Genomic DNA, 57,671 nt, shown 5'->3' with positions numbered 1-57,671 from the left:
TCGAATCCATCGAAAAAAACTGGACCCTCACCTGGGGCGTTTATGACGGCACCGGCGAATCGATGAAAATCAAGGTGGTTCCCTATATCGAAAAATTTATCTACGACGCCGATTATCTGCAAGCCAAACAGACTTCTTTTGATCAGGTTGTGCAGAAAGGCAACTCCCTGAATAACATGGCCGAGGTTTTTCCAGGCCTTCATTTTGTCGATTTCCATGTGGAGGGAAAAGACCCGCAATACAGCGGCATGGACTGGCGCAGCCTGCGTTTGGTCTTCAAAATGTACAATAACGAGTATTATTTAGTGGCTGTAATCCACGACCAGTGGACGATTTAAAGCCGTTTTGTAAAATATTTTAATCTTTTTGTAAATTAAACTTGATATTAATGTCAATTATGTTTTACATTTGTTCAAGCATGCTTGATATAATTGTTGTTTAATCGCTAAAAAATTAAAATCATGAAAAGTAAATATCTGTTTCCAACATGGGGTAGCTGGGTTGGATACGTGCTGGCCATACCCGGCTTTGTCTTAGGCTACTTTAACATCATCGAGCAATACGAAATCCCGGGTTTTGGGTTGCGATTGCGAGAAACCAATCGAATATTTACACCCGCAGTCGAAAATTTTACCAACGAGTTGGCCATTTTCCTCGTTATCGTAGGCCTGTTGCTCATCGCCTTTTCTAAGAGCAAACAAGAGGATGAGCTCAACGCCAGGCTTAGGCTCAACGCGCTGTATTGGGGAGTAATGACCTATTATCTGCTTTATTTTGTTGGGCTGGTTTTTAGCATGAGCATTGCCGAAATTCCATTTATTGGCGACCATGCTTCCGAGCTGAACCTCTTTACCCCGCTGGTTATTTTTATCGGCAGATTTTATTACCTCAAATATTTTAAAAAAGAAAGCTACCTGGTCAGCAAGCCTCGGTTTTTGCCTCATTTGCCCTTTAAGCCGCTGGGGGTGGCACTTTCGTTAATTTGTTTGGTTTTAACTTTTGTGTTTGTTTTTAGTTTGGATGATGAAAAATGGGATACGGTAAAACAGATCAACTACTTGGGCTTGGTAATCGGCTTATTGCTATGGGCCTTCTCGCAAAACAAAAAAGAAGACGAAATGCTGATGCAACAACGGCTGGAAAGTCTGCAATTGGCGGTTTATATTAACTACGGATTGTTGCTGGTGGCCAATGTGCTGCTCTATTCGTTCAGCTTTTTATATTTTATGCTATTTGCACAATTCTCGCTGTTGCTTTATTTTGTGCTCAGAATGGAGTACGTCAATTATAAAAATAACCGATCGTTAACTGCTGCTGAAGGAGGAATGAGCTATGAAAAATAACATCAGGGTACAACGTGCCATCAAAAATATTACCCAGGCCGAACTGGCCGATATGATCCAGGTTTCGAGGCAGACCATCAACACCATCGAATCGGGCAAATACGTGCCATCAACCGTGCTGGCCTTAAAAATAGCCAGGGTTTTCGAAAAGCCGGTTGAGGAAGTGTTCGAATTGGAAGAAGACGATTAGTTAGCCTGAGGTCTTTTGGTCGATAGTGCATAGTTGGCAGTTTCAGTTGGCGTTTGGCAAATGGCAACCAACTATTACCCTCTCTTGGAAGGGTGCTCAAAGAGGCTGGGTGGTACTAAATGAACCAATGAGCTAATGAACCAATGAACCAATGAGCGAGTATAGCCCTTTCGAAGTTTCGAAACTTCGAAAGGGTTAATTTCTTACCTTTGCCCCATGCGTTTTGATATCATTTCTGTACTGCCCGATTTACTGACCAGCCCCTTTGCCCACTCTATTCTGCAACGGGCGCAAAAGAAAGGCATTGCCGAAATCGTGGTACATAATTTAAGGGATTACGCCACCAACAAGCAAAAGAGCGTTGACGACTATCCTTATGGCGGCGGCAGCGGCATGGTGATGAGCATTGAGCCTTTTGCCGGTTGCATAGAAAAACTACAGGCCGAAAGAACCTACGACGAAGTGATTTTCATGAGCCCTGATGGTGTTACGCTGAACCAAACCATTGCCAACGAGCTGTCGATCAAAGGAAACATCATTATTTTATGTGGCCATTATAAAGGCATAGACCAGCGCATCCGAGATATTTATGTAACCCGCGAAATTTCTATCGGCGATTATGTGCTTTCTGGCGGCGAATTGCCGGCTGCGGTTTTGGTTGATGCGGTAACGCGTTTAATTCCGGGGGTGCTGAACGATGAAACTTCGGCTTTGTCAGACAGTTTTCAGGGCGAACTGCTGGATGCCCCTATCTACACCCGGCCGGCCGATTGGCGCGGACACAAGGTGCCCGAGGTGTTGCTGAGTGGCCATGAAGCCAAAATTAACGAGTGGCGCCACGAAGAGGCCCTGAAGCGAACCGAACAGCGCAGACCCGACCTGTTGAAATAAGCCCCTGAAAATGTGGAAAAACCACAATTTGTTAGAAAATAAATTATTTTTAAACTTCGCTTTTATTTTTAAAATAAAATGCCTAATATTGCAATCCGATTTTGAAGAACCAAAAATCGGCTTAATAGCTTAAAATCATGGATTTAGTAAAATTTGTAGAAGAGCAGGTAATCGCGAAAAAAGAACTTCCTTCTTTCAAGTCAGGAGATACAGTGAGTGTTCACTATAAAATTCGCGAAGGAAATAAAGAACGTATTCAGATTTACCAAGGTGTTGTAATCCAACGCAACAGTGCTGGCGCAAACGAAACGTTTACTGTTCGTAAAATTAGTAATGGAGTAGGTGTTGAGCGTATCTTCCCTGTAAACTCTCCAAATATTGATAAAGTGGAAGTTAACGGTTACGGCAAAGTACGTAGAGCTAAATTGTTCTATCTACGCGAACTAACTGGTAAAGCAGCCCGTATCAAATCTTTAAGAAAGTAATATTTTCTATAAAAAAATATAACCTTCACGATTAGCTTCGTGGAGGTTTTTTTGTTTATATCTTTGCCCCACCAAATTATAAATCGAAATGAACCGTCGAGAGCGTTTTTGAATGCTCCTGATTGCTTCATCACTGTTAAAAACAAGATTACACAGATGAAAGAACTGTTAAAAAAGTACGAAGAGAAACAACCAGAAATTGTTTTCGAATGGAAAGATAAAGAATCGGAAGCCGAAGGATGGGTAGTGATCAACTCTTTGCGTGGCGGTGCAGCCGGTGGCGGTACGCGTATGCGCAAGGGCTTGGATAAACGCGAAGTAGAATCGCTGGCCAAAACCATGGAGGTTAAGTTCACCGTGTCTGGTCCGCCAATTGGTGGCGCAAAATCGGGCATCAACTTCGATCCGGCCGATCCGCGTAAAAAAGAAGTTCTGGAGCGCTGGTACAAGGCAGTTATGCCCCTGCTCAAAAACTACTATGGTACCGGTGGCGATTTGAATATCGACGAAATCCACGAAGTAATTCCCATTACCGAAAGCTATGGCCTTTGGCATCCGCAAGAAGGCGTCATCAATGGCCATTACCAGGCCCGTGAAAACGAGCGAATCCACCAAATTGGCCAGTTGCGGTATGGTGTTTCCAAAGTACTCGAAGATTTAGACTATACGCCAGATATCAAAAGAAAATACAAAGTGGCCGATATGATTACCGGCTATGGTGTTTCCGAATCGATCAGGCATTTTTATGAGATTTGGGGCGGCAATGTGGCGGGCAAAAAAGCCATTATTCAGGGCTGGGGCAACGTAGCGGCGGCGGCTGGATACTACCTGGCGCAACAAGGCGTTAAAATTGTAGCGATTATTGATCGCGTTGGCGGTTTGATCAAGCCAGAAGGTTTCAGTGCCGAAGAAGTGAAAGAGTTGTTCAATAATCGTGTAAACAATACTTTGGTGGCTGATAACCTGATTCCTTTTGCCGAGGCAAACGAGCAGGTATGGAACGTTGGGGCCGAAATATTTGTGCCTGCGGCGGCTTCTAGGCTGGTGCAACAGGGGGAAGTGGATAAAATGATCAAAGGCGGCTTAGAAGTAATCGCCTGTGGCGCGAATGTGCCTTTTGCCGACAAGGAAATCTTCTTTGGCAGCATTATGGAGTATGCCGACAACAATGTGGCTGTAATCCCCGATTTTATTGCCAACTGCGGCATGGCCAGGGTGTTTGCCTATTTGATGCAGCGTAACATCGAAATGAGCGACGATGCCATCTTTTCTGATGCCTCATCGGTAATCAACAATGCCTTGAAGGCCGTTTATGCTACATCGAACAAAAGAACAAACTTATCGAGCACTGCATTTGAAATTGCATTGAAACAACTAGTATAATGAACAGCGAATTTTTTGGACAGGTTTTTTGGGGCAACACCATTCAGGCTTATTGCCTGTTTGGCGGCATACTTTTGCTCGGATTGCTATTTAAGCGAATTGTTTCGAAGTTTTTAAGCCAACTCCTCTTCAGGCTGTTCAGAAAATTTGCCGATGATGTCAAGATAGATACCTTTATTGATCTACTGCTTAAGCCAATCGAGACCTTCATTACGCTGGTTTCGCTTTACCTGGCGGTTAACCAGTTGAAGCATCCGCTCGACGTGGTGTGCTGGCATTACCATAAGGTGGTAGATAAGGTTAAGGTGGCGCAGGAATTTACCTTGGGCGAGCTGTTCGACAAGATTTTCCTCTTCCTCATCATCATGGCCTTCTTTTGGATCGTCCTGAGGCTGATCGATTTTGTGGCCCATGTGTTTATGTACAGGGCGATGAAATCGAACAATAAAGCCGACGACCAATTGGTGCCTTTCCTGAAAGAGCTGTTCAAGTTTATCGTTTGTTTTATTGGCTTCTTCGTGTTGTTGGGCTATGTGTTCGAAGTGAATGCGTTGAGCCTCATCACCGGTTTGGGTATTGGCGGTATAGCCATTGCCTTGGCGGCCAAGGAAAGCCTCGAAAACCTGATTGGATCTTTCACCATTTTTATGGATAAGCCTTTTACCGTAGGCGATTTGGTAAAGGTTGATGGCGTTGAAGGAACCATCGAGAAAGTGGGCTTTAGGAGTACGGTATTGCGCAGTACCGATAAAACAACCATTGTGATACCCAATAGGGCAATGATTGATGGCGTGCTCGAAAATATGACCCGACGCAATTACCGCAGGGTAAAATTCAACATCGGCATTACCTACGAAACCGATTCGGAGATGATTAAAAAGATTGTGGCTGATATCAACCAGTTTCTGGCCGATAACCCGGATACTTCTGATGGCGCGGCTTCATTTGATAGTTTTGGCGATTCGGCATTGTATATCCAGGTGCTTTACCTGGTGCAGAACATCGATTTTAATGCCTACCTCAAAATTAAGGAGGCGGTAAACTTCAAGCTCATCGAAATTGTACACCAATATGGATCTGATTTTGCCTACCCTACGCAACGCACGGTAAGCGATACGCCTAAAGCATAACACTTGCGAAGTTTCTAAAACTTCGCAAGTGTATCCGTTGGTATTAGGCCGTCAAGAAATTGCTTCGCGCCTTGCCATGACGAATTATGAAAAAAGCCTCCACTGTTAATCAATGGAGGCTTTTAATATTTTAGAAAGTGCTTACTTGCTTTTCTTGGCCGTTGCGGGTTTGGCAACAGGTCTTCTCAGGGCCGAAAGCGCTTTATCGTTGCAACATGATTTGCCTTTGCTTAAACAGGCCTTGGTGGCTTCCTTTTTAACAGCTGCTGTTTTTGGAGCCTTGGTTTGTGCCTGGGCAACGAAACCGGCTGTAGTCAATAATAAAGCTAGGGCTAGTTTTTTCATCAGGTTAGGTTTAGCTAAGTTCGGCCAATACGGTAATACCGCCTTTTACCACTTGGTCCAGTTGCAGGTTTACCTTGGTGCCAATAGGCAAGAAAATATCTACCCTAGAACCAAATTTGATAAAGCCGAATTGCTCGTTTTGCACCACCTGATCGCCTTCTTTCACATACCAAACAATACGGCGGGCCAAGGCACCTGCAATTTGCCTAAACAATACCGGCGTACCGTTTTTATGTTCAACCACCACGGTCGTTCTTTCGTTTTCGGTACTCGATTTGGGATTCCAGGCGGCCAAATATTTGCCCGGATGGTATTTGAAAAACTTAACAACTCCCGAAATCGGGTTGCGGTTAATGTGTACGTTTACCGGCGACATGAAGATAGAAACCTGCAGGCGTTTGTCTTTGAAATATTCGCCTTCTTCGGTTTCCTCAATTACCACTACTTTGCCATCGGCTGGGCATATCACCAGGTTTTCGCCATGGGTAAAAGTCCTTTTGGGATTTCTAAAAAACTGCAGTACGATAATGAAAAGGGCAAAAGATACGATGTAAATCAGCCAGCGAAGCCAAGTTAGATCGGCAAATTTATAGTCAACAAAGGCGTTGAGCAAAAAGATAAACAGAACAGTTAACGCAATGCTGGTATAGCCTTCTTTGTGTATGGTCATTGTTTTGGGGATTTAATTGGGTAAAATTCGGAAAAAATCTGGATAAATTACGATTTTAGATTGACGAATTATGATTGATAGCGCTTGTCCTAACCCAATCTCAAATCCTTAATCTACAATCGTCCATCTAAATAGCTCTATAAATGTCTTTCAGGTTTCGGCCAAGGCCGTCGTAATCGAGCCCATAACCTACTACAAACTCGTTGGGGATTTCGAAGCCTACATATTTCAGTTCTGCTATGGGGGCTTTTAGTGCCGCGGGTTTAAGCAAGAGGCTGCAAACGCTTACCGAAGCCGGTTTTTGCGCATGAACCTTTTCCAGAATGTATTGCAGCGTTAATCCGGTATCAACAATATCTTCTACCAGAATAACATCACGGTTTTCCAAATCGTTGGGCAGGCCAAAGGTTTCCTTGATCTTGCCACTGCTTTCGGTGCCGTGGTAAGAGGCCACGCGGATAAAATTGACCTCGCAGGCAATATCGATTTCTTTCAGCAGATCGGCCATAAATAGAAAACTGCCATTCAGCACGCCAATAAAAACCGGACAGCGGTTTTCGTAGTCGAGGTTCAGCTGTATGCCAATGAGGCGGGTCCGCTTGCCAATGGCGTCGTTTTCGAGAAAGATTTCGAAGTCTTTGTTGTTTACTTGTATTTTATTCATCTATGTTTAAGAGGCTCCGTTTTCTTTGGTCTTTTCCTGCTCGCGCTCCTTTCGGCGCTGTTCGCGACGTTCCTGGCGCAATTGTTTTTTGGTTTTAGCGGTATCGGGTCTAATGATGGCTTTATTATTGGCTGCGGTATCCTTTTTGGCCGAGCTGCCGCCAAATAAGCGGTCGAACAGGCTTTTGCTTTTGTCTTGCATGGCGGCCGGTGGCAACATGCCGTCATCGTCGGCATCAACGGCGGCGGTATCGATCACCGTCGAATCAGGCAACAGATATTGTCTTAAGCCCTCGCGCAGGCGCACGTTGTAAAAACCGTAGCCGCTGGTGTCGGCTGGCGTTAGCCCTCTTCTGGCCATGGTGCCTCCAATAAAGTTAAAATAAGGCAACAGATAGCCTTTTAAACTTCCGTCGCTCATAAACTTATACAAGGCCGCTTTTGGCTTCGGTACAATATTGGCCAGGAAAATGCCCTCGCCTATGTTGAGCTCTGCCGGAGTCTTGCCAAAATAATGCCTCGAGGCCTCGCCAATTCCGTACACGTTTTGGCCCATTTCTATAATGTTGAAATAAACCTCGAGCATGCGTTGCTTGCTCACCAGCTTGTTGTTTTCAATCAGCCAAACAATCAAGATCTCTTCAGCTTTGCGGGCCAATGTTTTTTGCCTGCTCAAGAAAACGTTTTTCACCAATTGCATAGAAATGGTGCTGCCACCACGTTTAAAGCGTTTTTCCTTAAAGTTTACGGCGATGGATTTACGGATGGATTCTTCCACAAAGCCATGGTGCCTGAAAAACGACGGATCTTCTGAAGTAAGCAGGGCATTTTTGAAATTGGGCGAAATATCGTCCAGTCGTGTAAAATTAGGATTAGACGGGCCAATGGTAATGTTGCGCATCGGCTTGCCGTATTCGTAAGGCGTGTACACAAAATCGCTGTTGATTTTCTGCAGGTCAGTCTTGCCCCATTTCACGATTTTAAAATTGGTGGGCGTAAGCGTAGAATTAAACTTTACACTGTCGGGAATAGCGGTATCGAGGTAAAAATCGAGATTGTAGCGCAATTTGCCTTGCACCTGCATGCCTTCTAGCGATTCGAACAAGCCCAAAGGAAACGAATCGAAAATAGCTTGGGCATCTTGTTCTTCGGCCTTAAGCTTCATCTCGTAAATTTTGTTGGGCGACAAGGTATATTTGAGGAAGGGATGGATGGAAGCCTTTTTCAGGTAAACCGTCGAAGTACTGTCGAGGCAAAGGAAGTTGTCGCCAATCAGCATATCGGCATCAATTTTGGCATCGGGCACGATAATGTCGGCCGAGGAAATACGTTTTTGGTTGATCAGCAGGTTTTTGATGCCCCAAGATCCGGATATTTTGTAATCGCCACCGCTAAAATCGGCTTCTTTCATCTCGGTCCTTACCGTATCGAAGCTGATTTTGGTGCTCAGTTTGCGTTCAATGTAAGGCAATTCCACTTTTTTGCCATCGGCATAAAGCATAATGTTGAGGCGTTTTCTACCGGGATTCAGCTTGCCATTGATGTGCCAAGTAGCGGCTGTGTCGTTTACGGTAATGTTCGATTTGAGCTCGCCGCCGTCTATGGTAGCCGAAGTGGTGAGGAATTTGAGCGAAGCCGTGTCGTTGTCGTTCAGCTGCATCATCAGGTTCTTCAGCTGCATATCGTCGGGAATTTTATAGAAAACCTCGTTCAGCAGGTTGCTGGCCAAATCGCTCAGGGCCACTTTGTTCGAGTTGCTGGTGCTGTCTTTCTTTTTTCTTTTCAGGATGAAATCGAGGTTGGTGAGCGAATCTTTAAGCACGACATTGAGTTTGCCTTCGTTGAGGTTGATTTCAGACAGTTTTACATTGCCAAAAATCAAAGGAAACAACTTTACGCCCACCGTAATATCATTAATGGTGGCCAAGGTATCGCGGTCTTTGGGCACGACCGAAATGTGTTGCATGCGTACGGCACTGAGGCCGCTAAAGCCTGCCGACCCGATCTTGATTTCCAGTCCGTAGTCCTTATCGGCTTTGGCAATGGCTTTGGCCATCATTTTTTTGAGCAGGGCCTCGCGCTTGCCATAGGCCACCGCACCCAGGGTAATCAGAACCAATGCAAAAACACCCAAAATCCAGGCGCCAATCTTGATATATTTTTTAGGAATTCTAATTTGAGGGAATTGCATAAACTAATGTAGAAATTATTGTTAAACAAACGCTTTGGGCAAATGTTTATTTCGTGTTAAAATTACAACAAAAAGGCCTACCACAAATTATTTATGCCTATGTTTTGTTAATTTTGGGGATGATAATTACCAATGAGCAGGTTTTAGCCGCTTTACGACATGTAGAAGACCCCGACCTGAAAAAGGACCTGGTTACGCTGCACATGATCAAAGATCTCCAAATCGAAGATCAGACCATAGGCTTTACGTTAGAGCTAACCACCCCGGCCTGTCCGATGAAAGACATGCTGAAAAACGCCTGCATCAATGCCATTAAACATTTTGTTACGCCTGATGCCGAAATCAACATCAATATTACGGCCAAAGTAACCAAACCTTTAGATACCACGCAATTGAACGCCATTAAAAATATCATTCTTGTTTCTTCGGGCAAAGGCGGTGTCGGCAAATCGACCGTAGCCAGCAATTTGGCGGTTACCTTGGCCAAAGACGGCGCCAAGGTTGGACTGATTGATGCCGATATTTACGGACCTTCGGTGCCGATTATGTTCGGACTGGTTGGAGCCAAGCCCAGTGCCCGGGAAACCGAAAACGGCAAGACCTTGATTTTGCCGATCGAAAAATATGGTATCAAATTGCTTTCTTTGGGCTTCTTTGCCGATCCAGATCAGCCAGTGCCATGGCGTGGCCCAATGGCTTCGAATGCCATTAAGCAACTGTTTAACGATGCCGATTGGGGCGAGCTGGACTACCTGATTGTTGATTTGCCACCGGGAACCGGCGATATCCACATTACCATCAGCCAAAGCTTCCCGATAGCGGGTGCGGTTATTGTAACCACGCCACAGCAGGTGGCCCTGGCCGATACTAGAAAAGGATTGGCCATGTTCAAGATGCCTGGCATCAATATTCCGGTGTTGGGCGTTATCGAGAACATGTCGTACTTTACACCGGCAGAACTGCCCGAAAATAAATACTACATTTTTGGAAAAGATGGCGGCAAAACATTGGCCGAGCAGTATGAAGTGCCGTTCTTGGGCGAGATCCCCTTGGTGCAAAGCGTAGCGGCGGCAGGCGATAACGGCGAACCGATTGCCATGGAGCTGGAAAGCCCAGTGGCATTGGCCTTTACCGAAATTGCAGGCAAAATGGCGCAGCAAATTTCTATACACAACGTACAGGCCACGAATTGCTAAAAAATTACTATTTTTATACTTTAAAAAATATAAGATGAGTTTAACGGAACAAGTAGAGGAAGCATTAGAAACCATTAGGCCTTATTTAATTGCCGATGGCGGAAATGTTGCCTTAGAAGAGATTACGCCGGAACATGTCGTAAAATTGAGGTTGTTGGGCAATTGCAGCTCCTGCAAAATGAGTTTTATGACCATGAAAGCCGGTATTGAGCAAGCGATTATGAAAGCCGTGCCAGAAATTAAAAGTGTTGTGGCTATTGATTTGGCTGAACAGGAATAGTTTTTTAACACATTTTAACTAGCCAATAAGCCTTTTACACGTATTTTTGTAAAATGAAGTACTGTCTAACCATCATATTATTGCTGTTTTCGGTTGCCGTTTTTGCGCAAGACGGAGGCAAAAGCAATAAATTGGTGCAGTTTTCGGGCATTATTACCGAGGCTGACAGCAATTCTGTTGTGCCTTATGTTACCATTACCAACCTGAGCAACAAAGAGCAGAAATATGCCGCCAATTACCAGGGCTATTTCTCTTTTATTGTTCATCCAGGCGATACTTTGTTGTTTTCGGCCGTAGGCTTTACCAGCAAAACCTTTGTGTTGCCTACCGAAATAGCCGATCATAAATACACAGCGATGATCAAGATGAAATCGGAAATCGTGTATTTAAAGACCGTACGTGTAAACCCTTGGGCTACGGTAGAGGAATTTACCAAAGACTTCCTTTCCATGAAAGTAGCCGATGATGATATGGCTATTGCCAAGAAAAACCTGTCGCGAACCAGCATTAGGGGCATGACCCTTACTTTGCCTAGAGATGCGCAGGAAATCAGCAACAGTAATTACCGCTACAACTTCGACCGCATGGTGAATGCCAACATGCGCCAAACCAATCCACTGCTTAATCCTTTTGCCTGGGGAAGGCTTATGCAGGAAATCTTTGCCGGCGACAAGGCGCGTAGCGAAGATAAATAAACCCACTAATATCTTATTTTTGAGGATTAGCTGATTTGTCATTGGCTGATTTGTGCCACAATCCTTTGGATAGCCCTTCAACAAAAGCGGAGAACGGATTACTCGGAGTAAACTGCCAACCGAAAACTTGCCAAAAAGTAACCCTCCTGCCGTAGGCCGGCCTCATTCCTGGCGCAATAACAGCTTAACTATGGACTATTGACTATCGACTATCGACCGAAGGACTATGAACTAAGCCCTATCTTTTCTTGCTTTGCTTAGGAAAACGCATTTTGTAGTCGGTGCGGATGTTTCCTTTCGAAATGTTTTCTAACTTGCTTTTCAACAACTGTTTGCGCAACAGGCTCAGCTTGTCGGTAAACAGCTTGCCTTCAATATGGTCGTATTCGTGCTGGATAACACGGGCTGGAAAACCGCCAACTTCTTCTTCGTGCAATTGCCAGTTTTCGTCGTAGTAACGGATGAGGATGTTGGGCTTGCGCATCACGTCTTCCCTAATTTCGGGAATGCTTAAACAACCTTCGTTAAAAGCCCAAGGCTCGCCGGTTTCTTCTAAAATTTCGGCATTGATGAATACCTTTTTGAAAGGCTCTTCGTCTTCGTCGGCACGGGTGTCGACAACAAACAGCCTGATGGCCAAGCCTACTTGCGGAGCGGCCAGGCCTACGCCATTGGCATTGTACATGGTGTCGAACATATTGCTGATCAGCGCTTGCAAATCAGGGTAAGTTTCGTCAATTGGCGTACAAACTTTCTTTAAAACTGGGTCTCCGTAGGCTACGATAGGTAATTTCATGATGCAAAAATACGAAAAAGATTCAATATGGTAATTTGGCGATCAGACTATAGCGCCTTGCATTGCTTAACCATTAAGGCATTGAGCGCCATTAAGCGCATTTGTTGATAAGAGGGTAAGACGTATAGCTTTAATCTATTGGAAAGAAAACGAGGGAGCTCAGGTTTTTTTCGTCCAGCATTTCGTTGGCAATGTTCTCCATATCCGTAGTGGTTACGGCATTGATCTTTTGGAAAACCGTAGTCAGGCTGTCAATGCGGCCATAGTCGATCAGGCTTTTGGCCATCGAAATAATCAATCCGATCCGGTTTTCTTCGCCCAGCGCAATTTGGCCTATAAATTTGTTTTTGGCCTTGTGCAATTGGATTTCGGTCAAAGGATTGGTTCTTATCTTTTTAAACTCCTTAAAAATGAGGCTGCGGGCCTTGTCAACCTTTTCTTTGTCGGTGCCAAAATAAAGCGCAAAAATTCCGGTATCGCTCAAAGGGCTGTAATTGGTTTCGATGGTATAGGCGATGCCATGCTTTTCGCGCAGCTGCAGGTTGAGGATAGAGCTCATGCCGGTTCCCCCCAAAATATTGTTGAGCAGCAACAAGCCAGTTTTGTAAGGATGATGCAGCGAATAGGCCTGTATGCCCATCATGCAGTGCGCCTGCATAATCTGCTTGTTGGCCACCAGGTTTTGTACCAGTGCCTGTTGCGGAGCCATCCGCTTGTTCTGGCCAGTGTTTGAGGGTACGCTTTCAAAATGCCTGGTGCCGATCTTAACCAATTTTTTGAGGTTGTAATTGCCCAAAACGGCTACTACAATCTGATCGGTACGGTAATTCTGGCGGATGAAATGGAGGATGTCTTTTTGGCTCAGCGCGCTTACGGTATCTGGTGTGCCCAGGATATTGCGCCCCAAGGCGTGTCCGGCAAAAAGCTGGTCTTCAAAATCGTCGTTAATGGCTTCTTCGGGCTGGTCGAGGTACGAAGTAATTTCGTCGAGCACTACGCCTTTTTCCTTCTCCATTTCATCTTCCGGAAAGGTAGAGTGAAAAACGATATCGTTAAAAAGCTCTAAAGTGCGATCGAGGTAAGGATGCAGAAAAGAAGCGTGGATGCAGGTATATTCTTTGGTGGTATAGGCGTTCAGGTCGGCGCCAACGCTCTCCAGGCGGGTTAAAATCTGGTTGGTGTTGCGTTTTTCGGTACGCTTAAAAATCAGGTGCTCAATAAAGTGGGCAAGGCCCATTTGCGGGTCGTCCTCATCCCTCGATCCCGTATTGACAATAATGCAGGCATGGGAAATCGGCGATGCCGAAGGAACGTGCAAAAGCCTGATGCCGTTGCTTAAAGTATGAACATTATATTCCATGGAAGGCGCAAAGCTACGGCAATTTAAATTATAAAATATCTGTGTCCTGTAAACTTAGGGTGTCGACCACCTTGCTCGCTGTTGGTCTGCTCATCACCAGAAAAATAAAGCTGAGGCCAGCAAAAATCATGAAGAAAGCATTGCCGGCCATGATAAAGGCCACGATATTGGCCAATGCGCCGGCTTCGAAAAAAGCACATTTGATCAAAAAGGCGGTTTGGTACTGAATCAGCTTCGTGCCCTTGTTTTCTGGCGAATTGATGTTGCTCAAATGCTTGTTGAATAAAATGGTTCCCAAGATAATGCCCAAAATGCTGATCAAGGGGAAAACCAAGTCTTCCAATGCTTTAGGGATTTCAAAATGGATTTCTTCCCGGGCAATAAAAAAGGAAATCAGGCCAAATGTAAATACAGCCACGCAAAAGGCAATATGGATCAGTTGGATTACTTTAAGTTGTTGTTTCATATCGATGTAAGTATAGTCAAAAAATCAGGAACTCGGTAAAACAACAAAAAGGGAATATTTTCAGATTTCCCGAAAATATTCCCTGCGGTAGCCAGGGCTAAGCCAGCTTATTTTAAAGTCAGCTCTATCACTGGGATTTCGAAATTTGGCTTTTTCTTTGGCAGCTTCAGTACGAGGTTGCTTGCGGTCGATTTATTCAGATCCGTTTGGAGTTCTGAGTTATCGTGCAAAAATTGGGCGTAGGTAACCTTGTCCCTATAGCCCTCCAACACCATATTGCCATCTTTCGGATAATCGAATAAATGTACATACAGCTTCTTGACCGCTTTGTTATAGGTGAGTTTGGTCCCTTCAGCCGCTTTAAATTCGCTTGGCGCAAAAGTACAGTTGTAAATAGATTTGGAATTGGCATGCATCCAAAAGCCCAAGCTATCTAGCGCATTAGTGGCTCTATAATCAAATTCGCCACGGGCAGTAGGCCCCACGTTCAACAGCAGATTGCCTCCATTGGCTACCGAGGTAATGAGCAAGTCTAACAATTGGCGATGGGTTTTCCAAGTGTTTTCGTCGCGGTAATAACCCCATGAACCCGAAAAGGTTTGGCAGGTTTCCCATACTTTGCCCCGGTATTTTTCGAGTTCTTTGGTGCTTACCTGTTCAGGGGTTTCGAAATCTTGGCCATCCTCATATTCTTTCAGGTCAAGGCGGTTATCAACAATGATACCCGGCTGCAGTTTTCTGATTTGTTTAAGCAGTGCTACCGAGCCCCAATCGTCTTTGCCCTTGCCGTACTTTCCGGGATAGGAAAAATCAAGCCACAGCACATCTATCTTGCCGTAATTGCTCAGCAGTTCGGTAACCTGGTTGTACATGTATTTGCGGTATTTGGCCATGTCTTTCCCCTTGTTTAAGGTCGCATAGGCACTATCGCTTGGCTTGGCCAGTCGTTGAGGATGATTGCGGTCGATGGTAAAATCAGGATGATGCCAATCTATCAGCGAATAATAGAAGCCAATTTTAATGCCTTCGGCCCTAAAGGCATCTACAAATTCCCTCACCAAATCTCTTTTGGCCGGCGTATTGGTGGCTTTGTAATCGGTAAACTTGCTGTCGAACAAGGTAAAGCCTTCGTGGTGCTTGGCGGTGAGTACGGCATACTTCATACCTGCTTTTTTGGCTTCTTTGGCCCAAACCTGAGGCTGGAAAAGATCGGGATTGAATTGCTGAAAGTATTTTTCGTAGTCTTGGTTCGTTAGGCGCTCGGCATTTTTTACCCACTCATGTCGGGCGGGCAGGGCATACAATCCCCAGTGGATAAACATGCCGAAACGGGCATCGGTCCACCATTCCATTCGTTTTACTTTGGCTTCAGGGGTTTCGGTTCCTAGTTTTTGTTGCGAAAAGGCAGCATTGCAAAAAGCTATCGCAAAAAACAGGCATAAAAGTATTTTTCTTTTCATGGTTTCGATGATTTGGTTAGATGTACACAAGATAAACAGAAGCCCGCATTTAAAATTAAGCGCAATTGGCAGATGATTACGCTTTTTAACCCTAACCAACAGTTGACCAAGGTATAAGCGCTTGTGGTTGGGCAAGGTTTTGAGCAACAGGATGTTGACAGTTTTTGCAACTTTCGCTGTCATTTTGACTTGTTTAGTGTTTTGGAACAGGGCTTGATGGGGCTATTGCAATAATCAAAAAATTAGAAATTAAAATATGACAACAGAAAAAGGAAATATTTCCATACACACGGAGAACATTTTCCCGATCATCAAGAAATTCCTGTATTCGGATAATGAGATCTTTTTAAGGGAATTAGTTTCTAACGCAGTTGATGCGGTACAAAAGATAAAACGATTGGCAGCCTTGGGCCAGTACAACGGCGAGCTGGGCGAACCTCTAGTAGAAGTAAAACTAGACGAAAAGGCCAAAACCATTACCATTAGCGACAATGGCTTGGGCATGACTGCCGAAGAAATCAAAAAATATATCAACCAGGTTGCCTTTTCGGGTGCCAGCGAATTTGTAGAGAAGTTTAAGGATGCCAAAGACGCCAATGAAATTATCGGCAAGTTTGGTCTGGGCTTCTACTCGGCTTTTATGGTGGCCGATTTGGTTGAAATTCAAACCCTATCTTACCAAGAAGGTGCAACCGCGGCCAAATGGACTTGCGATGGCAGCACCGAGTTCGAAATTGCCGATGGCAGCCGTACCAGCAGAGGTACCGATATTATTTTGCACATCAACAGCGAATCGGAAGAGTTTTTAAGCGAGCACAAGTTGCAGGAGATTTTGGATAAATATGCCAAATTCTTGCCAGTGCCTATTAAATTCGGCACCAAAACCACGCAGGAAGAAGACGGACAGGATGAAGAAGGCAAGACCAAATACAAATCGGTTGAGGTAGACAACATCGTCAATACCACCAACCCAATTTGGACCAAAGCACCTGCAGATTTGTCAGACGAGGATTACCTCGATTTCTACAAACAGCTTTATCCTTTCTCGGAAGAGCCATTGTTCTGGATCCACCTCAACGTAGATTATCCGTTTAACTTAACTGGGGTGCTTTATTTCCCTAAGGTAAAAGACGACTTCGATATGCAGCGCAACAAAATCAAGCTGTTTAGTCGCCAGGTGTTTATTACCGACGAAGTAAAAGACATCGTACCAGAATTCCTGATGTTGTTGCATGGCGTAATCGATTCGCCGGATATTCCGCTGAACGTTTCGAGAAGCTTCCTGCAAGCCGACAGCAACGTGAAGAAAATCAATAGCTACATCACCAAAAAAGTAGCCGATAAACTGGCCGAGCTGTTTAACAAAGACCGTAAGGCTTACGAAGAAAAATGGAGCAACATCGGCCTTTTTGTGAAGTACGGCATGATCAGCGAAGAAAAATTCTATGAGAAAGCCAAAGATTTCGCCTTGCTCACCAATACGCAAAACGAAAATTTTACCTTGGAAGAGTACAAGGAAAAAATCAAGGCCGAGCAAACCGATAAAAACGGCTCATTGGTTTACCTGTATACCACCGATCCTGATAAACAAGACGGTTTTATCCAGGCCGCCAATAAAAAAGGCTATGACGTGTTGCTGATGAATTCGGCCATTGACGGCCATTTTGTAAGCAGCTTGGAGCAAAAACTGGAGAAAACTTTGCTTAAGCGTGTTGATGCCAGCGTAACCAACCAGTTGATTGAAAAAGACGAGCTGCACGAATCGGTATTGAGCGAGGAGCAGTCGGCCCAAGTGAAATCTATTTTCGAAAAAGCCATTGTAAAACCAGGCTTCAGCGTAGAAGTGGTGGGCTTAAGTCCAGACGATTCGCCAGTAACCATTACCATGGACGAATTTATGCGTCGCATGAAAGACATGGCCAAAATGGGTGGCGGCATGAGTTTTTATGGCAATATGCCCGATAGCTACAAGGTAGCCATTAATGGTAACCACAAATTGGTAGGCAAGATTTTGGCCTCGACCAACGAAGAAGAACAAAGCAAATATGCTAAACAAGCGGTAGACTTGGCCCTGCTTTCGCAAGGCATGCTTACCGGAGCAGAATTGACAGATTTTGTAAACCGTAGCGTAGAGCTGATTTAATAACTGAATAAGAAAGGGTGTTTTGATTAAAACACCCTTTCGCTTTTAATGCCTTTTTATGAGAAGAAGACTTCAACTCGCTCCCATAGCCATATTTTTATTTGTTTTCGCTGGATTAAACGCCTACGTAACGGAAGGATTGAGGCTGGTAGTTCCGTATTACGTGTTGGCCATTTTCTGGTCGGTGGTCATCGTAGTAACTGCTGGCTTGGCGGGTTCTATTTTTTATAGCAGGGGGCGCGAACTGGGGACGGCCTTCAAAATTTCGGCACATGCCTTTTTGGTGCTTTTGGTAAGCGAGTTGTTGTTTGCCTTGGTATTGTTGCTGGGCGATGTTTACCGGCTATTGGCTGGTATAGTTCACCTCATTGGCAACCATCAGTTTTTGGCGCCGCCTAGAAATCCTTATTGGGTAGACCTTGGCCTGGTGTTTTTTGGCTTAAGCGTTTTGGTGTTTGTTTACGGAATGTTGCGAGGCAAATACGCCTATCGAGTAATCAATCATACTTTGTATTTCGACGATTTGCCCAAGGCTTTCGATGGCTTTACCATTACGCAGATTTCGGATGTACATGCGGGTAGCTTTAAAAACCCGGTGGCCGTGCAACGGGGGATCGACCTGATCAAGCAACAGGATTCGGACTTGTTTGTGTTTACCGGCGATCTGGTTAACAACAAAGCCGAGGAAATCAAACCGTGGATAGGCCATTTTTCGCAAATCAAGGCGCGCTACGGACAATTCTCGGTATTGGGCAACCACGATTACGGTGATTATGTAAAATGGCCAAGCGAAGAAGTAAAAACGGCTAATTTGGACCAATTGAAAAAATACCATGCCGAACTGGGCCTCCGCTTGCTGCTTGATGAGCATGTAACCCTGCAAAAAGAAGGCGAACATATCATTTTGGCGGGCATAGAAAACTGGGGACTTGGCTTTGGCGAGCGTGGCGACTTGCAAAAGGCACTGGCGCAAACCACCGCAACCGAATTTAAGGTGCTGCTTTCTCACGATCCTTCGCATTGGGAACAGCAGGTCAAAAACAATCCCTCCAAAATACATTTAACCTTGGCCGGCCATACGCACGGCATGCAGTTTGGCATCGAGGCTTTTGGCATCAAATGGAGTCCGGTTAAATTCCGCTACAACCATTGGGCGGGTATCAAAGAAGAAAACGGAAGATACCTGAACGTAAACAGAGGCTTTGGTTTTATCGGTTTTTCGGGGCGCGTGGGCATTTGGCCAGAGGTAACGGTGATTACCCTTAAAAAAGCCTAGCCAAAAAAATTTCATAAAAAATAAAGGACTTGTAGCGTTTAGGCTATTTGCGCCGTATAGGTTGGTAATGTGTTAATGGCCATTAACCTATTGTACAAGTACCTAAAAATTTAATTATGAAATTACTCAATTACAAAGTTATCATTGCTGCTATTGCGCTCTCTGTTGGTTTCGCTTCATGTTCAAAAATAAAGTCTACGCCCGTACAGCTTTCGGGCTTAAGCCTGATCAACGCCGTGCCTTCTGCCGAAAAACTGGATATTTTTATCGATAATGGCAAGGTAACCAATAACAATTTTGCCTTTCTTGATAAATGGGATTATGCCAATGCCTATTCGGGTAACCGAAAAGTTGACATTTCCAAACAAGGAAGCGGTCTTAACCTAAGAACCGAGGTCATTAGCCTAGAGCCCCAGCTTGGCTATTCGCTTTTTGTGATCGATAAACTCGACAATGTGAGGCTTTTGTTGCTGAAAGACGACCTGACTGCGCCTGCAAGCGGCAAAGCAAAAGTTCGTTTTGTGAATTTAAGCCCTGATTCTGATCCTTTAGACTTGGCCATCGTAGGCAAAGCCGATCCATTGGCTACCAATAAAGCTTTCAAGGAGTTCAGTACCTTCGAAGCAGTTGATGCGGCAGCTTCGGTAACCTTCAACATCAAAAACAAGGCTACTGGCGCTGTTCTGGCTACATTGACCAACATCAACGTAGAAAGCGGAAAAATCTATACCATTTATGCCAGGGGCTTAAAAGCATCAGTTGACGGCCCTACCGTATTCGGTGCTACTATTTTTACACACAAATAGTTCACCAAAAGGCTTCCCGGTAGTTCGGAAGCCTTTTTATTGGCCACAAGCTACAGGCTCTAACCGAAGAACCCGTGGCTTGTGGCCTTTAATTTTTGAGGACTAATGTTAAAATTGGTGAAAGCTATTTTTTTAGTTGAAACTAAGCATTAAGTTTGTTTTGATTATTGCCTTAAGCCTCAATGCACCTTTTCAGATTTGTCTTAATTTTATCGATTGCATTGAGTGGAGGCTTTTTCCAATTAAAGGCCCAAACCTTGCACAAGCTTGGAGGCAGTATCATCGATACGGCAGGCAAACCCATTAGCGAAGCCAACATCCAGTTGATTGCGGGTGCAGATACCCTCCGAACCACCAGCAACAAAGAGGGCCATTTTAGTTTTAAGGATATCAAGGCCACCAAAATAACCCTCAACATCAGTATCATCGGCTACGAGCGCTATGGCGCATCGCATGAGCTTAAAGAGAAAGCCACCACGCTAGAGCCTGTTATGCTCAAAAATGCAGGCGAGATGCTCAAAGAAGTCGTGATCAGGCCCAAGCCCCAACCCATCCGGATTAAGAAAGATACCATCGAATACGATGCCGCGGCCTTCAATGTAATGGAAGACGATCGCGTTACCGAACTGCTAAAGCAACTGCCGGGCATGGAGGTTGACGACGACGACAATGTAAAGACCATGGGCAAGGAAATGACCAAACTCAGGGTAAACGGTAAGGATTTCTTTACCAATAACGTCAAGGATTTTATCAGCAAGTTGCCGGCAAGCATCGTAGCCAAAATACAGGTAATAGACGATTATGGCGACCAAGCCAATTTTACCGGCATCAAGGTGGGCGAACCGGTAAAAATGCTCAATATTGTAACCAAACCCGGCATGGACAAAGGTGTTTTTGGCACCATTGGTACGATTGGAGGCACCAACAATCAGTATGGTGCAAAGCTCAACAGCAATATCTGGCGCGACGAAACGCAAATTGGTTTTAATGGTGGGTTTAACAAGGCCAACAACGGTGCGGGAAGTAGCAAAAATAGCAATGCCAATGGCAGTTATTTGGACAAAATAGGCAAGAATATCAACAGCAACCTGAATTACAATTTTGGCAATATGCAAAACGATAGCCAACGCGAATCGCTAATTGAAACAACGAATACCCTCGGTACGATTTTTAACCAGACGAGCAACACAGGCAATAACAAAACCAACAACAATAGCCTTGCCTGGGGCTTGCAGTCGTCTACCAAAAAAAGGTTTTTTATTGTGAATCTTGGCCTGGGGCAAAGCAACGGCGCCAATAGCAGCCAAAGTTTTGCCAAGCAAACCGGTATCGTAAAACAGGACCTGAACGACGAAAGCAAATCTTCAACCCGAACACCAAACGTAAATGTTGGCTTATCGTGGTCGCAACGCTTTCTCAAAACGAAAAACAACGTTTCCCTGAGCTTTAATGCAAGCCGTGGCATTGCCAATAACGACCAGCAAATCAATAGCCATACTACTTATTACGACCCTAGCAGTGGGGCCATGGTCAAGGATTCGATTTTAAATAGGTTGATCGATAGCCAGAACAAAAGTACCAATTTGGGCGGAGGCCTGAGCTTTAGCCAAACCTTGGGAAAAAAAGATACCATAGCCTCGCGAAACCTGAACATATCCTACAATTTTTCGGTAGGCAACGTCGAAAATTCGCTGCTTACCTATGTAACCGATGCGCAGGGCATCCCGCATTATGTCGATACGCTCAGCAATCGCTACCATTCTACCAATATCACGCAGAGCGCGGGCATCAGCTACAGCTACAACACCAAAAAACTGAGCTATAACCTGGGCATTAATGTGCAACCCAGCCTGATGAAAGGCAAATACGAAGACCGCGACGAGCGCATTAGCAACAGCGCGCTCAATTATTCGCCTACGCTTAACGTAAGCTACCGGATGTCGCCATCCAATTCGTTTACGGCCTATTATAACGGCAGCAGCCGGGCGCCTGGCTTTTATCAGTTGCAACCGGTAAAAAATACGCAGAACCTGCAAAACATTGTGATCGGAAATCCAGAGCTCAAGCCGTCTTTCAGCCATGCCATTAACCTAAATTATAATCTTGTGGGCTTAAAAACCGGCAAATCGTTACAGGTGGGTATTGGGGCTTCCGGCGTGCAGAACCAGATTGTAACCAACGTGATTTTGCGCCGCGATACGCTGAACAGCCTAAAACAGGAAACCCATTACGAAAACACGAACGGGGCTTACAACGTAAACGGAAACTACGCGCTTACCCTGCCCTTTGGCAACCGAAAATATAATGTTGCGATCCGAGGCAATGTTGGCTATTCGCAAAATGTGTCGTTTACCGATAATGTCAAACTCTTTAATCGTGGCGTTAATTTTAGCCAAGCCCTTAATTCTGGCTACAACAGCAAGAAGTTTTCAGTAAACGGAAGCGTAAACTACAGCCTGAGCACCAATAATTATTCGCTTCAGCAGCAAAATATTAGAAACATCGAGAACTGGTTTTTTAACCTCACTACCCGTGCCAATTTATTCAAGGGTTTTAACATTGGCCTAAACGGTTCTAAGCGGATCAATTCCGGCTATGCCTTGGGTAATAATAATCCATTGATTATCAATGCCAGCATCAGCCAGGCCTTTTTTAAAAAGAAATCGGCCACGCTCACCATACAGGGCTACGACTTGCTGAAGCAGGGCAACAACCTGTCGCGCTATGTTTCCGGCAACTCGATTGTCGACAGCAGGTCTAACCAGCTTACCCGCTATTTTACGTTTAACCTGAGCCTCAATTTGCAGCAGTTTGGTTCAAAATAAGCCAATCGAATAATCGTTATATTTGCAAGGATGGAAAAGAAAGCTGTTGCGGTAAAAAAGTATGTAATCAATGGCCTGTTTATCGGCTTGCTGGCCTTGTTGCTTTTTGTGCCTTCGGCAAAGGCGCTTGTAATTAGGGGGCTGATGGAAATCGGGCTGTACAATCCGGAAGTAGCCTCCAAACCAGTTGCTGCAAAGCCCGATTTGTCAGGCATTCGGTTTAAAGATGCAAAAGGAAAGACGCTGAGCCTGGCCGATTTGGAAGGCAAGGTCATCTTCCTTAATTTCTGGGCCACCTGGTGCCCGCCATGCCTAGCCGAAATGCCTTCGGTAAACAAACTTTACGAACAATATAAAAACGATAGCGAAGTGGTTTTTTTGCTGGTAGATGCCGATAGCGACTTTGCCAAATCGCAGGCCTATATGGATCGCAAAAAGTATGCTTTGCCGGTATACAACTTTGCCAGTAACTTGCCCGAAACCCTGTTTAAGGGAACATTGCCCACTACCGTGGTATTCGACAAAAAAGGACGTTTGAGCTATAGAGGAGAAGGCGCAGCCAATTATGCCAGTAAAAAGTTCGTCGACTTTATCGAACAGCTCAAAGCCCTAAAAAATTAAGATGATGCAACCATTTGATATAGAAATAGGAAACGACGGTTATGCAGTTTTTCCGGAGGGAAACAATACCTACACCATTTTTAAAAACGGGAAAATGTATGTACAGATCCAGAAAGACACCGAATCAATCTGGCTAAAACTCGACGAGCAAACCGAAACACCTTTGTTTGAAGAAAACGCAGAAATCAACGAAATAGGCAAACGCATAGAAGCCTACAAAGAATTGCCTGAAGAAGAGGAAGACGAGGACTACGAAGATTAGGCTTTATTCGTTATTTCGGATAATCAGGTAATAGATCACATAAAGCCAGCCGAAAATGCCTGCTAAGGCCGAAGTCAGCACCGAATTGGTCCTTGTCCAACAAATGGCAACAGCTAAGGCACTGCCGATGCCAATTCCATTGCCTATCGCGGTATTGGTGACGTTGCCATCGGCGGCAAAGAGCGGAGTAATTGAAGCGAAGAAAACAACAAGCAATAATAAAGCAGGTTTTTTTAACATGGCGAAGAATTTGGTTTTGCGTAAATATAGCCTACTGGGTTGAACAATAAAAAGCAAGCCGAAATTGCCTGCATTTTGCTCAATGCCATTTTCCGGTACGCAGGTAATAGAGCAATAAGGCCAACAGCGCAAGGCAAAACGACAGCGCCAAAAGATATAAGCCGAGTATCATTAGTTTTTTCTTTGTCATGGTGTCTTTGCACAAGTTCAAGAGCTTTTGTAATCAGACTTCAAAAGTCGGCATATAGGTCGGTTATTTAGTTTTTCAAAAAGCCTTTTGAGGCTAAGAAACCTTTGAGATTTTGCAGTTTTATATTCCTGTCGACAATTTTTCCGTTTTCGTCAAGCAATATATTCTGTGGGATATAAGCAATTAAAAGTTGTTTTTTGACCGACGATTCCTTTTGCAGATAGTTGGGCCATTCCAGTTTTTCTTCTGCTAAGGCTTGGTGCCAATTCCCGTCGTTTTCGTCGATACTGATGGAGATGAACTGCAGTTTATTGGTGTCTACGGTGTTGTAAATGGAACGAAGCGCTGGAAATTGGGCCCTACAGGGCTTGCACCAGCTTGCCCAAAAATCCAATAAATAATATTTTTTGGTGAGTAAGGTTTTAAATGGGGTTGATTTTTTGTTTTTGTCCAGCACATCAAGGTCAGGTAATATGCCCGCTTGAACCATTTTTTTAGAATTGCTGATAAAATCGAGTAGATAGTTTCCTTCGGGCGTGTTTTTTAAAGAAGGATCAAGCGCGTTATAGCATTTTTCTATCGTTGGATAGCGCAGCGTGTGCGTGAGATCTACTAATCGATAAAGCGTATAGTAAGCATTTTTATGCGTTATGGTGTTCTGATAGATTTTATCCCGATAGGCTTTCCATTTTTCAAATAGCGCAGCCGCGTTTGGTGGGATATCGGTGCCCTTGTCAAAAATAACCACTAGGCTATCAGGAAGCATAAAATTGGGTTTGGCCATAAAATCCTGATTGCTAAAAAGCTGGTTTTCGCCCCCCTCAACAGCCATTGTCCTTGCATTTTCGTAGCCTTTGATGTTGATTGGCCTTTCGTTGGCCAATGGTTTTGCGCTTAAAACAGCATCCGAATAAATAAAATCTCCAGTGAAAGCGATGATGTTTCCCTTGGCGTTATAGAGGGTTAGGTTTGCAACAAATGGGCGTTGGTGCTTTAATTGCCAATCGAATGATTGTTGGGTAATAATGGTCGAATCGAACCTGATTTTTTGCCAGCCGGAGTCTGTGAATCGAAGTTTCCACAAGATTGCCTTTAACGGAAAATAATCGGCGTTGGGAATATGCAAAACAATTTTAGGTGTACTCGGCCGACAGGCCAACAATAAAGTACAAAGCAGTAGGTTAAGCAAAAACTTCATGTCATATACATTTAAAATCTGCCTATCACTCGGATAGGCAGCTGGTTGATTTTGAGGCCTTAGATGATCCCTCGGCACATGGTATGGCCCGTATTGGTTCGATAGGTTGTTCCGTTTACGATAACCGCACAGCCGCAATCAAGCGTGCCCGATCCGTTTGAGCACTGGCCCTGGTAGTTCTTCTTCAGTTCCTCAATGTAAAGCGTACAGGTTTCTGCCGTAAAGCAAACCACCTCTCCGCCCGGAAGTGTTCCTGCCAAAATGTTTTTCATTTCGCTTCTTGTCAAAGCCTTGCCTTGCTTGGTCTTCAAACCCTCATTTTTTGTGTTTTTCATGTTTGTCATATTTGGTAAGTGCAGCCTCCTTACACCGGGCTGCTTGGGTGCTTTCAAATAAGACAATAGGGCGTTGTAAGGGATGAACGGGTTTAGTTTTGGGAGGCCTTCTTAAAAATGGATTAAAGAAAGTTTACCGTAGTTGAAACAGTGTAGCCAATAAAGGCAAGGCCAAGCCTAAGGGGGTTGTTTTTCATAGCTAGATTTTAGGTTGAAAAAGTAAATTTTTGCTCTGCTGGGATGCGAGGACAGAAGTGTCCTAAAGGTTGGAAAGAATTTTCTAAAAAGCTATCCGTTTTATGGATAGATTATCCAATAAATTGCTAATTTTAGAAAAAATACAAGATATGGTTGGTCTTAAAATACGTATGATCAGAGAGATGAGGGGCTACTCTCAAGAGTACATGGCAGATAAATTAGGCATGGCCCAAAACTCTTATTCAAGGATTGAAACTAATCAAACAAAATTATCTACGGAGCTTTTGCAGAAAATAGCAACCATTCTGGGGGTTTCGCCTATGGATATTTTGAGCCAGCAACCAGCCATTATCAACCTGCAGTCGAATCAGGGAACGCAACAGGCCATTGGACATGTTGACACGATTGTGTCGGAAAATAAGGAGCTTTATGCCAAAATGCTGGAGCAGAAAGATGCAGAAATCCAGCGTTTACAAAGGATGGTAGAAGTCCTACTCGAAAAACTAGGCGGCTAACCCGCCCAGGTTTCTCTATCCAAGCCTCTGTAATGGATGGCCTCAGCGAGGTGTTGGGTGTTGATGTGTTCGCTTTCGTCTAAATCAGTGAAGATTTAAAAACATCACGCGCAAATGTTTTGATACGGCATCATTTCGCGACAAAAGCAATCGATATTTTTCGAATTATACTAATACGATGGCATAATCCCACGTGAGGGATTATGTTTTTCATGATCTCGGTTAAAGACTTCTAGGGAGCCCTAAAAGTTTTACTATGCCTTTTCTTGTCAATTGGCTTAGAGCTATTGATGGCATCCTTATCTTTAAAATAGAGACTAAATATGGTTATATTTTAATTTCCGATTGGCATGTGGTGATTATTTAAATACTAATTTAACGTAATTTAACGATATAAAGCAATTATTTTTTTGAAATACTAAATCCAAAGCCCTGTCCTGGGACTAGAAACTCTATATTACTATAAGAAATTTTCGTGCCAGTCTTTTCTGGATTATTAAAATTTTCAGATGGAAATGTTGGATAAACGTCAAAAATATATTCTTCAGGGAAGCGGTTAATTTCAATATTCATTTTCAGGGTGTGTAAATTGGTGAAATAATTATCAACTGCACCACCGTTTCCAATTTGATATTGTGCCTCAATAATCTGATAGAAACTCATCTCTTCTCCTTTTTTGATTTGGATAACATCTTTTAATAACAGCTTATCAGGTGATGAAGTGTCTTTTACTATATCATCAGCGATTGAGAATTTTTTTATAGGATCTTTTGATTTGGATTTTTTACATCCGGCTTCAAGAAATTTGTATTTAACAAGAGGGGTATCGGTTAGGTTTACTCCCATATCATATTCATAGTGGCTACTTTTGCCAGAGACATATTCTATATCAAAATCTGTTCTTTGATGTAGATATAAAGTGTTTTTCTCTGTTTTTTGATATTCAAAAGATAGAACAAGATTTTTTCTCAGTATCTCTGTATCGAAAAACTTATTCTCTATAATTGCTTCTACAAACTTGTGGGGCATTTTGTCCTTTAAGAGAGCGGCAAATATCCCTTCCTTCATGTTTTCAATGGTCGTATTTGCGTCTTCTTTAAAACTATTGATGAGATCTTGAAATTCGACTTTAAAGTGTTCAGATTGTTTTTGGAGTAAGCCATGACTATAATTGTGATTTTTCTTTTCAACTAAAACATGAAGAAGAAACATAACAAATATCGCTTCGCCAAGTATTGTTAAAAAGTGGCTAAGTACGGACAGGTAGTTCTCATGGGTTTGTTGATAAAGAAAATAGATAACTTGACCGACTAAAATAATTATTATTCCAATTGTGGTACAAGTTTTAGCATTTCTAAGTATCCAATAAGGTGATTTTTCTTCGTCTGTTTGAGGCATCGTTAATTTGGATAAAATTATAAGATTTGAGAGTAAAAATTGTTAATGGTTAAAGCGAAAGGAAACTGTTCCATTAATCTGAATTTGAAGAAAAAAGGTGAATAAATAAAAATTGTAAAAAAATAGAGCATCTTGCCTCATCCCGCCCAGGTTTCTCTATCCAAACTTCTGTAATGAATGGCCTCAGCGAGGTGTTGGGTGTTGATGTGTTCGCTTTCGTCTAAATCGGCGATGGTTCTGGCTACCTTCAAAATACGATCGTAGGCCCTTGCCGAAAGCCCCAGTTTTTCCATCGCCATTTTAATGAGGTTTTGCCCGGTTTCGTCTATAACACAAATTTGCCTTACCATATTCGAGCTCATTTGCGCATTGGCATGTAGATTTTCTTGATTTTTAAAGCGTTCGCCCTGTATGGTTCTTGCGCCGATTACACGCTTCCTGATTACTTCGCTTTTTTCAGTTTGTCTATTGGAGGCGAGTTGTTCAAAATTAACTGGCGTTACTTCTACATGCAAATCGATGCGGTCTAATAAAGGGCCTGAAATTTTGCTCAGGTATTTCTGCACTACACCCGGAGCACACAAGCATTCTTTGTCTGGATGATTGAAAAAACCACAAGGGCATACATGCGTTGCCTTGTTTGCGTTATGAAAGCCAAACCCGAAAACCGATGCCAATATCTTATCCTGAAATCCCTGTTTCTATAGGGGATCACATAAGAAAGAAAAGAATGGATCTAAAGCTGTTTCAAAAGGACGTGGCGAAGATTTGTGGGGTTACAGAAGATTGCATTACCAATTGGGAAAAAAACAGATGTACACCCCAAATTCAATTCTTCCCAATTATTATTAAGTTTTTGGGGTATTTGCCGTTCGAGGTTGACAACACGACTTTCCCCGGGAGATTAAAGGCATATCGGCTGACGAACGGGCTTAGCCAAAGGCAGCTGGGAAAAGTTCTTTGCGTGGAGGGGAGTGTGATATGTAGCTGGGAATCAGGAGCGCTTCAGCCATGCAACGAGAACTTGAAAAAAGTGAATGATATCTTAAACCAAGATGGACTATTAAATGAATTAAAGATCAAAAATGGCTTAATCGGAAATCGATAAAAAGCCATAGAAATGAGCACATCATTTTTGATTTATTAAATCGGGTTATAGTGTGCGGGTAATTATCGAATTTTGTTCAAGCTGCAGCTTTTTGAGGAACATTTTGTTTCTCAATGTAGCATCATTCATCAACTTCTTGAAGCTGATTAGTTCGATATACATTTTGTACCCGTTGTGTTAACCAAAATACCCTTCCTGGTCAGGGCTTTGGATAAGTTGATGCTTTGTCGCAAATTCATGAACCTTATCTGTAAGGTCGCAGACAACAGACTCATAAACTGGGGTATTTTCTTCGACCTTAATTTCTCCAATAATTCTATTTGCATGAGCTAATATCTTTCCGGTATTTCTCTAGCTGAAGTATAGGATCGTCTTCGTTTAATAGCTGTTGGTTTTATTTCATCTCAGGGTAAGATCGAAACGGCCCAGCGTAACGGCGATGTTTTCTGTGCCATGTGTTACGTTAAACTCAAAGGTGCCGGACACGATCTTTCCTTCGTATTTTGTAATTTTCAGGGTGCCGCTCCGGGATTTTTCCTGGTTAGGCGCCGGAACATTCAGGTAACAATCTACATAAACGCCATCGGCAATGACAATAGGATATGTTCCTATACCCTTAAAATCAAATATATTAATATAGATATTTTTAATGAATGGATCTGAAGGATTACTTGCACTAATTATCAAGGTTTTATACCCATTAGAAGTCTCAATCTGACCATATAATGGAGTTGGGCCGAACAGCTCCTGTTTAGGCATAAAAATTTGACCGTTAATTTTGCAGGAAAAGGTATTGGCCCCACTCTGAGTTGGGGGGGTAAGTCCTTTCTCGGGGTCTTTTTTACAAGCGCCTGTTATAACTGCTACAATTACCAGCAGGCCTAAAAGTTTTGTTTTCATATTTGCATAATCTGATAGCGGTTCAAATGCTGAGCATCTTATCTCATATTAGCATTTCAGTCAATCTTTCTTAAAGTTGCAAACTATAAGTACAAGAAAAAAATATCAAACGGTAACGATTAAGGCGGTGACTTAAAATGCAGCCCATTTATCAATCTAAAAGATTAATTTAATGATGGCGCTTAATTTTAAAAATCTTAAAACATTAAAATCAATTGGAGATTATCGTAAAAGGCGAAAAATAATAACTGTAAAATGTCCCTACAGAAACATGCCGATTCTCATTGTAAACGAATTTGACGGAAAATACATTCATACCCTCCAGTTTCTGCCTCAGCAACTCCATATCGTTACTTAGCGTGCTATGCAGTATCCTTGCATAATGTTGCGTCGTTCTGATATTTTTACGCCCAAGCATTTTGGACACGCTTTCGATAGGTACGCCGTTACTTAAGGTCACAGTAGTTGTAAAGTGGTATTACCCGCGGAAAAGACTTTGAAACAAGACTCAATTGTTGCACATTTGGAAACACAGACCAAAACGGGAAGGGCAATTCAATGCGAACGATGGTTATGGGCGATATTCACGGGGCATATAAAGCACTGTTACAATGCCTTCAACGCTCCGGATTTGATTATGAAAACGACCGGCTGATCCAGCTTGGCGATGTTGCCGATGGCTATCCACAGGTCTATGAATGCGTCGAAGAACTGCTGAAGATCAAGCGACTGATCGCCCTCAAAGGCAACCATGATGACTGGCTTCATGAATTCTTCGAAACGGACTTTCATCCTCAGTTCTGGACCTATGGTGGGAAAGCAACGCTCGTTTCCTATCTGGAACATGCCGGTAAAGAGGGAAACTACTTTGCCACAGGTACTGGCTTCAAAACGTCGTTGGTAGCCGGCGACATACCTATGCATCATCGCGCATTCTTCGCCGGTCAGGTGCTTTACCATGTTGATGAAAAGAACCGTTGCTTCGTACATGGCGGTTTTAAAAGAGAAATACCGTTCTATAAACAACGCCCTGTTGACTATTATTGGGACCGGACATTGTGGGAGGATGCCCTGCAGCTTAAAAACAGCAGAGCTAATCTGAAGACCATTTCCAGGTTCCCTGAAATTTATATCGGCCACACCCCCACAACCGACCGGGGAAAGGATACGCCACAGCAGGCGCTGAATGTAACCAACATGGATACAGGCGCCGGCCATTCCGGCCGTCTGAGTATTATGGATGTCGACACCAGGGAATACTGGCAGTCAGATCCTTTGCCGGAACTTTACGCACCAAATACCACTATCTGAACAAAAGGCATTATCCCCCCACGATTGTACGGTATAACAGTGGGCAGAAATTGAACCAGATTTCGGCCTTTAGTGAAGTCCTGCACTTACATTACAGATAATTACATTCAGATAATTGTATATTTGTCGTATGGACATTTTACAATTGGAGGAGTATTTTAACAGCATCGAACTACCGGAAGGGCCATTTAAACTTAACGATTCTGCTGTTATTGAAAACGTACCTTCATTTCTGAATTCTCATTTTGGCCCGTTAAGAAAAGATCCGACAAGCCGCGTAAATCAGCCACTCATCTGGAGGCTCCTGGAACTAAAGGCCGGCATTGAAAGTATGCAATAAAACACCGGTTATTATTTTTCTACCAGGGAAAAGATCCGATTCACCTCGTCTATATCATCCGAAATTGCCGAATAGGACCTGAAGTTCTCAATGCACCGATCTCTGTACCAAAGCAGGTTAAAATAATTCTTATAGCCTTTGTACCGTTCATAGCTTTCTTCCAGAAAAGAAATCACAAGCTTAAGGTCTTTTTCAGATTTGGAAGCGAAACAATTCACCCACTCTACGAGAATAGATCTTGCACTTTCGTTAAATGGTCCAATTTCCGGCTCAGCCAGAAAGTGGGCAACATCCCTCATCAGCTCCAAAGCGTTACCAGTGTCCAGCCGGGCGAACGGGAAGTTGCCTTGTATTGTAATGGGCGATGTCTTTGTGACCTTAATCTGTTCGATCAGGAAAATAAACCCGTCCAGATCACCCAAATAAGATAACCGGACGGCCGCCGACACTTTTTGCTCCTCTTTTCCTGTTACCAGGCACTCTTTCAACATTGGAATAATCTCTTCGGCGCAGTGCGGAATTAATACGTCCGCCAGGGCGATAAATGCGTATTCGTGGTCCATTACTTCCTCAAGGACCGGCAGCAGCTTTTCCGCTTCTCCTCCCAGGCCGATATAAATGGCGCCCAGGTCATTAAGGCTAAACAGATCTATCTTCCTTTCTTTGATCCGCTGGAAAATGATACCGGTAGCCTCCTCTATTCTGAAATAGCTGCAAAGCGCACAATGGGTGGCAAACACGGAATTGTTCTCAATTCCAAGCCGCATGTTTCTCAAAACGAGCAAACTGAAACCGTAAATCTCATCTGTTCCAATGGAGGAGATTATCAAAGCAGGCAATGATTTTTCTTCCTGTCCGTAATCCTGTTTGCGCAGAACTCGGGCACCACTTTGATCCGACCAGATCATAGGCATCAAATAGTCCGGTGGCGTGGCAAAAAGAAATTCCCTGAAAATATCCCGGAGTAGTACTTCTTTGATTTTAAAGCGCGGTTTGCCTTCGCGTAAAAAGAAAGTATTTGTAAAATCAGCCGTTGTTATTTCTTTGTCATAATATTCTTTTATGACGTTAAGGTATTCGACGGACTTGTGACGTCTATAGAGGCTTATTGCCTCTGTAATTCTAAAATGCGCGAACCACACAACATTTTCCATTGCATTCAAACAAGCCAATAAAGAAGTGGTCTTCTCTGATTTTCTGCACCGGATCATAAATCTAAGCATGACATCCGACGCAAGATCGACTTTGATGTCAAGGGCTGCCGTACGTATAAAGCGATCATCGGCATTTGCTCCGCCAGTCCCGAATTTTTCGAAAACCTTTATTAGATTTTCTTTAAACGCAGTTTTAGACGAGATATACAAAAGGTCATTTTCTGCCTTCCTTGCCTCCAGGGCAGCCCAATCCCTAAGCACTGTCGAATTACTTTCATCTGCAGCTGCATATTTGTTAAATGTCGGCATCATCAGGTCAGCGACCTCATTTCTTGCAGCTTCTCTTAAGCCATAAATGCACCCCCATAATATGCCGCTACCGAAATTACCCTCTTCGAACCTGGATAACACATAATCAACCTGCTCTTTCTCGATCAATGAACTGAACTGATAGCCTTTAGTGCTGAGAATCTCTTCTATAAAGCTTTCTACGGCAATACGAGAGGTACCCGTACACCTGAAAAAATAGGCGGCCTTACGAATTTCCCTATAATCACGCCTGGCTATTGACCGTGTATAATTGATAACATCAAAAATGACAGCCGGATATTGTTTATAGGCCTCAATGCATAGCTCGATAATCGAATCGCTAAAACCCTCCACTTCTGATTCCCGGAAATCGTCCCAATCATTTGCCGTGTAGGATGTTAACAGGCATTTTATGTTTGTATATTTCTTTGCATGCAAAAGGAAGTCTAAAAGCGGTCGCTCCGAACCATGGTGCATTACGCTTGCGTTGTATTCTTTCAGGACTGCAAATCCAGATAAACCGTATTGATAATAATTGTCGACTTCTCCTGCGTTTATTAAATACCGGTACACTTCCTTCCGATATCTGTGTGCCTTGTTTAACGTCGTTTTCCCTACAAGTATCGTTGCTATTTCAGTATTATAGCATTCATACTTATCTAAAACTTCGACGCATGCCTTGCCCAGATTGACATCGTCAGTAATATCCAAAGTTAGCAGGCAGGCATTCTTCAGTTTTTTGATCTGGTCTTCATTTGGCCTGGTGAACGTGGCTACTCTGAAACATAGCCGTTTTACGGTATCAGGCTGCTGCGGATCGCTGATTGCTTTGATCAGCAAATCAATGGTTGGTTCATCGTTACCGATAAACACTCCGATTTTGCTGTCATGGACAAGCTGGGGCAACAGTTCCTTTTTTACAGTACTTGCGATCAGCATTCCGATAATACGCAACCTGAATTTCTCCGAATATTTGGAGCGGTCGGTATCGAAAAAAAGCTCGATGTTATCGTTTTCCATTACGGCGATATACTTATCCCGGCGCCGGTCTTCCGGTGGCAGAAGTGCAATGAGGGTACTAAAAGTCTGTAGCCATTTTTCACGGATTTTGACGATTTCGGTTCCCACTGTGGTGGCCTGCAATACGGTATGCTCATCAAGGCCCATCAGTACGGTTGCCGCAAGGTACTCCTGGAATACGGCGGAAATGAAAGACCATTTGTCTTTTGTAATCGTCACCAGCGCACCGTGTTTCAGAACTTCCAGCTCTGCCTCTGAAAACAACTCCTGCATTTTCTCAAACGGCAACGCATTTAATCCAAGCTTCTGCAGTGCAAATGCCAGTTTATTGATACTTCTGCTATAAGTTGAAATATTGTGCTTTAAGTCCTCGCCATTAGAAAGTTTCCTTCTGAACGACTCTTCGACCGACCTGCGGATAAACGTTTCGATCAGGACCGCTTTTGAGGCAGGTATTTTGAACGGAGGAGTTTTAAAGGCAAGTACCAGTTCTTTCAGATAGAAAGGTTCGTAGAGCTGGCTCAGCAGATCTGCCTGTTGCACTTCTGCCAGAAACCGATGCCGGTTTTCTTTGAGGCTCTTAACAAGATAGCCCTCGATATCGCTGTACCTTGGTTCGGTCAATTCAAAACAGGAAAACTCCTTTAGCTTTTGCGCTACATCATAATGGGCGAAAAAGATCCTTCTGCAGGAAAACACTACGGGGACTACCGGGAATTTATTGATAAAAGACCGGATGTGCTGTATGGCCTCGTTGAATTGATTGGTTGGGACCTCGTCCAGCCCGTCGATGAAAATAATCAGTTCATTGAGCGGGTGTGAAAGCCAATCGCCGGTTTCCTGGTCCAGCAGCTGTTCAATGGTTTGCAGGTTATAGCTTTTCAGCTCCAGCAAAACGGGCAGGAGCTCTTTCGAACGGAACAGCTCGTAGGCAGTTTGTTTTAAAAGCGACGATTTACCCTGGTAAGGATCGCCAACAACACAAATCTTCGGCTTGTTTCCTTTTTCTCTTAAGATGTATTCGGTCAGGTTAAAAGTTTCCGCTGAAAGGTGATGGAACCTGCCGGCTCCATCCTGATCGTCGATTTTTGTCAGCTGTTGTGGGATATAATCGTCTCCCAGTGATTTCAGCTTTTCGGAAGACGTTTTGAACAAGGGCAGGCAAAAGTCCCTTGCAATGCTTTGGCTAAAATAATAGCTGACCAGGTCATAATGCCTTTTTAACTGGGTCTCAAAAAAATTGGCATCCCAATATTCGAAGTCGATGCCATCTTCCTTAAGTGATCGCTTTATATCCTCCAGCTTATCCTGCTTCTTTTCTTTCTGCAGGTCAGCCGAAGTCGACAGGATAAACCGGGATGTCGTCTTAAAAAACCTCCCCTCCTTAAAGGCGGCAACCAGCAGTTCAAGTTTTCGCGGGGTAAGATCTTCATGCTTGCATTGGATACGGATGTTCTTTCCGTCTTTATCTAACACGGTTGAAACAAGGTCAATACCATGCTGGGCGTTCCCTTTTTTCAGGTACTCCTCAAAACTTAATCCCGGAAACTTGATTTGGGCAAAATCTATGGTCAGCTGCTGAAATTGCTCCCATCCTAAAATCTGCCAGTTTAATAGCTTTCCTTTCATCTGATCAATACTAATAAGTCCAATAACAAAAAGAGCCGCCTATGGCGACTCTTAAATGCGGTGAGCCTTGGCATCGAACCAAGCCCCTGTCATGTTTCCCTTCTCCCCGCCGCACTACTTAACAGCTTAGTTGGCAACTCACCTCCGACGCCAACGCTTCCGCCAAATGACGACGCAAGGCCGCCTAAAACAGTCAGGATTGCTCCTACAAACAGGTGTACAATAACAGTTTTCGCTATCTCCATAAACTTAAGATTTAGAGGGTGAATTACTACATGGCTTATTACGACAACCAAGACCTCTTTTAGGTGCATCGGTAAGAAGAACGCTGACAGGATTCCAAGATCTTTGAGATATCCCCGTGTTTCAAATATAGCAAAATCAATAGAGGTTTTATGGTCTACTTTTAGATTACCAGTCCAATTATGATTTTACCAATGGTTAATGCCCGAAACTACTTCTTCTGATTTTGGGGCGTGATGGTCTTTTTTGTAAGCTCATTTTGTATCGACCGTCCGGTAAGCATAACACCAATACCGATCAGGATCAGCGCAATGGCCACCAATTTTCCCAACCTTTCGCCCCAGGTGGTAAACACCGCCTTGCTGTAGCTGTCGAAATGTTGCAGCCCGCCAGGGCCCCTGCGATAAAATCTTCTTCTGTTAATAGATACATTGATAGCCAGCCCTCCAAGGATCAGTATGGCTCCGGTTACATAATAGATCATGGTTTAAGTTTTTGGTCAGCAAAGAACCCTCAAAATTCATTCCAGCATTGCAACCAGTTGCAATGCATATCTCCCTCTGTCAAAGCCATCCACAAAAAATTTCTATTAGCTAATACCATAGTAGCAAAAACAGAATGTGGCCCTGACCAATTTTGAGCCCGTTAACGAAAGGAAGGTAATTCCGCTCGTGTAACTAAAAAAGGGGCGCAGATGTGCCCCGCCTGAAAGGAGGGATCGGTTATGGGGAGAAAGGTTCAGGCGCTGAGGCATGGCAGCCTTTTCAGCGGCATCGGCGGGTTTGACCTGGCCGCAGAATGGATGAAATGGCGCAATGTGTTCCATTGCGAGATCGACCCGTTCTGCAGGCGCATCCTGCAGTATTATTTCAGCAAGGCGCACAGCTATGAGAATATCAAAGAAGCGGACTTCAGTCCCTATAGGGGAAAGATCGACGTGCTCACCGGGGGATTTCCCTGCCAGCCCTACAGCCTTGCCGGAAAACGGCTCGGCAAAGAAGATGAGCGCCACCTGTGGCCCTGGATGCTTAACGCCATCCGGCAGATCAGGCCCGGCTGGATCGTGGGCGAGAACGTTTACGGCATTATTAGCTGGAACAACGGACTGGTCTTCGAAGAGGTGCAGGCTGACCTGGAAGCAGAAGGCTACTTCGTACAACCGTACGTACTTCCGGCTGCAGGCGTCGGCGCTCCCCACCGAAGGGATCGTGTCTGGTTTGTTGCCCACGCCAACGGCCAGCGAGGGCATAAGGGGGAAGGAACGGAAACTGACGATCGTAAACGGACGGATCAGGAACCTATCCCCCAAAGGGGTCAGCTACGGGATCAATATCCGCCAGCTGGCCGAACAGGGCTTTCTGCCGACACCGCTGGCTTCGGATGCGACGGTGGGTTCGGTGATCGGCAAGGGGGACACGTTCCGGATCACCTCGACGGGCATGCCCCGGAAGCACAACCGCAACGGAAAATCGGGAAGCGTAGGACTGGCAAGGCTGGTACGGCTGAGCAGTGGGGATGGGATGGAACTTCCGACTACTGGGCAGACTGGCCAACTCAGTCCCCTGTTTGTACTGGAAATGATGGGCTTTCCTCCGGACTGGACGGCATCACCTTTTCGAAATGGCGCAAAGAAAGCATAAAAGCCGGTGGCAATGCCATTGTGCCGCAGGTTGCCTACCGGATATTCCAGACCATTCAGGCAATACACGACCGTCACTAAAAACCGAGCACATGGAAAAACGTATAAAAAAGTCCCCACAGTACGGGAACGATAGCGGAGCACCGGAAGGCCAAATGGAATGCCTGGCTGTTTTTCGGCCATCCGGTACCGGGAGCAGATGGGCGAAAGCATTTGCCCGGCTGCTGATCGTTCAGGGTGGCTGGCGCTCCCATCGCTGCCGGATGATCTGGCGGCTGAAACAAGCCATGGGGCGGATGTTCATCCACCTGGTGGTATTCCGTACCCGGCAGGAGCATGCTACAGATGCCGGTGCGGCTCCTCTGTTATTGCCAACGCCTACGACCGGTGCTAATCGAAACAGTCGCAAAGCGGTACAAAAACAGGGAGCCGCGCATGAGCACCATGGCGTAGCCATCGGCCTGGCGCAAGCAACGGAAATCATGGCCGGTAGCCTCCCGAAGGAGTTTGACGGCTGGTCACAGGTACCGCTTTTTTACAGAAGGCTATTGCCTACGCCTACTGCCCGGGAGCATATCGGCGGAAGAAATCCCGAAACGCTCAGGCTGAAGGGCAGAACCCCTTCAAACTCCCTGGGCGATACAGTTAATGCGATTACCGGCAGGGCTTCCCGGCTGAATGTCTTTTTTATCCTGGAGATGATGGGTTTCCCGGTTAACTGGACGCTGGAACCTTTCGCCTGTAAGAAATAATTAAAGTCGAAGATGATGAAGATCGAACTCAAAAAGATTGAACACAGCCCTTCGCTCAGCGAAGAAACAGAGGCCTTTACCGCGCATTTGTATATCGACGGAAAGCATGCGGCCTACCTCAAAAACCAGGGAACCGGAGGAATGACGGATATACATCCGACCGATCAGGCGGGTGCGAAGATGGTTTGGGAAGCTGTTGCCTATTGTAAAACGCTTCCTCCCCAAACCTATACAGGTTTCGATGGCAAAGAGCATTCCCTGGCAGTCGACCTGCAAAGCTATATCGATCAGTTGCTCTATGAGCATCTGGAAGCAAAATTCCAGGCACGTATGGAACGTGCCATGGCCGATCATATCGTGATCGGCCATCCGGATGACAATGCGTACCGAACCCTGAAGCTCAAATTCGAAATCAATCTGCTCCTGGTCCACCCCAGAGGCCCTGAGATCCTGACGGACATACTCCGCACCAGGGTATTGCCGCAGCTGACTGAGGGACAGATGGTCATGAACACCAATCTGCCGGAGGAACTGCTCCAAAAGGCCGGGCTGAAAGAAGGCCAGTACCAACAACCAAAGGCACGCAACGAAGAAAAGCAGGTTAAAAAAACGGGGCGACGTAATCACAAAGGCCCGAAACCATAAGGCTATGGATCTGATATTTTAAGAAAATGGACAACACCAAAACAGAAGCGCTGATCACCTACCTGGCGACCGCAGGTTTTACGGGCGCAAAGCTGGAAGCGGATCTGCATAACCAGATCGAATTGATGGCGCCCACCTTCCGCATAACGCACCGGTTGCCATTCGACGGGGAGCTGATGAGTTATGAGCTGGGTTTTACAATGGATCATCAGTTCCAGGCCTATCGCCTGGAAAGTTATAAGGCAACCCATAGAAATGTAATCGATATCGATTATACGACCCTGGCAGGAATAGATACAGCTGCATTGGAAGAACGAATGAAGCTATATGACTGGGACGCCTATTTTGATGCAAAAATTACTGACCCGGATTTCCGGGATGCCATACAGGAAATCATTACCGACCTGGATAAAATAGCCAGGGACGCTTATCTGGACGGGAGCAATATCCGTGACCTGCTTGTTTTCAAATACTGGCCGGAGAAAATGCTTCATCCGAATGTGCATAACGAATTGTCGGTGGCCTTTGAGCGCAGCCTGGAATTCCGGCCGTCAAAAACTGGGATTACCAGCGCGGGCGAAGCCTTTGTGCTGACTTCCGGCAGGCTCGAAACGCTGTTCGAAAAACTGAACCGCCTGAACCTGGAAGACAGATTCCCCGAAGTGGACCTTTATCCGCAGCTGTTAAAATCTATGGCAAAGGGTACATCGTTCGGGCTGGCCTTCCGCTCCGGTAACCCGGAAGGTTATATCGAGCTTTCTGTGCCCGTATCCAAAACGGGCAACGACTTTAATGCAGCACATTACCTGGTTGCTTATACCTCCTATCCGGCCATCGAACATGGAACCTTTAACGGAATCGATACTGCACTGCTGGAAGAAAAGATGGGTAGGGTTGATTGGGATAGTGAGTTTCAACGGGTAACCATGGAGGGTGAAGGGGATGTGGTTATTCCACCGGCCACCGAAGAAATCATGCTGGCACTGGACCAGCTGAAAAGCGATCCCGCCGGCATAAAGATCATGGACCAGCTACAGCTGAAATACTGGTCTGAAGCAGATTATTTCGACCTCTTCGTCCGGCAGGAAGCCTGGGATTACCTGGAGACGCTTCCGAAAAAAGAACAGCGGTTCCCAGTGGAACTGGAAGCAACGATGGGGATAAACCTGCTAACAGGCAAAGCCGTTGCGAAAGATTATATCATCAAGGGACTGGGATTAAAGGAAAGCGGGGATTGGCTTCGCCTTGATTTAACAGCCGCAACAAAAAACGACGATCCATCCTATATCAGTGCCGGAAAATTCGCCCGGCAGGAAATAGAGGAACAGCTATACATGCTGCCCCTCTCTATGCGCGTTGGGCAGGTACAGCAGCTGATGAAGGGCAACCGGATTACCGAACGCCTGATGGGCGGCAGAATGATCCGGATAGATACCCTGCCGGAACAAAGGACGCTTCAGCTGTATACCGAAGGGAACAGGCCGATTGCTTTTAATTTCAGTCTGGACCCTGACTGGACACCAGTACTTCACGATCAGCAGTACAGTCTGACCGATCAAACACTACGCCCCAAAACATTACCCGCAAACAAACAGAACAGGCACAGAGGAAAAAAAAGAGGCAGAGGCATCTGATCAGTTCGCTAACCATAAAATCGCAAAAAAAATGGGAAAAGACCAATGGAAATACGAATTGCACATCGGCTTTAGCGATGAACCGCTCTACCGGGAAGGCGTCCGGATGTACTTTGATAACCTCCGCGACGCACTGAGAAAATTATCGCTCATTCCCGATTATGTTTACAAAACGGCTTTATCGGCCGGGCCGTATCTGGCCAGAAAGATAGACCGGGTGCAGCTTGTTTCCATCGGGGAACAAAGGCTGATGCTGGAAGCGAAACTGGTCATCCCCGACAGCGACCAGCCTGCCATTCTGCCGGGCATCTACTACCATTTCCCGGAGGGAACAAGCGATATCGGGAAGGAATCGGGCATTGACTTTTCAACTTTCAGGGGCTATGATGCCGAAAACAGGAGCCTGCTGACCTCCTACCTGGTCACCGAAAATACGGAAACCTTTAAGGCTATCCTGGCCATCAGAGACCTCAGAGAGGAAGCCAGCGAACGTTTCAGCCAGGAAAAATGTTGCTGCCGCTCAACAGTCCTGCAACTATTCGGCAATGGAGAAAACCGGTCAAGAGACATACTACAGCACCCCTACATCGAAGAGTTTTATTATCGGGATTGCAACGATGCAGTGCGTGACCTGCTGGCCCTGAACTATGATTATCTGAACGAATACCTGGCCTGGGAACAGGATCTTCCCGATTTTTATTCCAGGGCAGGCATCAGACTGAACGGATCAGATATTATCGAACTGCTGGCGGTACGGGAAGGAAAAAAGAGAATGGCTTTTGACGAACCACTTCCTCCGGGCGCCTACCTTAACGTAAGGGGAAACCCGGAAAACTACGGGCTCACCCTTCCGTTTTCTCTTTTGGAAAGCATGACGAAAATGACAACAGTCTACCGGACCGGCACCTATAACAGGGAGCAGTTCACAATGGAAAAAGTACCGGAGCTGGACAATATCATTGCCGTCCAACCGATACCAGCAAAGGCGCCGGTCAAGCGCAATGTCCCAAAGATCAAAAGAAGCAAAGGAAAAGGTCTATAGGCCCTGAATGCCTTTAGAAAAGACAGAAAACACGTTTATCGGCGTGTTTAGCCAGATGTAGGTTTGTCGACAAACCAATCCGGCCTGCGTCTTACGGCGCAGGGGGAAAACCCTCCGGAGTCGGGTTTTCTTCTGGCCATCATAGCCAATTGATAAAATCAAAAACAGTGAAAATGGAACGTGCGGACAAAAAAAATCAATCATTGCCCTGCAGGATACATACGCGGCTTACACAGGAAAAATACGACGAACTCTCCCGGGTTCTGAAACAAACCCGGACGATACGCTCATTGAGCGAACTGCTGCGCTACATACTGGACAATAAGGTCATCACGGTCAAAGTCTACGATGCTTCTATGGATAAGATCATGGAGGAACTGGCCGGGCTACAGAAAGAACTGCAGGCCATCGGCATCAATATCAACCAGGTTGCGCATGCACTGCACCGCTTAAATCTGCCGGGCGACAAATTATCCCAGGCTAATGAGATCATCACCTGCTGCGAAGCGACACAGCACAAAATAAGTGAACTATTCCTGTTAATGACCAGACTTTTTGACAAATGGTTGCCAGAATAATTACCGGGAAAAGCATTCGTGGTGTACTGAGCTACAATGAAAACAAGGTGGCTGATTCAGCCGCAGCATTGCTGCTCATCTCCGGATTTCCCTGCGTAGCCGGGCGGCTCTCTTTCAAAAGAAAGCTCGAAAGATTTCAGAAGCTGACTCGCCAGAACGAAATGACCAAAACCAATGCAGTCCATATCTCGCTGAATTTCTCGAAGGACGATATCCTGGAAGCCGGCGATCTGAAGCGTATAGCAATAGACTATATGCGACGTATTGGATTTGGCGATCAGCCCTTCCTGGTCTATCAGCATTTCGATGCCCCGCATCCGCATATACATATTGCCACGGTCAACATAGCAGATGGCGGGAAACGGATCGAGACGCACAACATTGGCAGGAACCAATCGGAGAAAGCGAGAAAAGAAATAGAAATTGAGTATGGGCTGATCATCGCAGAAAACCAGAGGAAAGACGTTGCGGATATGCTCAGCCAGGTGAACCTGGAAAAAGCGATTTATGGAAAAGCGGCAACCAAAGCTGCTATCTCCGGCATCGTGCAGGAAGTAACCGGCAGTTACAAATTCACATCGCTGCCTGAGCTGAACGCCGTGCTCAGGCAGTTCAATGTGCTGGCAGACAGAGGATCGGAAAGTAGCGCCATGTATAAGAACAAAGGGCTGGTCTACAGTCTGCTTGATGAAAAGGGAAACAAAGTGGGCGTGCCTATAAAGGCCAGCACCCTCTATGGAAGTCCGACCATTAAAAACCTGGAAAAGAAATTCATTCCCAACGACATAGGCCGGAAACCATATGGATTGCGCTTAAAACACCTGCTGGATAAAGCATTGTCTACGGCCCGCAGTGCTGAGGAATTGAAAGCTCAATTACAGGCGCAGGGCATCCGCATTCTGTTGCGTGAAAATGCACAGGGACAGATATATGGCGTCACCTTTATCGATAATGCAACGCGGGTAGTTTTCAACGGCAGCGATCTGGGTAAAACGTATAGTGCAAAAGCTTTTTTAGAACGCCTGCCTGCAGGTACCTTAGAAGATAGGATCGTGCCAGAAGGACAATCAGGTCCTGCAAAACCTGTCTTACCGGATACAGGCATACCTGATAAAGAAAAAAAATATCCTGCCTGCGACCAACCTGTTGTGGAAAAACTGATTGACATGCTACTGTCTGCCGCCAGCGAACCTACCCAAGCCGATCCTTTCCGCCGTAAAAAGAAAAGAAGGTTACTCAGTTGAAAGTATAAACCTCAAACTGATCAAAAATGAATACCGGAGAGAACGCAGAAGCACTTAGAAAAATCATAGACCTTACCCGCAAATGCAGCATTATCCTGCTCTGCCTGCATTTTTATGTTTATTGTTATGCCGCATTCGAAGCGTGGGGATTGACCCACGATATCGGCAGGCAGCTTTTGATCAATATCGGACATACGGGTCTGTTCAGCCGGTTCTGGATTTCCAAAGCCGCAGCATTAACCCTGCTGGTTATTTCGCTCATCGGCGCCAAAGGAAAAAAGGACGAAAAGCTCCGGCTGCCAACAGCGCTCCGGTACCTTTTCGCAGGCTTGGCTGTTTATGCGGCAAGCCATTTATTGCTGCACCTGGAGGCTTCAGCCCGGACGCTTGCAGGTATTTATATGGCCGTTACTGCCGGCGGCACCCTGCTGACCCGCCTGCTGAAGCAGCGGCTGGACGGCGACATCTTCAACGCCCTGCAGGAAACTTTTCCGCAGGAGGAGCGCCTGCTGGAAAACGAGTATTCGATCAACCTGCCGGCCCGCTACAGCCTGAAGGGGAAGATCCGCAGGTCCTGGATCAATATCATCAACCCGTTCCGGTCCCTGCTCGTGGTCGGCACGCCCGGTGCCGGTAAAAGCTATTTCGTGATCCGCCATGTGATCACCCAGCACATCAAAAAATGCTTCACCATGTTCATCTACGATTTTAAGTACGACGACCTTTCGGTGATTGCCTACAACACCTACCTCAAATACCGGCACCTGCACAAGGTCGTTCCGAAATTCTACGTGATCAATTTTGAAGACCTGTCCCTGAGCCATCGCTGCAACCCGCTCTACCCGGACAGCATGACCGACATCACCGATGCCACAGAATCCAGCCGGACCATTATGCTGGGGCTCAACCGGGAATGGATCAGGAAGACCGGGGACTTTTTCGTGGAGTCGCCCATTAACTTCCTTACCGGCATCATCTGGTTCCTGCGGAAATACAAGGACGGCAAATACTGTACCCTGCCTCATTGCATCGAGCTGATGCAGATGAACTACGATCAGCTCTTTCCAGTTCTGCGCACCGAACCGGAGATCGAAGTACTGATCAACCCGTTTGTGACTGCTTATGTCAACGGCGCGATGGAGCAGCTCGAAGGACAGATCGCCAGCGCCAAGATCACCATGGCCCGCCTGGCGTCGCCCATGCTCTACTACGTAATGAGCGGCAACGACTTTACCCTGGATATCAATAATCCCAAAGAACCGAAGATTGTCTGCGTGGGGAACAATCCCCAGAAGACCCAGGTTTACGGAGCCGTGCTTTCGCTATACGTGTCCCGGATGATCAAGCTGGTCAACCGCAAGAACCAGCTGAAGTCTTCGCTGGTATTCGATGAGTTCCCGACCATTTACATCGGCGGCGCTTCCGGCATAGAGGGGACCATCGCCACGGCCAGGGGCAACCGGGTAAGTACGGTACTGGCCATCCAGGATGTGAGCCAGATGCGCAAGGACTACGGCAAGGAAAGCGCCGATGTGATCTTTAATATCGTGGGCAATATCATTAGCGGACAGGTGCTGGGCGATACAGCCAAAACGCTCTCCGAGCGGTTCGGCAAGATCATACAGCAACGGGAGAGCCTGTCGATCAACAGCAGCGATACATCGGTCAGCAGATCAACCCAGCTGGAATCGGCCATTCCCCCTTCCCGCATATCCTCCCTGTCATCCGGCGAATTTGTGGGCGCAGTAGCCGACGATCCCACCAACAAGATCGAGCTGAAGACCTTTCATTGCGAAATCATCAACGATCATGAAGCCCTGAAAAAAGAAGAGGAAGGCTATGTGCCGATTCCCAAAGTAAGGGACATCACTCCGAAGGAGATCGAGGAAAATTATAATCGTATCAGGGAAGAGGTCGCCATGATCATTGAAACGGAGATGGAGCGGATTTATGATACGCCCGAACTGGCGCACCTGCTGGTGGCTAGGGATGAATAAAGGATCAGGTTTCAGCTTCAGGTTTGCCGTGGCGAAGCAATAATCCCAAATACCGCCGGTGCAAAGGACTGACCGGTTCGGGTGCGACTTTTCCTTTATAAAGAAGCGGGTTTTCGTACAAGTCAGCCAGCGCCGGGTAATTTGACAGGATGTAGGAATTTTGCCAGTACCTGTAAAAGCAGAGGATTGACTGGCAATAGGATGAAAAGACCTTCTCAAAACTGAAGCCCGTAGGAAGGGTATCGATAAAAACCAGCAAATCGTTTATTTGAGCAACCATTTTTACGGATATTGATTTGGCCTTCTTTCTCTCGTTTAGATAATCCACAAAAGGCTTTAGGTCCATGCTCTGAAAAACCTCCAAACTTCGCTGTCCCGCTTGGGTGCTGCCGACCCGCCTGGAAACCAGCGAAAAAGAATGGTGATGGACCAGCATGTTCCTCAGTTCCCGAAAAAAATACAGCAGATCACTATCCCCAGGAGATTGGCTGAAGCTGGGGTTTTCTTTTCTGAGGTGTTCTTTAAGATTTTGTGCAGAAGATATTGCGTTGTACAGCTGACGGACAATGGTTCTTTGCCTTTTGTTCAGTTTTGCCGGTGTGTAAAAGAAATCTTCGTGCTCACTTGCAAACCTGCGAAATGTCCGTTTCAGTTCAATACTGTTGTCCAGGAAGGTCAGATAAGAAAAGCGAAGCTTTAATAGTTTTCGGAAGTGCCTATAGCCATCGCTGTTTTCGATCTGTTTCTTTTGGTCCAAAAAGAGGATTAATTCCGGGTCTATCATCATTTGTCAGACAGCAATTCTGTCCTTTCAATTATAGCAATAAAAATCTATTAGCTAATAACAAAGCAGCAGATAAATAATAGCTCAGTTGCCAGATTTGGCTGTCCGGCATGGTGCCGGGCGATAAAGCCAATAAGATGAAAAAACTGTTATTTATGCTGCTTGTCCTTTCCATGGCAGGCGCCGCCTGCAAAAAAAGCGGAAGGCAAAACCAGACATTGCCAAACCCGTCCCCGTTTGATGTTGCCGCGGAACTGAAAGCTGACAATCCGCTCAATCCCTTTGACGATACCGGGAAGCTGCACAACCAGGTGCTGGAAAAAGTCTGGCAGTATGTGCAGCTGACAGGGGATACTTCGTCCCCGGGCAAAGTAAAACTGATCGCCGGCCACTTTAGCCGTACCGAGGGCAGGGATGTGGCACCGGCTATTGAACGATGCCGGAAAAAAATCGCTTTGCTGGGAAAGGGGCCGATGCAGCCCGCTATCAGCAATGCACCACTCTCCCAGCGCAGCCGTGAATTGCTTACCGACCTTTATAAAAGCCTTCGGGAAGCGGACCGTGAAAACTTGTATCCGCTGTTCAGAAAATCGGTCCTGACTGTAGAAGCCAGGATAGCCACAGAGAAGATTCCGGAATTCGAACGCACAGCCCTTTTTAAATGGGCTTCCATACTCAGGTATTCAGGCGCCTATTGGCTGGAGAAACTGGACCGTTATCCGCTTCCGGACGGAACGGCCCCTGGCGGCGCTGCCGGTAAGGGACGTTTTCTGCATTGGTTTACCTTTGTCACCGCTGACCTTTTGGGCGGCGTTGTCGGGACTTTTGAAGGGGACACGCAGGCGGGAGCCGATTACATGAGCAGTACCTGTACCTGGTATATGGATAATCTGCCTTAGCTCTCCCTCTGAAGAAGAATATTTCAGAAAAAAACGGAAAAAAGAAAGTGGCCGAACAGGTACGGCTGTGTAGGTACGGCGTACTATAAATGTCGGATGCTGGGTTTGCGAGGAACGAGCAAATCCAATATGCGCGCGTAAGCACCGGCAGCCCCTCCTTTTGCTGCCTTTTTTCCGTTTCGCATTGAAAAAAGCGAAACAGGATGGATGGTCAGTAATTTTTAATGTAATCAGGCTTTCAGCAGGGAAATGACCTGATCGAAACAATCAAAAGATTCTGAATAGAGCAATGAAAATCTTATTATTGTAGTAGTCGTTTGGATTACTTAAACCCAGTTGTTCCTGCCCGGATTTCAGGAAATATGAACTGTAGAATCAGATGACGCTTAAATTAACCTCGTCTAGTTATGAAGCGATGTCTTCAATTTTTATTGTTTAAAATAGGTTTGTTCGGTCCCCATCGATTGGTTGGAATGACCTGGATTTCTTTGTTAAAGTCCCGGCCAAAATTGCGACAGTTAAAAAAAGCACAGAGGCGTTTTAAGCAATCATTGTTGCTGAATAATTTTACCGCTGCTTTTTTGATTGTAATTTTTGTTGTTGTCGCCTTGATTTTGTGTTGTTTTATTCCTGAGCATTTCTCTACTACACGACTGGCGTTCATTTCCTGGATAAAGTTTCCGAAGGTAGAAAATGCCTATTCGTTACTTAGTGAAACATTAGGTGCAGCCGCTACCATTATCGGCTTGAGTTTTGTTGTTATCGGTTTTATTTTTGAAACGGTTAAAAACAGGACACTGAGAACGTACAGGGATATTTTCAGGGTGACGAACCTTTACTATGTGTTTTCGATTTCCATAGTATCCATTTTTGCGCTGACCCTAATCAATACATTCAAGTATTCGACAAACAATTGGACGGCGGGGAATCTGGCCATATTGGGTACTGTTCTGCTACTTGCCACTACTTTGTCTATTGCGCACTTATTTTATAAAGTACTGGTTTTTTTCAACCCCCAATATGTAGCAAGGTTGTCGAAAAATGCACTTTTAAGAGCAGCTCAGTTAAGGCTATTGCAAACGTGGTTTAACAGGGAAAGTGAACAGGTATTTGACCGGACTATGAAAAGTTATGGTTTTGAGAACGACGCTTTTTTTCCTGGATTTTTGGGTGAACCAGCAGATGAACTTTTACTCGATAATGAAAAAGAGATGCAGCTGGAAGATGTGTTTTTTCCACTTTTGAGATTGACGGGAAGGAAAATTCGCAGAAGATGTAGCGCAATGAATTTTTATAGTTTGAGATATCAGGGAAGGGTAGAACGTAGAAAGCCTATGTTCTGGTTTGATGCCGGAACTTTGGTGAAGAGCTTTGAGCGTAAATACCTGTCTTATTCCGTATTACTTAAACCCATCCGTGAAGATGATTTTTCTGAGGAAAAGAAAATTCTTGATAAGAGACTCGGTAAGTCGGCTGAGACAGGTAACAAAGAGCTCTTGAATGAGGCGCTTGAAGACATGGGACAGCTATTTGAAATTTATTATAAGTATGGCCGATGATTAGATTCAGAGCTGCCAATAGTTATGGCACGAACGGAATTATTGACGACCTCAGCGGGAAGTTATATGACGCATTTAATACTGCGGTTGAAAGGGGTCATCCAGAAATTTACAAGGAGGTTTACGCGTTTATCCAAAAACAACTGGCTAAAGCCTTTCAGGAGCGGGCACGTGAAGTGATTAGTCAGTTCATCTATGTGCCCTCTTTTCTTTACGCCCGGCATGTTGCCAATACAGCAGTCAGCAATTATCTGCTCAGCAACAGTATTGTGTTCTTTTCAACGCTTAGTTCTTTTGCAGGAAGCGGGGGGAGAGGTTTAAAAGACGTAGGCCCTGAATATCAATTTGATTTTTTTAATGGGGTGATTTCCCTGTTGCATTATGCGCTTCAGCATCCTGATGATACGGTACTTAAAAATGGCCTACAGGAATTTCAGCACATAAGAGGCACTGGGTTTCCTGACCATTTTAACACGCGGCTTCGGATCATCCGTGCAAATACAGCAGAGGAGAAGTTGGCTATTCACAACAATTCGGAGGATATTCATAAAGTAGAAATTCTTCATCGCAGGACTACACTAGCACTCTATTCATGGGCCGTATTGTTATTTGCGAACAATGTGATCAGTTTGGAGCGCTTTAAATTGCTGGTAAGTTCGCTCAACCCGCAATATCAGTATTTTGAAGACTTGCTTTCTGATGTGATTTTTATCCGTAAGAATGAAGTTGGTGGTTATCTGGGGCTGTCAGGATGGGATTATATGGAAAGACCATCAGGGGTCGTATATAACCCGCCCAGCGCGTACTACTGGGTCTTGGAGGGGATGGTTTTTTATTTGTTGAGCGGTAGTAATCCGCACTTTGATACTCGCGCTGTATCGGACGACAGGGATTTTAGTTTTTTACATAACGGTGTAAAGGAAGTTTTAACCTGGTTGGAGCAATCTATTTCAAAATGGGGTCCTGCATTGGGGTTGATACAGGGAGATATTTACAGTCAAAAAAAACGTACTGAGGAAATTTTTCAAGAACGTTCAAGGGAGATTTTGAATGTATTTCAGCAATTGAAGTTGCTTCATGACCGTAATGAAAACAAAAGCCTGGCTGATGAACCACTCAGCAAGGACAGGATTGAGGAATTTAGGCAGTTACTTTTTAAGTCTTGGGATAAGCAAAATTTCTCGATTTCTTTGTTTGAGCAGTTTTCTAAAGTCAAACCTGTTGTTGAGGAGGAAGGGCTGGATTTTATGGGCATCCGTTTTTTTGTGCCCCAGTTTCGGAAAATGTTGGTAGAGAATAATTATCAGCAAATTTATGGTGCAGGAGACATAGGCAGTCAGGCCGGCAGAATTATTGATGCAAATTTTATCAGGCTGATTTCCAGGGAATACAGCGAGGAAGCAGAAACCGTGGCTGATATAGAAACGGGTCTGAAACAAGCGTTCTCAAAGTTTGAGAATAAGGACTTTAAACCAGACCTTATTATTATTCCTCCGGAAGCAATTTATAAAACTAATCTTACGGAGCTAAAAGATTATCGGCGAAGCAATGAACCCAATGATATTGGCTCTATGGGGTTTTATAAGGAAGTGCCGATAATTACTTTTTATGCAAAAAATCTGACCAATCAGGTAATTGTGGCCAATTTTGAGAATGCTTTTAAATTCACCATGTATGAAAGTGAAAAACTAATAAGCAAACGGCTTTCGGTAACAATTCGCCCGATTTCCAAAGAGGAGATTGAAAACGAATTGTTGGCCCCTTCTTCCAGAAAAGATCAAGACGGTTTTGAACTTACCGAGGAGGAAGCCAGGGGCAGGCTGGCAACTACAATGTATATCGAATTGGGTATCTGGGGTAAATTTGAAATAGTAGAGAGAGAAGCTGCCTTCTTTTTCCTGTTAACCCTTAGTTCTGATTAATTATTTTAAGCCGAGGTACGAAAAGCAGTTTCCGGATTTTTAAACTGATACATAATTATGCTGACGATCCGATCGATAAACTTATTTACTGACTGGATAGGTATTGTAAAAGCTGAACTTGAAAACAGAGGCTATTCTTTTACGGAAAATGACAGCTACGAGGTAATTTCAATCCGGTATTATAATTACTTGAAAAGAGTTATACCTGTAAAGCCGCGCCAAATAATAAAGTCAGATATTTTTAATTGTCCTGTTGCTCTTGCGCCTGGCCTGGCTGCTTTGGAGAGTAAAATCCAAACCGGACAAGACACTTTCCCGCACTTAAGCCGTAAGCTTAAAAAGTTGGATGAAAGAGACGACTTGTTGTATGATTGGGGCATATATCACTTGCACTTGGGAACAGCATTAGAGAATGACGGATATATGCGAAGATCAGGCCCGGTGCTGTTTTGCTTATATGATGAAACTCATTTTTATTTTCTGGACGTGATGCCGCATGGTTCATGGACAAAGCAGGAGCTATTGAGAAGCATCCACAGAAACTGGCCACATTTGATAGATGATTTCAGGATTAAAAGCAATGGCTTAATTCGCCCGGAATACAATGTAACTGACGATGAATTAGGGGGGCTGAGGGGGGTAAACGTAAATACAATAATTGAAGTAGAACCTGGGCTTATATACGCAAGCCCCGGCGGTGGTTTTACGGCCTCTGGACACAGTGTTGAAGTGATGCAGCGTCATTGGAATAACAAAGAAAATCTGGAGGAGTTCGAGGGAAAAATCAAAGCTGATCCAGAAAAATTATTGAAGTCAGTATATGGTAGTGATTTGTCGTTCATATCAAACCCGGCATTAAGCTTTAAGCTAGTTAAAGTAGGGGGCAAGTATCAGCTCAAGGAACTAAATAATGATTTTTCAATGTTGCTTAATTTTTAATAGCTATTGAAAGCACTCCTTTATTTAAAATTCCTTCCCTCCGGAAACATCTTTAATTGTGCAGCCACACGCGGATCTTTGGTTTTGTAATCTTCGCGCCTTACCGGGTAGCGGTTGAAGATGTGCTGGAGGTGTGGAAATGGAAAAAAGGCCTCATTGATACGGCACCTGCCGGTAATATCGGCATGGACGTGATCGCCGGTAGCCTGAAGCGGATTGAAAATAGGTGTCGCAGAATTACTGACGAAATCCTAGGATATAGAAAACAACGCCCGTAAGATGAAAATGAGGTTCTGTTGGGTTTGCAACAGTTCCCCGGAAACTGTAAATTAAGGGAAGAAAAATGTCATGAAAGAAACGGTCATAAGCCTGATTGAAAACGAGAGCGAAAACACGAAGCTGGATTTTAAAGAGGAGCAGTATCCGATAGAAAGAGGCCATATTAAGAAGGGAGAATTTTTAAAGGATATGTGCGCCTTCGCCAATCTCCCGGGCAAAGAAGATAAGTTTATTATCATAGGGGTTAAAGAAGAAAACGGTATTGCAGCAGGCTTTAAGCCCATTGATAAATTGCACGACCAGGCATCCTATCAGCAATTTTTAAACCAGTATATAGAACCTGAAATAAAATTTGAGTACAAAGAGCTCATGCACCAGGGACACCGTCTGGCTTATTTCAGGCTGTTTGGCAATGATAAGGCGCCTTATTTGTTTAAGCAGGAATACAACGATACACAGCAAAGGGGAAATCAGTACCGGCCTGGTACCGGCTTTGTCCGCATAGGCACGTCCACAAGATTTTTAAAACGGGACGATTTCGAAAAAATATATGCCGAACGAACACGCATTAAGGACCGTAGCGAAGACATCGATTTTGATTTTAAAATTTGCTGGTTTACATCGCCCGAATTGAGGCATGCGGGGCATATAAAGCACCTGCAGATTGACATAAGCAATGCTTCCAATGCATCCATTGACCTGGATGTGGAGGCCAGGATTTACAACAATAGATATCTTAAAGCCCGCTGCGCACAGGATCTCGAATACAAAAATTATGAAGAAAGCCGCAGTAAAAGCATGTGGGCCTTTACCGCCGATTTAGACAAAATGCTGCCGCCCTTTATATACAGGGATATGAACGTCGAATTTAATAATCGGGATGCCTATTCCTCGTATGAGATTACATCTCCCCAAAAAACAGAGGCGGCTCTCCGCGTAAAACAGAAGGGAACGGTGGCCGATATCTTTAATGGCCAGATCGCCCTGGTTTTTTCGAGGCCGGCAGAATTGAAAATTGAGCTCATTGTTAGCAGCAATGACTTCCCGGATGGTCCAAAAACTTTTGAATACAGTTTTCCGGAAGAGGAAATCCAGGAATTCCTGGACCCTATGGATTTATAATGATGAACCTGCCGAATGAAAGCTACTGGCATCCGGGAAAGGCAGCGTAACACTTTTGAACGATCCGTAAATAAAAGGAGTTCTGCATTGGTTGCATAACTCCTTTTTAATTTGAGTAGCATAATCTTAAACCTGATAACAAACGAAATAAGTGTGGCCCAAAATGTGATTAAGACACAATTGCAGTTTTAATTCCTGTTATTTCATCTTGTAAAAGTTTAATTATAATAGGGGATAAATTCTATCTTGTCTTTTGCAGTATGTTCCATTAATTTGAATTATCAATATCTATGATTGGCAGACCCTGATTTAGGTTCCGTATTAACTCATCGCTTATATCGCTGTCTTTAAGCCCTCCAAGCTTATCCATTGTTGAGGACTGTCTGTTCATTTCTCGCAACATTAGAGGATCATTTGAAACTTTGTCATCCATTCCTTTTACATTCATATCGAGGTTGTCTCTATTAACAATAAACATATAAACAGTATCCCGGGCATAAGTTGCGACATCTATAACATGTTTTATATCCCGATCAATCATAAAATTTAGAGAACTATAAACAGCTGTACACGCATCTAGGGCTGATGAAACCCAACTGTCTGAAAAGTCTTCTGTATCCGGTGTTGCCAAATCAACCGCCTCGATGTAATTGAGTATTTCCGGGTGGCTAAACAGATTACTTTTGAACAATGATTGGTACATTGCTGCCATTGCCTCGAGTAGTGCATTTGAATTTCCCCAATTACATCGTTTCTGAAAATATAGATAATTGGGATAAAGTTTTTCACAGGTCAACAAAGCAAACAGCATTTTTTTTTCGTAAGTCAACGATGTTAGCTTTTCTTTTATTTCATTTTCAAAGACATCCATAATATTTATTCAAATTTACAAATCAGTTTATTTACTTTGAAGGCTTAACAGGTTTGTATGGAGTAACCGCCACGACACCATTTGCCTGAATTTGCAATGCGCAGTTGAAGCATATTGGCCTGCTAGCTCCGATATTAGTAACCGTCATATTATTTGCCTTTGCATAATTCATAACGGTTACCTCAGCATGACCTATACCTGAGGCAGCAACTTCTCCAGGTTTTAATGCCTTCAGCTGTTGGGCTCTTAGGTTTACTTCACTAGAACCAACAATAGTCACAGGATTTCCAGCAGCATCTGTAGCACTGCCTACTGCAATGGTTGTTCTCCTTTGTGTTGCTGGAGAAACTTCTGCATGTATTTCTGCCGCCCTAATTCCAAGATTAGGCTCGTGTACACTACTAGCCTTTCCTCCTCTTCCTCCGCCTATTGGAGGGTCTAATGCCGATAAGATGGCAAATCCGAGATTAACCTTATCTCCTGCCGTCAATTTCTCTTTTGAGAAGATTGCATTATCAATAGTATTAAACCCAAGTCCATCTAACAACTTATATGTAAAGTCTACTATGGCTGCTTTTCCTGGAGAATAAAGACGTTGGTCTGCCCTTGATTGTCGAATAATTCCTATCTGATCTCCATCCGGATCCTCTTTTGGCAAAGAAGAAAGTTTTGGGTCCTTTTCTGGTGGATCTGGCAACTTCCCATCTGGATCAGTTAAAAGAATAGGGTTATTAAATACATAAATATATGGAGAGGTGCTCTCTTGTCCTACTTCAACCAACGGATCCACCACGTTCCACCTGCCGATCATCGGGTCGTAGAACCTTGCCCCGTAGTCGTACTGTTCAAGTTCTTCCTGCAACTCCTTGCCGTTATAAAGGTATTTATTATTTCCGGCACTCGCAACCCTGCGCAGGCCGAACGGATAGTAGTTGTCCTCCTGCAGTTTGCGCACCGCGCCGCTATAGATGTCGAAGGTGTAGCGTACGTTGCCCAGGTTGTCCGTCAGGTTGTAATGGTAGGTATAGGTGCCCCCGTTGTTCTGGGCGGTGCCCGCCTCGGTCTGGATGAAGTCGATCGTGCCGTTTGTGTACTGGATGCCGTCCACATAGTCGGTTACCGTGCCGCTCGCCGTGTTCGACTTCCGCAGCTTGGCGCCGGTGGCGTCGTACAGGTAGGCCAGGCCGATGCCCCCGCCCGATACCGTCGCCGGAAGGTTCAGGTAGTTGTACGAAAGGCTTACCGAAGTCCTCGAAAGCCCGACCGTGGCCGTTGTCGCATTGCCGTTGCCGTCGTAGGCGTAGGTGCCCGTGGCCATCGTCCCGCCCGATACCTGGTTAAGCCGGTTGCCGGTATAGCCGTAGCTGCCCGTGCTGCCGTCCCTGGTCAGCGTGGAGATGTTGCCCATTACATCGTACGTGAGGCTCTCGCCCATGCCGATGCTCGAATTGCTCCCGCTTGTCAGCCTGTTCAGTTTGTCGTAGCCGTAGGCAAAAGTATTGGGGAAAGAGCCGGCAGAGCCCCACAGCTGGTTCGAGATGTTGCCGTTGTACTGCGGCGTGGTGCCGTCCTCGTATTTCAATTGCATGCTAAACTGCGGAGAGGTGCTGCCCTTCAGCCAGCCCCGCTCGTTGTAGGCATAGCTGGTGGCCTGCAGGCCGCCTGCCAGCTTCTTTTCCCTCAGCTGCCCGATCTCGTTGTAGAGCATCTCGCTGAGCAATGTATTCGCAACTGCGGGCAGGCCCTGGGTATTGGTGTTCTGCCAGGTCTTGGTCTTCCTGCCCATATGGTCATATTCGTAGCTGTTGGCGATGATCGTCACTACGCCGTTGGCCGTATTGGTGCGGGTGCTGGCGGTCAGTTCGCCGGCAAAGTTGTAGGTGTTGTCCGTTACGTCTGTTCCGCCCAGGTAATGCTGCGACTTGGCCTGCACGAGGCGTCCTTCGAGATCGTAGTAATTGACCGTAAGAAGCTGGGTGCCGGTTCCAAGCACCGTCGCCCTGGTTGCGGTCAGCAAGCCCCTGGTCCGTTCTCCGCTAGCCTGGTTGCCTTGGGGATAGTTGAAGGCGTTGTTGAAGAAATAATAGTCGTCATAATAGTTTTCTATGGTGTAGCCATAAATGTTCGAATACGGAAAGGCCACATTCGTATAGCCGGTCATCGGGCCCGTTCCGTTGCTGTTGTCATTGTCCCTCTGTTCCCAAAGTGGCGTGCCAGAATCCACCAGCGACTGCAGATAGGGTCTCGTGTTCCCATTGCCGTATATTCCAGAAACTACGCTTCTCCCCATGGCGTCATATTTTGTAAACGACCATTGGCCGCTGTTCCTTTGCACGCTGTCCTGGGTCAGCACCACCTGGTCCAGTTTGTTGTACACGATGTGCTCCCAGCCTTTGCCGGGGATCTTTTTCTCGACCAGCCTCTTGCGCCCGTCGTAGTGGTAGCCGTAGACGAAGTTTTTGAACGTTGCATCGGCCTCGGTGAAGCTCGTGGCGGCTACTGCAGGCGGCACCACGTAGGCCAGGCTGCCGTAGGCGTCGTAGACGTAGTAGGTGTCCAGCGCAACGCTTTCGGTTTCCCACATGCGCTTCAGCACCACCCGGCCTTCGGTATCCTTGTACTCTTCGCCGGTTCCGGCCTTTCCGCCGCTCCAGTTCTCGTCTTTGGCGATGCTCTTGTAGAGCGTACCCGCTGGGTAGTTCGCCGATGCGGAAGCCCCGGAGGCGTTGACCCGCCAAAGCTTTACGGCGTCGGACGCCGCATTGATGGCATAGCCGGGCCTTGCGGTATGGCCCGAGCCCGCTATGCCCGCGCTGTAGGGCTGCCAGGCCGCGCCCGGGGCGCCCTGTTCCAGCACCCTGCCCAGGGGCGAGGGCTCCATTACCGAAATGCTGTATGGATAGGCTGTCCTGGCCACGTTGGCGTCCCAGCCCGTCGAAACACCGTAGAAGCCGGCCTGGTTTGTGGAGGCGCCTGTTTTAAAGGCGGCATCGCTTGCCGTCTGCTCGGCGTAGGGCAGGTACTTCTTGGTTTCCCGGCCCAGCGCATCGTACTCGGTCACCTGCACCAGGTCCCTCTGCAGGGGGCTGGCCTTCCACTGCACGGTCTGGATGGGCCTCCCCAGCCCGTCAACGTACTGTATGGTCCGGTTCGCCTGTCCCACGGGCAGGCCTATGAGCATGGAGGCGTCGGTCTTGCCGGCCACCTTGACGATGGTTTCCATCGTATAGTTTTTGTCGCCGCTGGGGTTTTGGGCAAGGCCCTTGAGCGAGCCCAGCAGGAGTATGTTGAGGAATAGATATCTTGTTTTCATGGATGCGTTTCGTTTAGAGGTAGGCGATGTTGTCGAGGTTGATGGTGGCTGTAGCCCCGTTGAGCGTTACGCCGGTGAGCGTATAGGTGGACGTGGTATTGTCGAACCCGGCAGAGTAGGCGCCGGATACCACATAGCAGCTGGCCCAGCCCAGGTCGGTCCACGGGTCCCAGGCCATGCCCGATACCGTGACCACAAAGCTGTAGGTGCCCTGTGGAACGGTAATGCCCGCCTGCAGCTGCGCCGTGTTGTAGGTATAAAGCGTGGTGCCGCTGCCGTCCTTGATCACCAGCGAAGAGATGTAGGCCGAAGGCGTGCCCCCAGGCGTATATGGCGTGGTCCAGTTCAGGTAGCTGATGGCCGTTGTGGCCACGCCCGAACAGGTGCCGTTGGCATTGGCATAGGCCTGCCCCCCGTTGGCCAGGGCCGCATTGGCCAGGGCATTGGCGGCCGCCTTTGAAGAGGCTGAGTAGGTATTGGCCGGTATGGTATAGGTTACCGAGGTACCCGTGCCGGAAGAACAGTTGTTTTTGGTAAAGCTGCCGCTCACGGCATCGTTATAGAAGGTTTCGTGCGCCAGGTTGTATTCGTAGTTCTTGACAATGTTGCCGTCCTGGTCCTTCACGTTCTTCAGCCTGTTGAACTCGTCGAACTCGCTGTACGTGGTCAGCCCTTTAGCATCGGTAGAGGCCGAAATGCCTACCCCGCTCTTGTACACATAGGTGCCCAGCTGGGCATCTTTGGGATGGATCCGCACATCGTCTATGGCATCGCCCAGGGCAAGCGTAACAGCTCCGGTGTAGGCCTGCTCATGGTATTTCCAGATGCCCCCGTCCCGGTACCAGTAGCCCAGCACGTAGGCGCGCACGTTCGGGATGCTCCACGAA

At 45.5% G+C, this 57,671-nt stretch carries 52 protein-coding genes and 2 pseudogenes (1 of these 54 running past the window's edge); 33 read left to right on the top strand and 21 right to left on the bottom strand.

What is annotated here, in order from left to right; genetic code table 11:
• The 7 genes from VRU48_RS19345 to VRU48_RS19315 all read left to right on the top strand — a co-directional run.
• Window positions 1-338, top strand: partial view of a hypothetical protein gene (locus tag VRU48_RS19345; RefSeq protein WP_330109577.1) — the 3' portion only. 337 nt of this gene lie to the left of the window's left edge; only the last 338 of its 675 coding nucleotides appear in the window; its start codon lies off the left edge, out of view; its stop codon occupies window positions 336-338.
• A 123-nt stretch (window positions 339-461) separates the two neighbouring features.
• A complete protein-coding gene (locus tag VRU48_RS19340; RefSeq protein WP_330109576.1) occupies window positions 462-1,343 on the top strand; it encodes a hypothetical protein in 882 nt (293 codons plus the stop codon).
• Window positions 1,333-1,533, top strand: coding sequence for a helix-turn-helix transcriptional regulator (locus VRU48_RS19335; protein ID WP_330109575.1), 201 nt, complete (start codon window positions 1,333-1,335; stop codon window positions 1,531-1,533). Before VRU48_RS19340 ends, VRU48_RS19335 begins: the two co-directional genes overlap by 11 nt.
• Before the next feature lie 216 nt (window positions 1,534-1,749).
• A complete protein-coding gene (trmD, locus tag VRU48_RS19330) occupies window positions 1,750-2,424 on the top strand; it encodes a tRNA (guanosine(37)-N1)-methyltransferase TrmD (protein ID WP_330109574.1) in 675 nt (224 codons plus the stop codon).
• Window positions 2,425-2,561: 137 nt separating this feature from the next.
• Complete coding sequence (rplS, locus tag VRU48_RS19325; RefSeq protein ID WP_233165698.1) at window positions 2,562-2,909, top strand: 50S ribosomal protein L19; 348 nt, start codon at window positions 2,562-2,564, stop codon at window positions 2,907-2,909.
• Between the two features lie 156 nt (window positions 2,910-3,065).
• Complete coding sequence (locus VRU48_RS19320) at window positions 3,066-4,292, top strand: Glu/Leu/Phe/Val dehydrogenase dimerization domain-containing protein (protein ID WP_330109573.1); 1,227 nt, start codon at window positions 3,066-3,068, stop codon at window positions 4,290-4,292.
• Complete coding sequence (locus tag VRU48_RS19315) at window positions 4,292-5,422, top strand: mechanosensitive ion channel family protein (protein ID WP_330109572.1); 1,131 nt, start codon at window positions 4,292-4,294, stop codon at window positions 5,420-5,422. Before VRU48_RS19320 ends, VRU48_RS19315 begins: the two co-directional genes overlap by 1 nt.
• 141 nt (window positions 5,423-5,563) lie before the next feature.
• Here the strand turns inward: VRU48_RS19315 and VRU48_RS19310 are convergent, their stop codons facing one another.
• From VRU48_RS19310 to VRU48_RS19295, 4 genes are all read right to left on the bottom strand, one after another.
• Window positions 5,564-5,767 carry a hypothetical protein gene (locus tag VRU48_RS19310; RefSeq protein ID WP_330109571.1) on the bottom strand — a complete coding sequence of 68 codons (204 nt, stop codon included), beginning with the start codon at window positions 5,765-5,767 and terminating at the stop codon, window positions 5,564-5,566.
• Window positions 5,768-5,777: 10 nt separating this feature from the next.
• Window positions 5,778-6,437, bottom strand: coding sequence for a phosphatidylserine decarboxylase family protein (locus VRU48_RS19305; RefSeq protein WP_330109570.1), 660 nt, complete (start codon window positions 6,435-6,437; stop codon window positions 5,778-5,780).
• A gap of 127 nt (window positions 6,438-6,564) precedes the next feature.
• Window positions 6,565-7,101 carry a hypoxanthine phosphoribosyltransferase gene (gene hpt, locus VRU48_RS19300; RefSeq protein WP_330109569.1) on the bottom strand — a complete coding sequence of 179 codons (537 nt, stop codon included), beginning with the start codon at window positions 7,099-7,101 and terminating at the stop codon, window positions 6,565-6,567.
• A gap of 6 nt (window positions 7,102-7,107) precedes the next feature.
• Window positions 7,108-9,291: a biosynthetic peptidoglycan transglycosylase gene (locus VRU48_RS19295; RefSeq protein WP_330109568.1), complete on the bottom strand. Its 2,184-nt coding sequence runs from the start codon at window positions 9,289-9,291 to the stop codon at window positions 7,108-7,110.
• Window positions 9,292-9,410: 119 nt separating this feature from the next.
• On the opposite strand from VRU48_RS19295, the gene VRU48_RS19290 reads away from it, so the two are divergent.
• The 3 genes from VRU48_RS19290 to VRU48_RS19280 are packed head-to-tail and all read left to right on the top strand — an operon-like array spanning window position 9,411 to window position 11,462.
• A complete protein-coding gene (locus VRU48_RS19290) occupies window positions 9,411-10,487 on the top strand; it encodes an Mrp/NBP35 family ATP-binding protein (protein WP_330109567.1) in 1,077 nt (358 codons plus the stop codon).
• A gap of 34 nt (window positions 10,488-10,521) precedes the next feature.
• On the top strand, window positions 10,522-10,767 hold the full coding sequence (locus tag VRU48_RS19285; protein ID WP_330109566.1) for a NifU family protein: 246 nt from the start codon (window positions 10,522-10,524) through the stop codon (window positions 10,765-10,767).
• A 53-nt stretch (window positions 10,768-10,820) separates the two neighbouring features.
• Window positions 10,821-11,462 (top strand): peptidase associated/transthyretin-like domain-containing protein, encoded by a 642-nt coding sequence (locus VRU48_RS19280; RefSeq protein WP_330109565.1) that lies wholly within the window; start codon window positions 10,821-10,823, stop codon window positions 11,460-11,462.
• A gap of 238 nt (window positions 11,463-11,700) precedes the next feature.
• On the opposite strand, the gene def is transcribed toward VRU48_RS19280, so the two are convergent.
• From def to VRU48_RS19260, 4 genes are all read right to left on the bottom strand, one after another.
• Window positions 11,701-12,258, bottom strand: a complete 558-nt coding sequence (def, locus tag VRU48_RS19275; RefSeq protein WP_330109564.1) for a peptide deformylase — start codon at window positions 12,256-12,258, stop codon at window positions 11,701-11,703.
• Window positions 12,259-12,388: 130 nt separating this feature from the next.
• Window positions 12,389-13,618 carry a M16 family metallopeptidase gene (locus tag VRU48_RS19270; RefSeq protein ID WP_330109563.1) on the bottom strand — a complete coding sequence of 410 codons (1,230 nt, stop codon included), beginning with the start codon at window positions 13,616-13,618 and terminating at the stop codon, window positions 12,389-12,391.
• Window positions 13,619-13,646: 28 nt separating this feature from the next.
• The gene (locus tag VRU48_RS19265; protein WP_330109562.1) at window positions 13,647-14,084 is read right to left on the bottom strand and encodes a hypothetical protein; all 438 of its coding nucleotides are present in this window, start codon (window positions 14,082-14,084) and stop codon (window positions 13,647-13,649) included.
• A 107-nt stretch (window positions 14,085-14,191) separates the two neighbouring features.
• Window positions 14,192-15,544: an alpha-L-fucosidase gene (locus tag VRU48_RS19260; RefSeq protein ID WP_330109561.1), complete on the bottom strand. Its 1,353-nt coding sequence runs from the start codon at window positions 15,542-15,544 to the stop codon at window positions 14,192-14,194.
• 256 nt (window positions 15,545-15,800) lie between these two features.
• Between VRU48_RS19260 and htpG the strand changes: the two genes are divergently transcribed.
• The 6 genes from htpG (at window position 15,801) to VRU48_RS19230 (ending at window position 23,477) form a co-directional block, all read left to right on the top strand.
• Window positions 15,801-17,687: a molecular chaperone HtpG gene (htpG, locus tag VRU48_RS19255; protein WP_330109560.1), complete on the top strand. Its 1,887-nt coding sequence runs from the start codon at window positions 15,801-15,803 to the stop codon at window positions 17,685-17,687.
• A 58-nt stretch (window positions 17,688-17,745) separates the two neighbouring features.
• Window positions 17,746-18,963, top strand: a complete 1,218-nt coding sequence (locus VRU48_RS19250; RefSeq protein ID WP_330109559.1) for a metallophosphoesterase — start codon at window positions 17,746-17,748, stop codon at window positions 18,961-18,963.
• 116 nt (window positions 18,964-19,079) lie between these two features.
• Complete coding sequence (locus VRU48_RS19245; protein ID WP_330109558.1) at window positions 19,080-19,769, top strand: DUF4397 domain-containing protein; 690 nt, start codon at window positions 19,080-19,082, stop codon at window positions 19,767-19,769.
• Between the two features lie 182 nt (window positions 19,770-19,951).
• Window positions 19,952-22,594, top strand: coding sequence for an outer membrane beta-barrel protein (locus tag VRU48_RS19240; RefSeq protein WP_330109557.1), 2,643 nt, complete (start codon window positions 19,952-19,954; stop codon window positions 22,592-22,594).
• A gap of 30 nt (window positions 22,595-22,624) precedes the next feature.
• Window positions 22,625-23,215, top strand: coding sequence for a TlpA family protein disulfide reductase (locus VRU48_RS19235; protein WP_330109556.1), 591 nt, complete (start codon window positions 22,625-22,627; stop codon window positions 23,213-23,215).
• Window position 23,216: 1 nt separating this feature from the next.
• On the top strand, window positions 23,217-23,477 hold the full coding sequence (locus VRU48_RS19230; RefSeq protein ID WP_330109555.1) for a hypothetical protein: 261 nt from the start codon (window positions 23,217-23,219) through the stop codon (window positions 23,475-23,477).
• Between the two features lie 3 nt (window positions 23,478-23,480).
• On the opposite strand, the gene VRU48_RS19225 is transcribed toward VRU48_RS19230, so the two are convergent.
• The 3 genes from VRU48_RS19225 to VRU48_RS19215 form a co-directional block, all read right to left on the bottom strand.
• Window positions 23,481-23,717 carry a hypothetical protein gene (locus VRU48_RS19225; protein ID WP_330109554.1) on the bottom strand — a complete coding sequence of 79 codons (237 nt, stop codon included), beginning with the start codon at window positions 23,715-23,717 and terminating at the stop codon, window positions 23,481-23,483.
• 257 nt (window positions 23,718-23,974) lie between these two features.
• Window positions 23,975-25,105: a TlpA family protein disulfide reductase gene (locus VRU48_RS19220; protein ID WP_330109553.1), complete on the bottom strand. Its 1,131-nt coding sequence runs from the start codon at window positions 25,103-25,105 to the stop codon at window positions 23,975-23,977.
• A 59-nt stretch (window positions 25,106-25,164) separates the two neighbouring features.
• Window positions 25,165-25,440, bottom strand: coding sequence for a hypothetical protein (locus tag VRU48_RS19215; protein ID WP_330109552.1), 276 nt, complete (start codon window positions 25,438-25,440; stop codon window positions 25,165-25,167).
• A gap of 299 nt (window positions 25,441-25,739) precedes the next feature.
• On the opposite strand from VRU48_RS19215, the gene VRU48_RS19210 reads away from it, so the two are divergent.
• Window positions 25,740-26,153 carry a helix-turn-helix domain-containing protein gene (locus VRU48_RS19210; protein WP_330109551.1) on the top strand — a complete coding sequence of 138 codons (414 nt, stop codon included), beginning with the start codon at window positions 25,740-25,742 and terminating at the stop codon, window positions 26,151-26,153.
• 402 nt (window positions 26,154-26,555) lie between these two features.
• Here VRU48_RS19210 and VRU48_RS19205 read toward each other — a convergent pair whose 3' ends face one another.
• Together VRU48_RS19205 and VRU48_RS19200 are read right to left on the bottom strand one after the other, a co-directional pair.
• Window positions 26,556-27,551 carry a hypothetical protein gene (locus tag VRU48_RS19205; protein ID WP_330109550.1) on the bottom strand — a complete coding sequence of 332 codons (996 nt, stop codon included), beginning with the start codon at window positions 27,549-27,551 and terminating at the stop codon, window positions 26,556-26,558.
• Between the two features lie 137 nt (window positions 27,552-27,688).
• Window positions 27,689-28,174: pseudogene (locus VRU48_RS19200) on the bottom strand (magnesium chelatase subunit ChlI family protein); the annotation flags it as partial.
• Window positions 28,175-28,221: 47 nt separating this feature from the next.
• On the opposite strand from VRU48_RS19200, the gene VRU48_RS19195 reads away from it, so the two are divergent.
• Complete coding sequence (locus tag VRU48_RS19195; RefSeq protein WP_330109549.1) at window positions 28,222-28,659, top strand: helix-turn-helix domain-containing protein; 438 nt, start codon at window positions 28,222-28,224, stop codon at window positions 28,657-28,659.
• 399 nt (window positions 28,660-29,058) lie between these two features.
• Here the strand turns inward: VRU48_RS19195 and VRU48_RS19190 are convergent, their stop codons facing one another.
• Window positions 29,059-29,559, bottom strand: a complete 501-nt coding sequence (locus VRU48_RS19190; RefSeq protein ID WP_330109548.1) for a Riean_0653 family protein — start codon at window positions 29,557-29,559, stop codon at window positions 29,059-29,061.
• Window positions 29,560-29,881: 322 nt separating this feature from the next.
• Window positions 29,882-30,031: pseudogene (locus VRU48_RS19675) on the bottom strand (site-specific integrase); the annotation flags it as partial.
• 86 nt (window positions 30,032-30,117) lie between these two features.
• Here VRU48_RS19675 and VRU48_RS19185 point away from each other — a divergent pair.
• Together VRU48_RS19185 and VRU48_RS19670 are read left to right on the top strand one after the other, a co-directional pair.
• Complete coding sequence (locus VRU48_RS19185) at window positions 30,118-30,870, top strand: metallophosphoesterase (RefSeq protein ID WP_330109547.1); 753 nt, start codon at window positions 30,118-30,120, stop codon at window positions 30,868-30,870.
• 130 nt (window positions 30,871-31,000) lie between these two features.
• Window positions 31,001-31,210 (top strand): DUF6965 family protein, encoded by a 210-nt coding sequence (locus VRU48_RS19670; RefSeq protein ID WP_431311642.1) that lies wholly within the window; start codon window positions 31,001-31,003, stop codon window positions 31,208-31,210.
• A gap of 11 nt (window positions 31,211-31,221) precedes the next feature.
• Here the strand turns inward: VRU48_RS19670 and VRU48_RS19180 are convergent, their stop codons facing one another.
• Together VRU48_RS19180 and VRU48_RS19175 are read right to left on the bottom strand one after the other, a co-directional pair.
• A complete protein-coding gene (locus VRU48_RS19180; RefSeq protein WP_330109546.1) occupies window positions 31,222-35,322 on the bottom strand; it encodes an NACHT domain-containing protein in 4,101 nt (1,366 codons plus the stop codon).
• A gap of 454 nt (window positions 35,323-35,776) precedes the next feature.
• Window positions 35,777-36,049, bottom strand: coding sequence for a hypothetical protein (locus VRU48_RS19175; protein WP_330109545.1), 273 nt, complete (start codon window positions 36,047-36,049; stop codon window positions 35,777-35,779).
• Window positions 36,050-36,289: 240 nt separating this feature from the next.
• On the opposite strand from VRU48_RS19175, the gene VRU48_RS19170 reads away from it, so the two are divergent.
• The 8 genes from VRU48_RS19170 to mobC all read left to right on the top strand — a co-directional run bounded on the left by VRU48_RS19170 (window position 36,290) and on the right by mobC (window position 45,096).
• Window positions 36,290-37,285: a DNA cytosine methyltransferase gene (locus tag VRU48_RS19170; protein ID WP_330109544.1), complete on the top strand. Its 996-nt coding sequence runs from the start codon at window positions 36,290-36,292 to the stop codon at window positions 37,283-37,285.
• Between the two features lie 215 nt (window positions 37,286-37,500).
• The gene (locus VRU48_RS19165; RefSeq protein ID WP_330109543.1) at window positions 37,501-37,956 is read left to right on the top strand and encodes a hypothetical protein; all 456 of its coding nucleotides are present in this window, start codon (window positions 37,501-37,503) and stop codon (window positions 37,954-37,956) included.
• Window positions 37,957-37,968: 12 nt separating this feature from the next.
• On the top strand, window positions 37,969-38,601 hold the full coding sequence (locus tag VRU48_RS19160) for a hypothetical protein (RefSeq protein WP_330109542.1): 633 nt from the start codon (window positions 37,969-37,971) through the stop codon (window positions 38,599-38,601).
• A gap of 26 nt (window positions 38,602-38,627) precedes the next feature.
• Window positions 38,628-40,235 carry a hypothetical protein gene (locus VRU48_RS19155; RefSeq protein ID WP_330109541.1) on the top strand — a complete coding sequence of 536 codons (1,608 nt, stop codon included), beginning with the start codon at window positions 38,628-38,630 and terminating at the stop codon, window positions 40,233-40,235.
• 31 nt (window positions 40,236-40,266) lie between these two features.
• Window positions 40,267-41,277, top strand: a complete 1,011-nt coding sequence (locus VRU48_RS19150; RefSeq protein ID WP_330109540.1) for a hypothetical protein — start codon at window positions 40,267-40,269, stop codon at window positions 41,275-41,277.
• Window positions 41,278-41,450: 173 nt separating this feature from the next.
• Complete coding sequence (locus VRU48_RS19145; RefSeq protein ID WP_330109539.1) at window positions 41,451-41,855, top strand: plasmid mobilization relaxosome protein MobC; 405 nt, start codon at window positions 41,451-41,453, stop codon at window positions 41,853-41,855.
• Complete coding sequence (locus VRU48_RS19140) at window positions 41,840-43,099, top strand: relaxase/mobilization nuclease domain-containing protein (protein ID WP_330109538.1); 1,260 nt, start codon at window positions 41,840-41,842, stop codon at window positions 43,097-43,099. Before VRU48_RS19145 ends, VRU48_RS19140 begins: the two co-directional genes overlap by 16 nt.
• 26 nt (window positions 43,100-43,125) lie before the next feature.
• Window positions 43,126-45,096, top strand: a complete 1,971-nt coding sequence (mobC, locus tag VRU48_RS19135; RefSeq protein WP_330109537.1) for a conjugal transfer protein MobC — start codon at window positions 43,126-43,128, stop codon at window positions 45,094-45,096.
• A gap of 4 nt (window positions 45,097-45,100) precedes the next feature.
• Here mobC and VRU48_RS19130 read toward each other — a convergent pair whose 3' ends face one another.
• The gene (locus tag VRU48_RS19130; protein WP_330109536.1) at window positions 45,101-45,883 is read right to left on the bottom strand and encodes a hypothetical protein; all 783 of its coding nucleotides are present in this window, start codon (window positions 45,881-45,883) and stop codon (window positions 45,101-45,103) included.
• Between the two features lie 134 nt (window positions 45,884-46,017).
• Here VRU48_RS19130 and VRU48_RS19125 point away from each other — a divergent pair, with 134 nt between their 5' ends.
• The 5 genes from VRU48_RS19125 to VRU48_RS19105 all read left to right on the top strand — a co-directional run bounded on the left by VRU48_RS19125 (window position 46,018) and on the right by VRU48_RS19105 (window position 52,600).
• Complete coding sequence (locus VRU48_RS19125; protein WP_330109535.1) at window positions 46,018-46,779, top strand: hypothetical protein; 762 nt, start codon at window positions 46,018-46,020, stop codon at window positions 46,777-46,779.
• Between the two features lie 407 nt (window positions 46,780-47,186).
• Entirely contained in the window at window positions 47,187-48,338 is a 1,152-nt protein-coding gene (locus tag VRU48_RS19120; RefSeq protein ID WP_330109534.1) for a hypothetical protein, read from the top strand.
• Window positions 48,335-50,260 (top strand): hypothetical protein, encoded by a 1,926-nt coding sequence (locus VRU48_RS19115; protein WP_330109533.1) that lies wholly within the window; start codon window positions 48,335-48,337, stop codon window positions 50,258-50,260. The genes VRU48_RS19120 and VRU48_RS19115 overlap by 4 nt, the downstream gene beginning before the upstream one ends.
• Before the next feature lie 57 nt (window positions 50,261-50,317).
• Window positions 50,318-51,199 carry a hypothetical protein gene (locus tag VRU48_RS19110; protein WP_330109532.1) on the top strand — a complete coding sequence of 294 codons (882 nt, stop codon included), beginning with the start codon at window positions 50,318-50,320 and terminating at the stop codon, window positions 51,197-51,199.
• Window positions 51,200-51,547: 348 nt separating this feature from the next.
• Entirely contained in the window at window positions 51,548-52,600 is a 1,053-nt protein-coding gene (locus VRU48_RS19105) for an AlbA family DNA-binding domain-containing protein (RefSeq protein ID WP_330109531.1), read from the top strand.
• Window positions 52,601-52,868: 268 nt separating this feature from the next.
• Here VRU48_RS19105 and VRU48_RS19100 read toward each other — a convergent pair whose 3' ends face one another.
• The 3 genes from VRU48_RS19100 to VRU48_RS19090 all read right to left on the bottom strand — a co-directional run.
• On the bottom strand, window positions 52,869-53,471 hold the full coding sequence (locus tag VRU48_RS19100) for a DUF416 family protein (protein ID WP_330109530.1): 603 nt from the start codon (window positions 53,469-53,471) through the stop codon (window positions 52,869-52,871).
• A 31-nt stretch (window positions 53,472-53,502) separates the two neighbouring features.
• The gene (locus tag VRU48_RS19095; RefSeq protein WP_330109529.1) at window positions 53,503-56,784 is read right to left on the bottom strand and encodes a DUF6443 domain-containing protein; all 3,282 of its coding nucleotides are present in this window, start codon (window positions 56,782-56,784) and stop codon (window positions 53,503-53,505) included.
• A 13-nt stretch (window positions 56,785-56,797) separates the two neighbouring features.
• Window positions 56,798-57,671 (bottom strand): DUF5977 domain-containing protein (locus VRU48_RS19090; protein WP_330109528.1); only part of this gene is annotated, 874 nt, incomplete at its 5' end.

The sequence above is a fragment of the Pedobacter albus genome, from assembly GCF_036324255.1.
GTDB classification, from domain to species: Bacteria; Bacteroidota; Bacteroidia; order Sphingobacteriales; family Sphingobacteriaceae; genus Pedobacter; species Pedobacter albus.
This window is presented reverse-complemented; position numbering and strand designations above follow the sequence as displayed.

Excerpts from the sequence above, each read along its gene's own strand:
- htpG (WP_330109560.1), top strand. The coding sequence starts at position 15,801 with ATGACAACAGAAAAAGGAAATATTTCCATACACACGGAGAACATTTTC.
- VRU48_RS19180 (WP_330109546.1), bottom strand. The coding sequence starts at position 35,322 with ATGAAAGGAAAGCTATTAAACTGGCAGATTTTAGGATGGGAGCAATTT.
- rplS (WP_233165698.1), top strand. The coding sequence starts at position 2,562 with ATGGATTTAGTAAAATTTGTAGAAGAGCAGGTAATCGCGAAAAAAGAA.
- VRU48_RS19265 (WP_330109562.1), bottom strand. The coding sequence starts at position 14,084 with ATGAAACAACAACTTAAAGTAATCCAACTGATCCATATTGCCTTTTGC.
- VRU48_RS19145 (WP_330109539.1), top strand. The coding sequence starts at position 41,451 with ATGGAACGTGCGGACAAAAAAAATCAATCATTGCCCTGCAGGATACAT.
- VRU48_RS19320 (WP_330109573.1), top strand. The coding sequence starts at position 3,066 with ATGAAAGAACTGTTAAAAAAGTACGAAGAGAAACAACCAGAAATTGTT.
- VRU48_RS19295 (WP_330109568.1), bottom strand. The coding sequence starts at position 9,291 with ATGCAATTCCCTCAAATTAGAATTCCTAAAAAATATATCAAGATTGGC.
- VRU48_RS19220 (WP_330109553.1), bottom strand. The coding sequence starts at position 25,105 with ATGAAGTTTTTGCTTAACCTACTGCTTTGTACTTTATTGTTGGCCTGT.
- VRU48_RS19305 (WP_330109570.1), bottom strand. The coding sequence starts at position 6,437 with ATGACCATACACAAAGAAGGCTATACCAGCATTGCGTTAACTGTTCTG.
- VRU48_RS19185 (WP_330109547.1), top strand. The coding sequence starts at position 30,118 with ATGCGAACGATGGTTATGGGCGATATTCACGGGGCATATAAAGCACTG.
- trmD (WP_330109574.1), top strand. The coding sequence starts at position 1,750 with ATGCGTTTTGATATCATTTCTGTACTGCCCGATTTACTGACCAGCCCC.
- VRU48_RS19245 (WP_330109558.1), top strand. The coding sequence starts at position 19,080 with ATGAAATTACTCAATTACAAAGTTATCATTGCTGCTATTGCGCTCTCT.
- VRU48_RS19205 (WP_330109550.1), bottom strand. The coding sequence starts at position 27,551 with ATGCCTCAAACAGACGAAGAAAAATCACCTTATTGGATACTTAGAAAT.
- VRU48_RS19110 (WP_330109532.1), top strand. The coding sequence starts at position 50,318 with ATGCTGACGATCCGATCGATAAACTTATTTACTGACTGGATAGGTATT.
- VRU48_RS19160 (WP_330109542.1), top strand. The coding sequence starts at position 37,969 with ATGATGAAGATCGAACTCAAAAAGATTGAACACAGCCCTTCGCTCAGC.
- VRU48_RS19230 (WP_330109555.1), top strand. The coding sequence starts at position 23,217 with ATGATGCAACCATTTGATATAGAAATAGGAAACGACGGTTATGCAGTT.
- VRU48_RS19670 (WP_431311642.1), top strand. The coding sequence starts at position 31,001 with ATGGACATTTTACAATTGGAGGAGTATTTTAACAGCATCGAACTACCG.
- VRU48_RS19175 (WP_330109545.1), bottom strand. The coding sequence starts at position 36,049 with ATGATCTATTATGTAACCGGAGCCATACTGATCCTTGGAGGGCTGGCT.
- VRU48_RS19190 (WP_330109548.1), bottom strand. The coding sequence starts at position 29,559 with ATGAAAACAAAACTTTTAGGCCTGCTGGTAATTGTAGCAGTTATAACA.
- VRU48_RS19095 (WP_330109529.1), bottom strand. The coding sequence starts at position 56,784 with ATGAAAACAAGATATCTATTCCTCAACATACTCCTGCTGGGCTCGCTC.
- VRU48_RS19250 (WP_330109559.1), top strand. The coding sequence starts at position 17,746 with ATGAGAAGAAGACTTCAACTCGCTCCCATAGCCATATTTTTATTTGTT.
- VRU48_RS19165 (WP_330109543.1), top strand. The coding sequence starts at position 37,501 with ATGTTCATCCACCTGGTGGTATTCCGTACCCGGCAGGAGCATGCTACA.
- VRU48_RS19170 (WP_330109544.1), top strand. The coding sequence starts at position 36,290 with ATGGGGAGAAAGGTTCAGGCGCTGAGGCATGGCAGCCTTTTCAGCGGC.
- def (WP_330109564.1), bottom strand. The coding sequence starts at position 12,258 with ATGAAATTACCTATCGTAGCCTACGGAGACCCAGTTTTAAAGAAAGTT.
- VRU48_RS19310 (WP_330109571.1), bottom strand. The coding sequence starts at position 5,767 with ATGAAAAAACTAGCCCTAGCTTTATTATTGACTACAGCCGGTTTCGTT.
- VRU48_RS19150 (WP_330109540.1), top strand. The coding sequence starts at position 40,267 with ATGGGAAAAGACCAATGGAAATACGAATTGCACATCGGCTTTAGCGAT.
- VRU48_RS19335 (WP_330109575.1), top strand. The coding sequence starts at position 1,333 with ATGAAAAATAACATCAGGGTACAACGTGCCATCAAAAATATTACCCAG.
- VRU48_RS19280 (WP_330109565.1), top strand. The coding sequence starts at position 10,821 with ATGAAGTACTGTCTAACCATCATATTATTGCTGTTTTCGGTTGCCGTT.
- VRU48_RS19260 (WP_330109561.1), bottom strand. The coding sequence starts at position 15,544 with ATGAAAAGAAAAATACTTTTATGCCTGTTTTTTGCGATAGCTTTTTGC.
- hpt (WP_330109569.1), bottom strand. The coding sequence starts at position 7,101 with ATGAATAAAATACAAGTAAACAACAAAGACTTCGAAATCTTTCTCGAA.
- VRU48_RS19215 (WP_330109552.1), bottom strand. The coding sequence starts at position 25,440 with ATGAAAAACACAAAAAATGAGGGTTTGAAGACCAAGCAAGGCAAGGCT.
- VRU48_RS19235 (WP_330109556.1), top strand. The coding sequence starts at position 22,625 with ATGGAAAAGAAAGCTGTTGCGGTAAAAAAGTATGTAATCAATGGCCTG.
- mobC (WP_330109537.1), top strand. The coding sequence starts at position 43,126 with ATGAATACCGGAGAGAACGCAGAAGCACTTAGAAAAATCATAGACCTT.
- VRU48_RS19125 (WP_330109535.1), top strand. The coding sequence starts at position 46,018 with ATGAAAAAACTGTTATTTATGCTGCTTGTCCTTTCCATGGCAGGCGCC.
- VRU48_RS19225 (WP_330109554.1), bottom strand. The coding sequence starts at position 23,717 with ATGTTAAAAAAACCTGCTTTATTATTGCTTGTTGTTTTCTTCGCTTCA.
- VRU48_RS19130 (WP_330109536.1), bottom strand. The coding sequence starts at position 45,883 with ATGATGATAGACCCGGAATTAATCCTCTTTTTGGACCAAAAGAAACAG.
- VRU48_RS19105 (WP_330109531.1), top strand. The coding sequence starts at position 51,548 with ATGAAAGAAACGGTCATAAGCCTGATTGAAAACGAGAGCGAAAACACG.
- VRU48_RS19340 (WP_330109576.1), top strand. The coding sequence starts at position 462 with ATGAAAAGTAAATATCTGTTTCCAACATGGGGTAGCTGGGTTGGATAC.
- VRU48_RS19240 (WP_330109557.1), top strand. The coding sequence starts at position 19,952 with ATGCACCTTTTCAGATTTGTCTTAATTTTATCGATTGCATTGAGTGGA.
- VRU48_RS19290 (WP_330109567.1), top strand. The coding sequence starts at position 9,411 with ATGATAATTACCAATGAGCAGGTTTTAGCCGCTTTACGACATGTAGAA.
- VRU48_RS19115 (WP_330109533.1), top strand. The coding sequence starts at position 48,335 with ATGATTAGATTCAGAGCTGCCAATAGTTATGGCACGAACGGAATTATT.
- VRU48_RS19155 (WP_330109541.1), top strand. The coding sequence starts at position 38,628 with ATGGACAACACCAAAACAGAAGCGCTGATCACCTACCTGGCGACCGCA.
- VRU48_RS19270 (WP_330109563.1), bottom strand. The coding sequence starts at position 13,618 with ATGGAATATAATGTTCATACTTTAAGCAACGGCATCAGGCTTTTGCAC.
- VRU48_RS19285 (WP_330109566.1), top strand. The coding sequence starts at position 10,522 with ATGAGTTTAACGGAACAAGTAGAGGAAGCATTAGAAACCATTAGGCCT.
- VRU48_RS19195 (WP_330109549.1), top strand. The coding sequence starts at position 28,222 with ATGCCAATATCTTATCCTGAAATCCCTGTTTCTATAGGGGATCACATA.
- VRU48_RS19100 (WP_330109530.1), bottom strand. The coding sequence starts at position 53,471 with ATGGATGTCTTTGAAAATGAAATAAAAGAAAAGCTAACATCGTTGACT.
- VRU48_RS19210 (WP_330109551.1), top strand. The coding sequence starts at position 25,740 with ATGGATAGATTATCCAATAAATTGCTAATTTTAGAAAAAATACAAGAT.
- VRU48_RS19315 (WP_330109572.1), top strand. The coding sequence starts at position 4,292 with ATGAACAGCGAATTTTTTGGACAGGTTTTTTGGGGCAACACCATTCAG.
- VRU48_RS19120 (WP_330109534.1), top strand. The coding sequence starts at position 47,187 with ATGAAGCGATGTCTTCAATTTTTATTGTTTAAAATAGGTTTGTTCGGT.
- VRU48_RS19140 (WP_330109538.1), top strand. The coding sequence starts at position 41,840 with ATGGTTGCCAGAATAATTACCGGGAAAAGCATTCGTGGTGTACTGAGC.